This window comes from Virgibacillus sp. LDC1, from assembly GCF_025792345.1.
Taxonomy (GTDB): Bacteria; Bacillota; Bacilli; order Paenibacillales; family Paenibacillaceae; genus Paenibacillus_AQ; species Paenibacillus_AQ lautus.
The window spans coordinates 173,014-230,684 of the sequence record NZ_JAOXLZ010000002.1 but is presented as its reverse complement, the minus strand read 5'-3'; the positions used below and the strand labels follow the sequence as shown (position 1 = coordinate 230,684).

Annotated in this window: 57 protein-coding genes, 1 other RNA gene and 3 pseudogenes (1 of these 61 running past the window's edge); 14 read left to right on the top strand and 47 right to left on the bottom strand. The window is 48.5% G+C overall.

Annotated elements, in window-relative coordinates; genetic code table 11:
- The 4 genes from OHJ21_RS21760 to OHJ21_RS21745 form a co-directional block, all read left to right on the top strand.
- Positions 1 to 778: the final stretch of an asparagine synthase-related protein gene (locus tag OHJ21_RS21760; protein ID WP_100539716.1), read on the top strand. It extends 1,172 nt beyond the left edge of the window; only the last 778 of its 1,950 coding nucleotides appear in the window; the start codon falls outside the window, past its left edge; its stop codon occupies positions 776 to 778.
- Between the two features lie 16 nt (positions 779 to 794).
- Positions 795 to 920 carry a paeninodin family lasso peptide gene (locus OHJ21_RS21755; protein WP_106426994.1) on the top strand — a complete coding sequence of 42 codons (126 nt, stop codon included), beginning with the start codon at positions 795 to 797 and terminating at the stop codon, positions 918 to 920.
- Positions 921 to 1,022: 102 nt separating this feature from the next.
- A complete protein-coding gene (locus OHJ21_RS21750) occupies positions 1,023 to 1,946 on the top strand; it encodes an aldolase (RefSeq protein ID WP_100539715.1) in 924 nt (307 codons plus the stop codon).
- Positions 1,939 to 2,226 carry a hypothetical protein gene (locus OHJ21_RS21745; protein ID WP_133120350.1) on the top strand — a complete coding sequence of 96 codons (288 nt, stop codon included), beginning with the start codon at positions 1,939 to 1,941 and terminating at the stop codon, positions 2,224 to 2,226. Before OHJ21_RS21750 ends, OHJ21_RS21745 begins: the two co-directional genes overlap by 8 nt.
- A 136-nt stretch (positions 2,227 to 2,362) precedes the next feature.
- Here the strand turns inward: OHJ21_RS21745 and OHJ21_RS21740 are convergent, their stop codons facing one another.
- The 7 genes from OHJ21_RS21740 to OHJ21_RS21710 form a co-directional block, all read right to left on the bottom strand.
- Positions 2,363 to 3,916 (bottom strand): AAA family ATPase, encoded by a 1,554-nt coding sequence (locus OHJ21_RS21740; RefSeq protein WP_100539714.1) that lies wholly within the window; start codon positions 3,914 to 3,916, stop codon positions 2,363 to 2,365.
- Positions 3,917 to 4,459, bottom strand: a complete 543-nt coding sequence (locus OHJ21_RS21735) for a hypothetical protein (protein ID WP_100539713.1) — start codon at positions 4,457 to 4,459, stop codon at positions 3,917 to 3,919.
- Positions 4,456 to 4,650 (bottom strand): hypothetical protein, encoded by a 195-nt coding sequence (locus OHJ21_RS21730; RefSeq protein WP_100539712.1) that lies wholly within the window; start codon positions 4,648 to 4,650, stop codon positions 4,456 to 4,458. The genes OHJ21_RS21735 and OHJ21_RS21730 overlap by 4 nt, the downstream gene beginning before the upstream one ends.
- Positions 4,651 to 4,667: 17 nt before the next feature.
- Positions 4,668 to 6,374 (bottom strand): hypothetical protein, encoded by a 1,707-nt coding sequence (locus OHJ21_RS21725; RefSeq protein WP_100539711.1) that lies wholly within the window; start codon positions 6,372 to 6,374, stop codon positions 4,668 to 4,670.
- A 7-nt stretch (positions 6,375 to 6,381) separates the two neighbouring features.
- Positions 6,382 to 6,858, bottom strand: coding sequence for a hypothetical protein (locus OHJ21_RS21720; protein ID WP_100539710.1), 477 nt, complete (start codon positions 6,856 to 6,858; stop codon positions 6,382 to 6,384).
- 334 nt (positions 6,859 to 7,192) lie between these two features.
- Positions 7,193 to 7,405: a hypothetical protein gene (locus OHJ21_RS21715; protein WP_100540236.1), complete on the bottom strand. Its 213-nt coding sequence runs from the start codon at positions 7,403 to 7,405 to the stop codon at positions 7,193 to 7,195.
- Between the two features lie 204 nt (positions 7,406 to 7,609).
- Positions 7,610 to 10,381, bottom strand: coding sequence for a glycoside hydrolase family 3 C-terminal domain-containing protein (locus tag OHJ21_RS21710; RefSeq protein WP_486021305.1), 2,772 nt, complete (start codon positions 10,379 to 10,381; stop codon positions 7,610 to 7,612).
- 862 nt (positions 10,382 to 11,243) lie between these two features.
- Between OHJ21_RS21710 and OHJ21_RS21705 the strand changes: the two genes are divergently transcribed.
- Entirely contained in the window at positions 11,244 to 11,420 is a 177-nt protein-coding gene (locus tag OHJ21_RS21705) for a hypothetical protein (RefSeq protein ID WP_165789732.1), read from the top strand.
- A gap of 186 nt (positions 11,421 to 11,606) precedes the next feature.
- On the opposite strand, the gene OHJ21_RS21700 is transcribed toward OHJ21_RS21705, so the two are convergent.
- From OHJ21_RS21700 to OHJ21_RS21640, 13 genes are all read right to left on the bottom strand, one after another.
- A complete protein-coding gene (locus OHJ21_RS21700) occupies positions 11,607 to 12,026 on the bottom strand; it encodes a DUF1259 domain-containing protein (protein ID WP_098741451.1) in 420 nt (139 codons plus the stop codon).
- Positions 12,027 to 12,080: 54 nt separating this feature from the next.
- Positions 12,081 to 12,500, bottom strand: coding sequence for a DUF1259 domain-containing protein (locus OHJ21_RS21695; protein WP_100539708.1), 420 nt, complete (start codon positions 12,498 to 12,500; stop codon positions 12,081 to 12,083).
- A gap of 302 nt (positions 12,501 to 12,802) precedes the next feature.
- On the bottom strand, positions 12,803 to 13,477 hold the full coding sequence (locus OHJ21_RS21690; RefSeq protein ID WP_100539707.1) for a uracil-DNA glycosylase: 675 nt from the start codon (positions 13,475 to 13,477) through the stop codon (positions 12,803 to 12,805).
- 207 nt (positions 13,478 to 13,684) lie between these two features.
- Positions 13,685 to 14,569, bottom strand: coding sequence for a glycoside hydrolase family 43 protein (locus OHJ21_RS21685; RefSeq protein ID WP_486021118.1), 885 nt, complete (start codon positions 14,567 to 14,569; stop codon positions 13,685 to 13,687).
- A gap of 281 nt (positions 14,570 to 14,850) precedes the next feature.
- Positions 14,851 to 16,104: a mechanosensitive ion channel family protein gene (locus OHJ21_RS21680; protein ID WP_100539705.1), complete on the bottom strand. Its 1,254-nt coding sequence runs from the start codon at positions 16,102 to 16,104 to the stop codon at positions 14,851 to 14,853.
- A gap of 249 nt (positions 16,105 to 16,353) precedes the next feature.
- A complete protein-coding gene (locus OHJ21_RS21675) occupies positions 16,354 to 16,827 on the bottom strand; it encodes a DUF5381 family protein (protein WP_100539704.1) in 474 nt (157 codons plus the stop codon).
- Positions 16,828 to 16,852: 25 nt separating this feature from the next.
- Positions 16,853 to 17,092, bottom strand: coding sequence for a hypothetical protein (locus OHJ21_RS21670; RefSeq protein ID WP_243390898.1), 240 nt, complete (start codon positions 17,090 to 17,092; stop codon positions 16,853 to 16,855).
- Between the two features lie 286 nt (positions 17,093 to 17,378).
- Complete coding sequence (locus tag OHJ21_RS21665; protein WP_100539703.1) at positions 17,379 to 18,635, bottom strand: DUF438 domain-containing protein; 1,257 nt, start codon at positions 18,633 to 18,635, stop codon at positions 17,379 to 17,381.
- A 318-nt stretch (positions 18,636 to 18,953) separates the two neighbouring features.
- Complete coding sequence (locus OHJ21_RS21660; protein WP_100539702.1) at positions 18,954 to 19,316, bottom strand: hypothetical protein; 363 nt, start codon at positions 19,314 to 19,316, stop codon at positions 18,954 to 18,956.
- Between the two features lie 607 nt (positions 19,317 to 19,923).
- Positions 19,924 to 21,537 carry a glycoside hydrolase family 36 protein gene (locus OHJ21_RS21655; protein ID WP_243390897.1) on the bottom strand — a complete coding sequence of 538 codons (1,614 nt, stop codon included), beginning with the start codon at positions 21,535 to 21,537 and terminating at the stop codon, positions 19,924 to 19,926.
- 31 nt (positions 21,538 to 21,568) lie between these two features.
- Positions 21,569 to 22,402 (bottom strand): carbohydrate ABC transporter permease, encoded by an 834-nt coding sequence (locus OHJ21_RS21650; RefSeq protein WP_100539700.1) that lies wholly within the window; start codon positions 22,400 to 22,402, stop codon positions 21,569 to 21,571.
- A gap of 19 nt (positions 22,403 to 22,421) precedes the next feature.
- Positions 22,422 to 23,318: a carbohydrate ABC transporter permease gene (locus OHJ21_RS21645; RefSeq protein ID WP_100540235.1), complete on the bottom strand. Its 897-nt coding sequence runs from the start codon at positions 23,316 to 23,318 to the stop codon at positions 22,422 to 22,424.
- An 88-nt stretch (positions 23,319 to 23,406) separates the two neighbouring features.
- On the bottom strand, positions 23,407 to 24,720 hold the full coding sequence (locus OHJ21_RS21640; RefSeq protein WP_100539699.1) for an ABC transporter substrate-binding protein: 1,314 nt from the start codon (positions 24,718 to 24,720) through the stop codon (positions 23,407 to 23,409).
- 267 nt (positions 24,721 to 24,987) lie between these two features.
- On the opposite strand from OHJ21_RS21640, the gene OHJ21_RS21635 reads away from it, so the two are divergent.
- Complete coding sequence (locus OHJ21_RS21635) at positions 24,988 to 26,718, top strand: cache domain-containing sensor histidine kinase (RefSeq protein WP_100539698.1); 1,731 nt, start codon at positions 24,988 to 24,990, stop codon at positions 26,716 to 26,718.
- Complete coding sequence (locus tag OHJ21_RS21630; protein ID WP_100539697.1) at positions 26,711 to 28,213, top strand: response regulator; 1,503 nt, start codon at positions 26,711 to 26,713, stop codon at positions 28,211 to 28,213. Before OHJ21_RS21635 ends, OHJ21_RS21630 begins: the two co-directional genes overlap by 8 nt.
- Positions 28,214 to 28,536: 323 nt before the next feature.
- Here OHJ21_RS21630 and OHJ21_RS21625 read toward each other — a convergent pair whose 3' ends face one another.
- Positions 28,537 to 29,331, bottom strand: a complete 795-nt coding sequence (locus tag OHJ21_RS21625; RefSeq protein ID WP_100539696.1) for a sensor domain-containing protein — start codon at positions 29,329 to 29,331, stop codon at positions 28,537 to 28,539.
- Positions 29,332 to 29,680: 349 nt separating this feature from the next.
- Between OHJ21_RS21625 and OHJ21_RS21620 the strand changes: the two genes are divergently transcribed.
- Entirely contained in the window at positions 29,681 to 30,031 is a 351-nt protein-coding gene (locus OHJ21_RS21620) for a hypothetical protein (protein WP_100539695.1), read from the top strand.
- Positions 30,032 to 30,167: 136 nt separating this feature from the next.
- Here the strand turns inward: OHJ21_RS21620 and OHJ21_RS21615 are convergent, their stop codons facing one another.
- Genes OHJ21_RS21615 through OHJ21_RS21600 form a run of 4 tightly spaced genes read right to left on the bottom strand, consistent with a single transcriptional unit; the run spans position 30,168 to position 33,622 of the window.
- Complete coding sequence (locus OHJ21_RS21615; protein WP_100539694.1) at positions 30,168 to 30,773, bottom strand: response regulator transcription factor; 606 nt, start codon at positions 30,771 to 30,773, stop codon at positions 30,168 to 30,170.
- A complete protein-coding gene (locus OHJ21_RS21610; protein WP_100539693.1) occupies positions 30,774 to 31,946 on the bottom strand; it encodes a sensor histidine kinase in 1,173 nt (390 codons plus the stop codon).
- Positions 31,947 to 32,690 (bottom strand): ABC transporter permease, encoded by a 744-nt coding sequence (locus OHJ21_RS21605; RefSeq protein ID WP_100539692.1) that lies wholly within the window; start codon positions 32,688 to 32,690, stop codon positions 31,947 to 31,949. It abuts the gene before it with no gap.
- 26 nt (positions 32,691 to 32,716) lie between these two features.
- Positions 32,717 to 33,622 carry an ABC transporter ATP-binding protein gene (locus tag OHJ21_RS21600; RefSeq protein ID WP_100539691.1) on the bottom strand — a complete coding sequence of 302 codons (906 nt, stop codon included), beginning with the start codon at positions 33,620 to 33,622 and terminating at the stop codon, positions 32,717 to 32,719.
- A gap of 419 nt (positions 33,623 to 34,041) precedes the next feature.
- Between OHJ21_RS21600 and OHJ21_RS21595 the strand changes: the two are divergent.
- Positions 34,042 to 34,155 (top strand): annotated as a pseudogene (locus tag OHJ21_RS21595) (hypothetical protein); the annotation flags it as partial.
- Between the two features lie 180 nt (positions 34,156 to 34,335).
- Here the strand turns inward: OHJ21_RS21595 and OHJ21_RS21590 are convergent.
- On the bottom strand, positions 34,336 to 34,788 hold the full coding sequence (locus tag OHJ21_RS21590; protein WP_028404204.1) for an HNH endonuclease: 453 nt from the start codon (positions 34,786 to 34,788) through the stop codon (positions 34,336 to 34,338).
- 267 nt (positions 34,789 to 35,055) lie between these two features.
- Here OHJ21_RS21590 and OHJ21_RS21585 point away from each other — a divergent pair, with 267 nt between their 5' ends.
- Positions 35,056 to 35,847: a nucleotidyltransferase domain-containing protein gene (locus tag OHJ21_RS21585; protein WP_100539690.1), complete on the top strand. Its 792-nt coding sequence runs from the start codon at positions 35,056 to 35,058 to the stop codon at positions 35,845 to 35,847.
- Positions 35,848 to 35,940: 93 nt separating this feature from the next.
- On the opposite strand, the gene ssrA is transcribed toward OHJ21_RS21585, so the two are convergent.
- Positions 35,941 to 36,301: a transfer-messenger RNA gene (gene ssrA / locus OHJ21_RS21580) on the bottom strand.
- The gene (locus OHJ21_RS21575; RefSeq protein WP_100539689.1) at positions 36,259 to 36,531 is read right to left on the bottom strand and encodes a DUF6809 family protein; all 273 of its coding nucleotides are present in this window, start codon (positions 36,529 to 36,531) and stop codon (positions 36,259 to 36,261) included. The genes ssrA and OHJ21_RS21575 overlap by 43 nt, the downstream gene beginning before the upstream one ends.
- 149 nt (positions 36,532 to 36,680) lie before the next feature.
- Here OHJ21_RS21575 and OHJ21_RS21570 point away from each other — a divergent pair, with 149 nt between their 5' ends.
- Positions 36,681 to 36,899 carry a helix-turn-helix domain-containing protein gene (locus OHJ21_RS21570; RefSeq protein ID WP_006207663.1) on the top strand — a complete coding sequence of 73 codons (219 nt, stop codon included), beginning with the start codon at positions 36,681 to 36,683 and terminating at the stop codon, positions 36,897 to 36,899.
- A 151-nt stretch (positions 36,900 to 37,050) separates the two neighbouring features.
- On the opposite strand, the gene OHJ21_RS21565 is transcribed toward OHJ21_RS21570, so the two are convergent.
- Genes OHJ21_RS21565 through OHJ21_RS21555 form a run of 3 tightly spaced genes read right to left on the bottom strand, consistent with a single transcriptional unit; the run spans position 37,051 to position 38,155 of the window.
- Entirely contained in the window at positions 37,051 to 37,404 is a 354-nt protein-coding gene (locus OHJ21_RS21565; RefSeq protein WP_100539688.1) for a hypothetical protein, read from the bottom strand.
- Complete coding sequence (locus OHJ21_RS21560; RefSeq protein WP_100539687.1) at positions 37,395 to 37,832, bottom strand: hypothetical protein; 438 nt, start codon at positions 37,830 to 37,832, stop codon at positions 37,395 to 37,397. Before OHJ21_RS21560 ends, OHJ21_RS21565 begins: the two co-directional genes overlap by 10 nt.
- On the bottom strand, positions 37,829 to 38,155 hold the full coding sequence (locus OHJ21_RS21555) for a hypothetical protein (protein ID WP_486021117.1): 327 nt from the start codon (positions 38,153 to 38,155) through the stop codon (positions 37,829 to 37,831). Before OHJ21_RS21555 ends, OHJ21_RS21560 begins: the two co-directional genes overlap by 4 nt.
- On the opposite strand from OHJ21_RS21555, the gene OHJ21_RS21550 reads away from it, so the two are divergent.
- Both OHJ21_RS21550 and OHJ21_RS21545 read left to right on the top strand, forming a co-directional pair.
- Complete coding sequence (locus OHJ21_RS21550) at positions 38,154 to 38,369, top strand: S-layer homology domain-containing protein (protein ID WP_486021116.1); 216 nt, start codon at positions 38,154 to 38,156, stop codon at positions 38,367 to 38,369. The genes OHJ21_RS21555 and OHJ21_RS21550 overlap by 2 nt on opposite strands.
- Complete coding sequence (locus OHJ21_RS21545; protein ID WP_100539684.1) at positions 38,359 to 38,499, top strand: S-layer homology domain-containing protein; 141 nt, start codon at positions 38,359 to 38,361, stop codon at positions 38,497 to 38,499. The genes OHJ21_RS21550 and OHJ21_RS21545 overlap by 11 nt, the downstream gene beginning before the upstream one ends.
- Positions 38,500 to 38,612: 113 nt before the next feature.
- On the opposite strand, the gene OHJ21_RS21540 is transcribed toward OHJ21_RS21545, so the two are convergent.
- The 15 genes and pseudogenes from OHJ21_RS21540 to OHJ21_RS21470 all read right to left on the bottom strand — a co-directional run bounded on the left by OHJ21_RS21540 (position 38,613) and on the right by OHJ21_RS21470 (position 56,873).
- Positions 38,613 to 39,038 (bottom strand): transposase, encoded by a 426-nt coding sequence (locus tag OHJ21_RS21540; RefSeq protein ID WP_486021115.1) that lies wholly within the window; start codon positions 39,036 to 39,038, stop codon positions 38,613 to 38,615.
- Between the two features lie 53 nt (positions 39,039 to 39,091).
- Entirely contained in the window at positions 39,092 to 39,244 is a 153-nt protein-coding gene (locus OHJ21_RS21535; protein ID WP_486021323.1) for a hypothetical protein, read from the bottom strand.
- 6 nt (positions 39,245 to 39,250) lie between these two features.
- Positions 39,251 to 39,298 (bottom strand): annotated as a pseudogene (locus OHJ21_RS21530) (hypothetical protein); the annotation flags it as partial.
- A 164-nt stretch (positions 39,299 to 39,462) separates the two neighbouring features.
- Complete coding sequence (locus tag OHJ21_RS21525; protein ID WP_486021114.1) at positions 39,463 to 41,034, bottom strand: response regulator transcription factor; 1,572 nt, start codon at positions 41,032 to 41,034, stop codon at positions 39,463 to 39,465.
- Between the two features lie 76 nt (positions 41,035 to 41,110).
- Positions 41,111 to 42,958 (bottom strand): sensor histidine kinase, encoded by a 1,848-nt coding sequence (locus OHJ21_RS21520; RefSeq protein WP_243390895.1) that lies wholly within the window; start codon positions 42,956 to 42,958, stop codon positions 41,111 to 41,113.
- A 76-nt stretch (positions 42,959 to 43,034) separates the two neighbouring features.
- Complete coding sequence (locus OHJ21_RS21515) at positions 43,035 to 44,669, bottom strand: extracellular solute-binding protein (RefSeq protein WP_100539681.1); 1,635 nt, start codon at positions 44,667 to 44,669, stop codon at positions 43,035 to 43,037.
- 49 nt (positions 44,670 to 44,718) lie between these two features.
- Complete coding sequence (locus tag OHJ21_RS21510; RefSeq protein ID WP_100539680.1) at positions 44,719 to 45,591, bottom strand: carbohydrate ABC transporter permease; 873 nt, start codon at positions 45,589 to 45,591, stop codon at positions 44,719 to 44,721.
- 79 nt (positions 45,592 to 45,670) lie between these two features.
- On the bottom strand, positions 45,671 to 46,627 hold the full coding sequence (locus OHJ21_RS21505; protein ID WP_100539679.1) for an ABC transporter permease: 957 nt from the start codon (positions 46,625 to 46,627) through the stop codon (positions 45,671 to 45,673).
- Positions 46,628 to 46,852: 225 nt separating this feature from the next.
- Positions 46,853 to 50,689 (bottom strand): family 43 glycosylhydrolase, encoded by a 3,837-nt coding sequence (locus OHJ21_RS21500; RefSeq protein WP_486021113.1) that lies wholly within the window; start codon positions 50,687 to 50,689, stop codon positions 46,853 to 46,855.
- 68 nt (positions 50,690 to 50,757) lie between these two features.
- On the bottom strand, positions 50,758 to 50,913 hold the full coding sequence (locus tag OHJ21_RS21495; protein WP_486021112.1) for a hypothetical protein: 156 nt from the start codon (positions 50,911 to 50,913) through the stop codon (positions 50,758 to 50,760).
- Positions 50,914 to 51,254: 341 nt separating this feature from the next.
- Entirely contained in the window at positions 51,255 to 52,499 is a 1,245-nt protein-coding gene (locus OHJ21_RS21490; RefSeq protein WP_100539678.1) for a Gfo/Idh/MocA family protein, read from the bottom strand.
- 82 nt (positions 52,500 to 52,581) lie between these two features.
- Complete coding sequence (locus tag OHJ21_RS21485) at positions 52,582 to 53,403, bottom strand: sugar phosphate isomerase/epimerase family protein (protein WP_100539677.1); 822 nt, start codon at positions 53,401 to 53,403, stop codon at positions 52,582 to 52,584.
- A gap of 38 nt (positions 53,404 to 53,441) precedes the next feature.
- On the bottom strand, positions 53,442 to 54,611 hold the full coding sequence (locus tag OHJ21_RS21480; protein WP_220686916.1) for a dihydrodipicolinate synthase family protein: 1,170 nt from the start codon (positions 54,609 to 54,611) through the stop codon (positions 53,442 to 53,444).
- Between the two features lie 15 nt (positions 54,612 to 54,626).
- Positions 54,627 to 55,778, bottom strand: coding sequence for a Gfo/Idh/MocA family protein (locus tag OHJ21_RS21475; RefSeq protein WP_100539675.1), 1,152 nt, complete (start codon positions 55,776 to 55,778; stop codon positions 54,627 to 54,629).
- Positions 55,779 to 56,036: 258 nt separating this feature from the next.
- Complete coding sequence (locus tag OHJ21_RS21470; RefSeq protein WP_100539674.1) at positions 56,037 to 56,873, bottom strand: AraC family transcriptional regulator; 837 nt, start codon at positions 56,871 to 56,873, stop codon at positions 56,037 to 56,039.
- Positions 56,874 to 57,013: 140 nt separating this feature from the next.
- Here OHJ21_RS21470 and OHJ21_RS21465 point away from each other — a divergent pair.
- Positions 57,014 to 57,130, top strand: a pseudogene (locus OHJ21_RS21465) (short-chain dehydrogenase); the annotation flags it as partial.
- A 166-nt stretch (positions 57,131 to 57,296) separates the two neighbouring features.
- Here the strand turns inward: OHJ21_RS21465 and OHJ21_RS21460 are convergent.
- Positions 57,297 to 57,416: an AAA family ATPase gene (locus OHJ21_RS21460; protein ID WP_100539673.1), complete on the bottom strand. Its 120-nt coding sequence runs from the start codon at positions 57,414 to 57,416 to the stop codon at positions 57,297 to 57,299.
- Between the last annotated feature and the right edge of the window lie 255 nt (positions 57,417 to 57,671).

Below are 57,671 nucleotides of genomic sequence, written 5' to 3'. Positions count from 1 at the left end.
TTGGGGACCCGCAATGGAGTATTACACGCGACTTATGAAAAAGTTCAACTGGCTCCATCTATCCCGCGAGATCAATCAGTATAGCAGGAACGTTGGAGTTGGACGTAAGCGGCTATACTCCATCCTTTGCCGTAAAGCATTGCCTTTCCTCACAAGGATAAGGCCATCCGGATCATCAGCTGAGTTGCCGCAGCTCATCCATTCCGACTTTGCTGAACGCACAGGGATCTACGACAAGCTGCAGGATCGCACGTTTACCGGAATTGGCTCAACAGACGATCTTCCTGATGATCCACTGGAAGCCAGAATTCAGCATTTCAACCGGGTTAACATGTGGAGCGCCACCGGGTCAAGCGGCTGCAAACTGTCCCTTCGTTATTCCGTATGGAGTCACGATCCGACCAATGATCTGCGCGTCATTCGATTCTGCCTGTCAACGCCAATGGAGCAATTCGTTCATAATGGCATGGATCGGGCTTTAATTAGACGCTCTACTTCAGGCTGGCTCCCCGATTCCATCCGGCTTAACCAGAGAACAAGAGGCATCCAGGCAGCCGATTCTATCCATCGTATGCGAAGTGACTGGCCAGCATTTATCGATGAACTGGATCATCTGAGTCGTGATTCTAGAATGCAGCAGTTCATTAACATGCCTGTTCTCGAAGAAGCTCTGTCGGAGGCCCGTCAGGGAATGGATCCAAATCAAGCCTATGGCCCCTCCATTAAACTCCTAATGCGCAGCCTCATTCTGTATCGATTTCTTCAAAAAAACTTTTGAAAGGAGGTGAATCTATATGAAAAAGGAATGGAGCGTACCTGCTTTGGAGGTTCTTGACATCAAAATGACCATGGCTGGTCCTGGTAGTGCAATTCCGGATGGAGTGCAACCGGATCCGGACGAAATGGTTCACACCAGCTAACATATAAAGCCATCATGTTCTGATAAAAAGAGCCCCTATACGCCTGATCGGGTATAAGGGCTATCTTTTTTTATTCGCATATTAATCATTGGAGTGAGGACCATGCTTCAAACGTTTAAGCCAACCGCATATAAGGCTTTCGGGTTTTCCATTCATAGTGACATTCCCATGCCTGAGTTACAGCCCGTCGTCCTCCCGGATGATTTTGCCGACATTGTCGTCCGTTATGCCGATCTGACCGAAAGATGGCTTGGAAGATCTGATAAATCGAATAAAACATGGGTATGCACTGAAGATATGGTCATGTTCAGAGTACCTGAACTCGCCGTTTTTGCAATAGAGGACGGAACGACCATCTCTGTTTCTCCAGAGAAGGGCGCCGCGGAGGATAAAATCCGCCTGTACGTGCTGGGATCTTGTATGGGTGCCCTTTTATTGCAGCGTAGAATACTCCCCCTGCACGGCAGCGCGGTAGTGATTGACCATAAAGCCTATGCCTTCATCGGTCATTCCGGGCACGGGAAGTCGACGCTGGCTTCTGCCTTTTTGCAGAAAGGATACCAATTATTAACGGATGACATTATCGCCGTGACGCTGGACCAACAAAATATTCCTTACGCAACGCCAGCTTATCCTCAACAAAAGCTTTGGCAGGAAAGCCTTGAAGTCTTCGGTATGGATTCCAGGCATTTTCGGCCTTTGTTCGAGCGTGAAACCAAGTACGCCGTCCCCGTCACATCCCAATTCTCCAATAATCCCCTGCCGCTGGCTGGCATTTTTGAGATCATCAAGACGGATTGCTGTCAACTACATATACGTGAGATTGATAAATTAGAGAAGCTGCCGCTGTTGCATCGTCATACCTATCGAAACCAACTTCTATCCGGCAGCGGATTAACGAAGTGGCATTTTGACATCACAGCGCGCATGTCCGGGAGTATGGCTATGTACCAGATTCAGCGTCCATTAAACGAACATACCGTGCACGAGCTAACGGCCATGGTCTTAGATACCATACGTGAATAAACATGAACTTCATGGGTCGTTTATCGAATCATATTCCGCAGCGATCAAACACCCGCAATTACATATGCCCCCCTTTATAAAAGATCCCCAAATGACCGGTTTGGGGATCTTTTCACTAAAGCTCGGCCTCGACAAGGCAAGGCTTTTGTCTGCGTCACATCCATCTTTTACTTTTCCTGCTTACGCACAAATACCACAACAACTTCGAAAGACGATGCGCAGCAAAATGAACTTCTGGATCGACCTTAGTGTTTTTGTTAATGTCGTTTCTAACGGCTGAGTACATTCATGATTTCGATCTTAAACAAATTAACAACCCGCTCAATGAGCGGGTTGTTATACATGAAGGCGAATACGGCCATATTGCTGTCAATAAACGGGCCCGAGCGCTGATCGGATCAGTTTGTATTCGTATACTATACCATTACTTTTCGTCCGCTTGATCGGTGAATGCCATGCCCATTCGCCTCTTCATTTATTTTACCAGCTGGGACTGCCCTTTCTTTACCCCAAGTACGTATCGCTTCAATTTGTTCAGGGCTTGTTTGAGATAACGGCACGACATTGGTAAAGAAGTTTATAAACGTATCATCAGTAATGGAATCGTCCCCTTTTACAAATGCTTGCTTCACTACGTCTCGAACAGCAGCTTCCAAATCCGCACCGGCAAATCCGTCCGAAAGTCTCACTAAATGCTGTAATAATTCATTTGATATTGTTCTCTTCAATCCCTTTTCAATATAAATCTTTATAATTTCCTCCCGTTCACTCGCGGTTGGTAAATCTACGAAAAACAACTCATCAAAACGTCCTCTGCGCAGCAGTTCAGGGGGCAGCTTGGATACGTCATTGGCGGTTGCCACAACGAAGACTCTAGCGAGGCTTTCCTGTAACCAATACAGAAATTGGCCGACCAGACGGGTCGATGTGCCTCCATCGCCTCCGCCTACTGCGCCGGCAAGACCCTTCTCAATTTCATCAATCCATAATACGCATGGCGCCACATGATCGGCTGTGGATAATGCTTCCTTCAAACGATTCTCACTCTGCCCTAAGTACTGTCCATGTATGGTGGATAAATCCAACCGATACAGCGGTAGGTTCCATAAGGAAGCGATCGCCTTAGCGGATAAAGACTTCCCACACCCCGGAACACCAACCAACAAAATTCCTCTTGGCGGGCGAATGCCGCGTTCACGCAAGTCGGCCGTCAGGAGCTGGCGATTAGCATCAAGCCATAATTTAAGGCCATCTAACCCGCCAATTTGATAGTCCTCTCTTACAATAACTCGCTCAATACCAGAAATATCAGCAAAAATCTTATCTTTGGCATGCATTAATTCCTTTAAATTCTCATTCATAATACTACCGTTAGCTAATAATGTTGCGATCACATTTTCAGCCTCGATTTGGCTTATGCCCGCAAGTATAGCGGCCGCTTGCCTCTCCTCGGCATCCTGCCACTCAATGAACATTTCACTTCGATAAGGATAAATTTGATCCCGAATAATGATCAGCATTTCATCCTCGTTGGGCTGAGACAGCGTTATCGACATGCCCAGACGCTGCAATGGCCCCCAGACAGGATTATTCGTAATTACAACAATCGCCCCGCCCGTTTCCGTAGCAAGCATTACCGCATCTTGCAATTGTCTTGCCATCCGAGTATCGTCTTCAAGCTCTTGTACCTCTGTAAAAACGAACGTTTGATTTTGCAGTTGACCGATTTTTTGTGTCACATAATCTAGTCCACCAATAACCGAACGGTCCTCATTGAGCAGCCGATTGGTTGATATATCTCTCATTCCTTGGGATAACGTATGGTAGCCAATGTTTAAATTTAACTTTGTTGATAATTGAGCTATAAAACTAAGCGCACGAGAGCGTTCCGCAGTACGTATAGAAATAAAGGGAATTCTCGCTTTCAAATATTGCTCCATGGTCTTCAAACATGTTTGCAAGTCACTCATTTAAAATAGCACCCTTCTTCTAGACTTAAATGGATCAGATGCAGACTCCTTCGGTTCAACCGGCTCACGAGCCGCGGCCGCTGGAGCTTGCGTCTGTTGCTGTATCAAACTATTATGTCTAATCGTATAGGCAAGTTGACCCGTTCGATCATGCTTTGCGCTTTCTAATAAAGCTTCCTGAGAATCTCCGACATATTTACTTACAACTTGGATCAAGGATTCCTTAACATCCTCAGGAAAAATAGAAAGGCGGCATAAACGATACAGCAAATCAAATCGGTAACGTGCATTTATAATGGCGGAAATAATGGCTGCTTCTTCACCGCGTGAATGATCCAGTTCCTGCTGGAATAGGCGCGTCGTATACTTTAATTTAAATTCAATTACTTCATAGGTGCACTTTACAATTTTATCAGCTACACCTGACGTCCATTCCAACTTACCTTTTTCCAGAACAGAAATGATCTTCTCATCTTCCTGACCAAGTTCTTTTAGTTGATGAAACAGCTTCGTCCATTCGGAATAATAATTCGGAGGATTCATAATAATTTCGAGCTCCGTCTACGAACTAATACAGCCGGCGGATTCAAATCCCATGCAGGAAAGCTTTCCGCTAATGATTCGTTAATGGTTTGCCTTTGCAGTTCTTCAATCTTCAGATCCAGCTTTGCTTGCATTTGGCCAGCCGGCTCTGTCGAAGAATTCTGAATGATGGGTTTGCTTCTATTTAACATCCGGATTTCACTCCTTCTTAATTTGACGAAATAACGGCTCTAGCAGAATCATAGGTCGAATATGTATATTGCTCTGGCGTAACTTGATCAAGAAGCTCATCTATTTTACTTGCGTTAGCATCTTCAGTCTCATACTCGAGGCGATAATCAACAATATCACTTAAAGTTGCCACTAAAATTTGCTTATGATTTGCGAATAGTTCCTCATAATTCTGTTCAATTAGTTGTACATTCTTTTTAACAATCCTCAGACCATTCAGGAAAATAAACAAACAGATAGCGGAAACAATAAATAAAAATAATGTGCTCATACCTAATACAAAGAACCCAATACCTGCAGCTAAGGATACCCAATGTTTGGCGCCGAGCTTGTTTTTACCCAAAGCGTCCTCTTTCTTCAATTGAATATGCTGTTGCAAACTGGAGATCAGCTCTTCCTCATTACTTCCGTCCCTCGAAGTGCCCGTCCAATCGTCCAATTTAATCTCAATATCGATAGGGACAGCATTACGATTTTCAGCAGTTAGATCATCATGGGCATGGTTTATCCATTCCTTCGATAAGGCTATGGCGAGCTTTTGGGTAGCAACAGAAGCGTTGGATTCTGTCGGATACATGGAAAAGTTCGTTAACAGCTGGGTAAAATCAAGTCTTTCGTCAACAACCTTCTCATTTGCAAACAAGTTCTGGGCCGTGTTCTTATCTCCATCTTCTTTTATGATTAATTCATTTAATCGTTCTTCACGACGTAACGGCAGCTCTTCCTCGTCGAATTCACGAACCAAAATGTCGAGCAGTTGGTCTACTGCAAAAGCCAAGTTTTTGGAAGGGATAATCTCTTGCGTAAGGATAAAATTGAAATATTGAAAAATAATATCATGCAGCTGCGCACCCTCAAGCGCATGCTGAAGCTGTGGCCAAGTCGGACTGTATTTCCTCAAATGAGGAAATTTTGAAGCATCCAGCTTTTCTGTACGCGACAAAAGCGCTTTCTTCCATTGGTCTCGCTGTGCTTCGATAAAACCTGCTTTTTGTGATAGCTCGTCCAACCAGCTTTTTATTAATAAGCCGCATTTCGCTCTAGCTTCAGGACCAAAAATCCCGTTAGAAAAGCCATCAATCAAAATAACGATTTCTCTCTTAAGTTCATTCGGATCTTGCTGACCAAAATATCGTTCCAACCAAGAGCGGCTTGATTGATAACGACCTCCTCGGCGCGTAACCAATGCAAAAAACAGAGATGTCTTCTCATCATCTCTTCGCAACGCTTCGACAACTGCCTTCTCAGCCAGCTCCTTTTTATCACTAAGCCATGCGGATAATGCGATTAAGCATGGCGCCAGCCAATACCGTGGAGCAGCCAGCAACTGTTCTTCCGATGCGTTCTCGATTGTATCCTTACGTACCAAACTGGTGTCAACGGCTTGCAATATTCCAATCGCTCTTCGACGAACATCCTCATAGTGACCGTATTTATTCTCGAGTTCTTGTCTAACCTTAACTAATCTCGTCTCTGCTAACTGCACATTTTTGATCAATCCATCCTGGCGTACATATTCACGAAACTCTTCCGCAAGCAGTGCAAGATCGCTTTGCGTATCCTCCAGTTGCTGCTCTACCGTAGCTACCTGTTGATATACTCCATTAATATTGTCATTAATTGCGCTCAACGAATTTTCGATCCGACTCAAGTTAGCCGTAGAGATCGTTTGATGATTTGACATCGCTCATCTACTCCTTAATCATAGATACTTCTCCAGATAGGGATACTGCAGCAATCATATTCATATATACCTCGATGTAGGCATAGCTAGGATGCATAGCCAGTCTTCTAGCCTTTTCCATACCGTTTGGGACGATTTCTCCTCGTTTATAATGATCGAGAATCTGTAATCTAGTATCTAGCGAATGGACTTCATAAGGATTCCCCAAGTAACACTTACTCACAATACCTAACGGAAGCTGATCCACCGCTAACTCGGGAAATTCACTGGATATTTGATCTATAAGCTCTTGAACTTTTCCCTTAGAGACAACCACACCGCTAACATCAAGCTTGGTCATCGATTCTATGAAAGCGCTTGAGCGTTTTAAGCGCAATCTTTTCTCTAATGCAGCTCCTTCTAATCGAACTACAGCTTGCTGTCTGGGTGCGACATCCAGACTGGTTTCAACCCGTGTATTAAGTCCTAATATCGGTCTCCGCATAGTACCTCCAAGAACTATATTTTGGTTTATTTTAGTATATCATGGAATATGATGAAGGGATATGTTGAACTTTGCTGTAATGAGAACTTCAGCATGTTGAACTTTGTAGACTCTAGTCACAACTTAACTGTGAACAAATTGAAGATAACATCTTATGGTCAACGCAAAAAACCATCCTCATGCGGATGGTTTTGGATTATTATTCTATTATTATTTCTTTGAAAAAAGCAAAAACCATGCCCTTATGCGATCGGTAGTTTTACATAGTGCTAAGAGGGGGATTACTCCCTTGTCCGAAGGCAGCCAAGAAAATGGCATGGATATCATGCACGCTTTAAACATCCACCGGCAGGCTTTCTATAGCTGTAAAAAATACGTCCAGCAGCTCTTTATCAAACATTTGTTTTACGTAATCCGAGATTCGAGCTAAGTCTTCCTCGCCGTTATATTCCAGGCATGCACGCCCTTCACACCATAATACCTTGCAATGAAATTGTTGCTTCACATGCTCAATAATATAGTCTTGTTCAACACATTCACGGATCATTACTGCCAAACGTCTCACACCCACTCATCTTTTTATGTTCTCGCATCCTCCTTATTATTCAAATTTCAAATATGTTTTTCGGTGATATTTGTCATACATACTGGATATCAGCAACGGGCAAGTGGTGTATTCATATTGTTATCGAGGAAAAAGGGGATATCCAAAAGATCTTAGATCTGTTGGATACCCCCTGTGTTGCTAGATTTAAACCCGTTTAAATTCAATCCAGTCGATCTGCAAGCCGGGCTTGACAAAATCCAGCTTCATTTCATAATAACCCGCTTCCAGCTCCACTTTGACAAGCTTCTGCCTGATCCATCTGCCGTCGGTACCATTCGTTTGAATCGTGGTCACCGGTTGATCGTTCAGTGTGACGTTGCATGCGCTCTGGGCCAGTTCCGATTCCGGAGACATAATGCGCACAATGATCCGGTACTCGCCGGATTCTTCGACCTTCACATACGTCGATCCCGCTTCAGCCGGTTTTACTTGTGTGCTCTCCGATAAGGTTTGTGCTTGCTCCGGCGCGAGAGAAGTGGCGGATTTAAAAGCACCTACGGCTTCCTCGATCACCTGTTTTCTTGAAAATACCGGCGCATGCATCAGGAACCGGCAGATGTTCATGGCGCTGCGCTGCAGCTCTCCACGAGTCAGCGTACCATTGTCCAAGGATGCCAAGGTATTGTCTTCCCATGCGTTGATTTCCGCACCGTAGTTCATAACCACCATATACAGATCATTTTGGGCGCGGACCATCCAGTTGGTGTTTTTGCGATCGGCTGGGCCTCCGTTCACCACATCGTTCATAATGGCCCACCAGTCGGTCATCACGATACCCTGGAATCCCCACTCGCCGCGTAGGATGGTGGTATTCAAATCATAATTGGATGCTGCCCAGTGTCCATTGATCGGATTATACGAGGTCATGATGGCGTTCGCCCCGCCTTGTTTCACCGCGATTTCAAAGCCTTTCAGGTAAATCTCCCGAAGGGCGCGTTCGGACACAACAGCGTCGACTTTACTGCGATGCTTCTCCTGGTTGTTGCAGGCAAAATGCTTCAGGGTGGCATTGGAGCCGCCCCTCATGATCCCGCGCGTGCATGCCGCGGCAAATACCCCCGAGATCAGCGGATCTTCCGAGAAATATTCAAAATTGCGTCCATTCAGCGGGCTGCGGCGAATGTTCAGACCCGGTCCAAGTAAAGTATCAATGTTGTAGCTGAGTAGCTCCCGGCCTTCCATGACATAGAGCTCTTCGACCAGCTCGGCGTTCCAGGTGGCCGCAAGCAGGGTTCCAATTGCCACCTGCGTTGCTTGCTGGCCGCTGTCCATCCGTATTCCGGACGGCCCATCCGCCGTACAAGCCACCGGAATTCCGTAGTCGAGCAAGCTGTCGCTCACGCCGCCAAAAGCCGATGCCGTGCCCGCCGTAACCAGCGGACTGCTCATGCCTTCTCCTCTGACGATCACTGCCAAGTCATGATCGCTGAGTTGAGCGATAAAAGCTTCCATGCTGACTTTCCCCTCATAAACGTCCCTTAAGGTATAACCTCGATTGCCCGTTTGCTCCAAGGTAAGCGGCAGGTTTTGATGAATGCGTTCCTCCATGTTCATCTTGCGCTGCGGCACCTCTGCATATGTCAGTTCGTATGAGCCGTCTTCCTTGCGAATGCCTGGCTTCATTCTGGTGAAGCCTTCCGTTGGCGCCATAGCTTCCTGCAGCTGCTCCACAACTTGCAGCATTTCGACAACATAGCCTTCTTGGCCATCCAAACCGATGGGCTCCACATTCTTCACGCTGGTTCCCACATACAAACGGTAGGTTCCGGCCTCCAAGACATAAGCGGAAGCTTGTCCCGTCACACCAGCATCATCGTAGGAAGCCATGGTGTGGAGAGGGAAACTGATCGTGAGCGGCTGCGAATCGCCGGGCGCAAGCACCTGCGTCTTTCCAAATGCCGCCAACACTTTGGCAGGCTTGCCCAAGACGCCTTGCGGCGCTTCGTAATAAACCTGCACCACCTCTTTACCTGTATAGGTGGTCCCGATATTTTTTACGTTTACGTCGATTTCAACGTATTGCGCTCCCTCTCTAACCACCAGCTTGCCTTCCTGCGGCTCGATTTGGAACTGCGTATACGACAACCCAAAGCCGAATTCATACTGCACGGAAGCGGGTCGAAACGTTTCGAAAAAACGGTAACCCACATAAATATCCTCTTGATAAACATTCTTTAGCTCGTTGCCGTAATTGCGGGTCGATGGATAATCCTCGATCGAATAAGCAATCGTATCGGTTAGTTTGCCGCTAGGCGTCACCTCGCCCACCAACACGTCTGCAATGGCGTTACCGCCCTCCATGCCACCTTGCCAAGCGTAAATGACAGAAGAAATCGGGTGCACATAACCTTCATCGAGCATCCAGCTCATATCGATAATGTTGGATACATTCAGCACCACAATGGTTTGCTCGAAGTGCGTGGTCACCTGCTGCAGCATCGCTTTTTCTTCGGACGTTAACTGGTAACTGCCCGGCTCATTAGCATTATCCTGATCTTCACCCGCTGTTCGCCCGATAACAACAATCGCCTTGTCGGATGCCTGTCTTGCTGCGGATACCAGCTCATCGGTCAAAGCCATTTCCTTCTGATGCCACGGTTCCGCAGCCCAGCCGCCTCCGCCATTATCGAAAGGATTTTGTTCAATCCACTGTTCATAGGCAGATGCCAATTCTTCGTTGACGGTGATGTTCTTCTTATCCCGAAGACCGCCGAGCAGGTTCGTTGTATGGGAAACATGAACGCTTCCGCCCGAACCCGTACCGCTGCGGTAATAATTAATTTGCGTTCTGCCGAAAACGGAAACGGTTTCGTTTGGTTTCAGGGGCAGAACCTGTCCATCATTCTTTAACAGTACGGCACCTTCGGCAGCGACCTTTCGGCTAAACTCGGCAAAGCCTTCCAAAGGAGCTCCCATTCTCTGTGTATTCAATCTTTTCCCTCCTATTTGTTTTCTCCAAAGATCCAATTCATATGAAGAAAGGTAGTAAATGCCTGACGAATTCCAACATTAGGTATAAGGCATCTATGTACTATCATAGTAACAAATTCTGCATAGGAATATATAAAAAGTCTTGAAGTTGCTGAAAAGAGTACAGTTTCGATTGAGGGATTCACAAAAGGCGATATACCTGAAAAAGTCAAACGTTGTATAGGTACACCAGAATTACATAAGCAAAGGGATGGGACCATACAGAAATAATTTGTCTATTGAATAAACACAATCGTTGAGGACTAAAAACGGGTATGATAAGATAAGAATAGAAATAAGGACGGTGTGCCAACCGTCCTCAGTACAACATCTTGAGTGGAATCCCCTCCAAGATCATGTGTGATCAGAAAGTAACCCACTTCGGCGACAACCTAAGAGTGGGTTACTTTCGTTTATCGATGTAAGTTAGCAATGCCAAAAGGAATAACCCGAAGGTAAGCACTTCACCAAACGAAATGTTCATCGCATCACCTCCTTTCGGAGGTTGCGCCCACTCAAGGTGTGTTGTACATTCCAAATTATAGCATATAAGCCCTGGAATTTTCGGGGCTTTTTCTTTCGCCCATAAACCATGACAATCCTCTCAAATACAATATTTTGAAGGATATCATCATACCGTGCGATGAAATCGCTGCTCTATGTGCTTAATAACATAATCTTGTTCCATATATTCACCAACCGTTGCCATCAAACGTCCTCTGGAGTTCTACGACACGTATATCCGTACAACGGCCAGCACATAATAAACCTCATTAACCTATATAAGTAAACAAGGAGGACCTTTCAATTGAGCGCAAATCAACCGGACAAGAACCTAATCAACACGGTGGAACAGCTGGCAGAGACACCCGTGAACAGCCAGGAGGCCCAGCAACAGCAGCAGGCCCGCAACGATCGCCGGAAACAAGCGCTGCATGACAGCGATGACAAATACAAAGAAAATGAATCCAAGAACTATCATTAGGATCGTTAGCAACGTCTGAACTCCATGAACACGCGTTGTTAACCTCCCTTTCAAATGTAAAAACGTAGAAAAGCGACCTATCACGGTCGCTTTTCTACGGATACAAATTGGATTATATTCACTTTGGCCTCCAAATATTTACCGGCTGAATGGTCTATTTCGGGGGGCCTTCATTCTGCTCTCACATTAACCCAAGAAAGCAATGGAGCGTTTTACTTTCCTTGCAAATGCAATGGGATCATCGATCGACTCCCAGTGGATATACATTAAACGCGGGTTCTCAAACAGCCAGTGATTGTGGACCGCTGTCACTTTAATCCCATTTTTGCGAAGATTGGTCAGCAATTGATTTACTTGACTTTGTAAGAGAGCGGTTTCCCCTAAACAAAGTGCGCGACCGGAACTGTCCAGGTTTTCAAACGAGAATAATTGATAACGGATCAAAGGGGAAGTCGTCCGTCTTCCTAAAATAGATGCTCTTATTCTCCGATTTCTGGAGACAAAACAAACCGGTCCTTTTGTTATTTCATGCTCCGTTCCGCCTAGAATGGCCGAGAATTGGTTACATAATCTTCTAAAGCGAGGACTTGCCTTCACTTCCGCCATACGAAATCATCCTCTCATTAAATGATAGAAAGACGAGACATCACTCACCCGGCATTAACCCAAGAATGCAATGGATTCTTTTGTTTTTCTTGCAAACGCAACAGGATTGTCAATAGATTCCCAATGCATATACATTAAGCGAGGTTGTTCTTTTAGCCAGTGGTTATGAACCGCCGTTACTTTTATCCCACGTTTACGGAGATTGGATATCAATCGATTGACCTGATTTTGGTGTACGGCAGTTTCACCCAAACAAAGCGCACGGCCCGATTTATCAAGAGATTCAAAGGAAAACATTTGCATCTGAACCAAAGGGGAGCGCGTTCTTCTTCCCAAGATGGATTCCCTTAGGTTCGTCATACGCGTGACAAAACAAACCGGACCTTCCTCGATTTCCGATTCGCCTCCTAGAATTCTTCCAAATTGAGCACAGAGCCTTTTGAATTGTGGGCTCACTCTAACTTGTTCGGCCATGATAAGTCCTCCTTTAATCGTAATCTATGTATCTTATGATCGAAGGAGAGAATAGTATTGGACTGATAAGTAGATATAAACATAAAAAAAGATTTCCTTAATAGGACAAGCATGACACCTGTGGGCCTATGCTTACGAATCGATCCGTTAAGAATCTTGCTTTTTCGATCGAGCCGTAAAAACACAAAAGTCCATCCTGATGGTAAGCAAAAGCCACATCCTCATGCGGATGTGGCTTTTCATTGTCCAGATACAATCGCTTGCTGGATGAAGAGGTCTTACTATGGCCACTCTCCTTCCTCTTACAAGTTAGGAATTTGCCAATCAATTTCTTGAAGCCCCATATTGCGCAGAAATTCGTTAGCGCGAGAAAACGGCTTACTGCCAAAAAAGCCTCGGTGCGCAGACAACGGACTCGGATGCGGTGAACGAATCAGTATATGCTGTCGGTTCGTAATGAGCTCCGCCTTCTTCTGGGCGTGGCTTCCCCATAACAGGAACACGACAGGCTCATTTTTCCGGTTGATCGTCTCAATGACCCTATCCGTAAAGCTTTCCCATCCCCTGTTTTTATGAGAATTCGCTTCATGCGCCCTTACGGTGAGCACCGTATTTAGAAGGAGTACCCCTTGCTGCGCCCAAGTTATCAGATGGCCGTTGTTGGGAATGAAGCAGCCCAGATCATCCTGAAGCTCCTTGAACATATTTTGCAAGGAAGGAGGCGTGCTGACGCCCTCTTTGACAGAGAAGCTTAAGCCGTGGGCCTGTCCCGGTCCATGATAAGGATCCTGGCCTAAAATGACTACCTTGGTGGCCGCCAGCGATGTATAGTGCAGCGCATTAAAAATATCGTATTTATCAGGATAAATGGTCTTCGTCCGATATTCCTCAATGAGAAATTCCCGGAGCTGTAAGTAATATGGCTTCGTAAACTCCTGCTCTAAATATGTCGCCCAGTCATTCTTCAATATCGCCATTTCGGGTGCTTTCCTCCTGCCATGGTCAAAAGATATAACTAGATTATATCATACGGATTATTGCTGGTATTTCCCAACACTTAGCCCTTACGAAGACGCAAAAAAAGCGACCGATTACACGGGCCGCTTTTTCAATTTTGTATATGGAGGCGAATCATTAGCTCAGCAGATCCACCTTCGGCCACGGATGTTGATCATTTCCCTTAATTAAGTCATGATGACCGGCTCAATCTTGCCGTTGCCGATCCGCATCCGATCCATACATAGCTGGCGGTGGCCCGGCTCGGTGTCTCCAATGATTCGGCGGTGGTATACGATAAGCCACTCATCTCTCTCCTGCAAATGCAAGTAGCCATGGTGGCCGGGTCCTTCGGCAATCGGCTCCTGTCGCTCCAGAATCGTGCCTTCATTCTTGAATGGACCGAACGGGCTGTCGCTTACGCCATAGGCTACGCGGTAGGTTCCATTCGTCCATCCGCCCATGGACCACATCAGGAAATAAAGTCCGTCCTTCTTAATCATGCAAGGACCTTCCACGTATCCCTCCGGCGTAATGGAACGGAAAATCTCATTGCCGTCGTCTGCCAATGGAACGAATCCCGTCATCTCTTCGTTCATCCTTGCAACGTTGCAGTGCCCCCATCCGCCATAATACAAAAAGATCGTTCCGTCTTCGTCCTTGAATAGATGCGCATCGATCGGCTGTGCCTGATGAATGAACTTATCCACGAGCGGCTTCCCCAAGTAGCCTCTATACGGCCCCTCCGGACGGTCCGAAACGGCGATTTCCAAGCCGCCGGTTTCCTCGTTCGATTGGATGTCGTTCGATGCAAACACGAGATAATATTTCCCTTGGTGTTCGATATGCGTCGGTGCCCAAACCGCCCTCCATATCCATGGAAAATCCGCCATTTCGATAATGCCTTCGTGTTTCTCCCAATGGATCAGATCGTCGGAACTGAATGCGTCCAGATTCATCTGCATCGTATATTCCGTGAAGGACCGCGTCGCATAAATCCAGTGCTTCCCCTCATACGTTCTGGCTTCGGGATCCGCATACCAGCCGGGTATGATCGGATTGTTGATGTTCAATGGTAGTCACTCCTCTCCTGTGCTGCGCTTGGTTCATACATGACCAAGACTCAATCTGAGTGATATATAACGTGGGCCGCGCTGCAAAGCGATTCGGCCTTCATTCCCTTGTCCTGCTTAGCGCGGATAATCTCAACAGTCAGTCGAGTTCGAACAATATGGTATCGCCCGCCGACCCATGACGCTCGATTGAGATATGGCCACGTTCTACCATTGCTTCTACACCGGATAGCCATTCTCCTCCCGCGTGAATTCCTTGTAACTCGTTCAACGATGCGATCTCAATATCCTCGCGAATATTCCGGGCTTTCTTTGAGATGGACGATATCATGGCCGGTTGGATTTTGGAAGGCACGAAGACCGAAGGTCGGCGCAACGGCAAAGATATGATCAAAAATATCCGCTTGAATCGATTCATATACGCCCCAGTTGGTATCATTGCTGAAAGCGTAGATTTCCAATGGCAGTCCGTTATCTCCCGGCGCTAACTGTCTGACAATCAGCGTCATATCCTTATGGATTTTCGGATGATTCCGCAGATATTGATGGATATATTCTCGGAACACGCCCACATTCGTAAGCTGCCTGCCGTTCACTTTGCTTTCCGTATTAATCTGGTGTTCGATGTTGTACGCGTTAATTTCATTTACTCTTGTCGTGACATAATCGGTAAGGTAGTGAATCTTCTGAAATTCCTCAATCATTTCCTTGGTGCAAAAGCAGATGCTGCTCGTATCGACATAGAAGCTTCGTTTAATCCTTCTGCCGCCGGATACCTGCATGCCTCTCCAATTCTTGAACGAGTCTGAGATGAGGGCGTAGCTTGGAATCATCGTGATCGTTTTATCAAAATTCATTACTTTTACCGTATTCAATGTAATGTCGATGACGTCGCCGTCCGCATTGTATTTCGGCATTTCAATCCAATCGCCGACACGCACCATATCATTCGATGATAATTGAACGCCTGCCACCAGACCCAATATGGAGTCCTTGAAAACCAACATCAGAACGGCTGATAAAGCACCAAGCCCACTGAGTATGATCAAGGGATTCTGCCCGATGAGGTTCGAGATGACCACGATGCCGCCGATGATGAAGAGAACGATTTTCACCACCTGAATGTATCCCTTAATCGGTCTGATCTTGGAGACTTCAAACGAACGATAAATGTCATCAAAAGCATTAAGCAGCGCATTCAACACCGAGATGGTGACGATAATCATGTACGTTGCTGCAGCTTTTTCAATCAAAACTTGATAAGCCGGAAAGATGGACGCCGAAAAATAAATAATGATTGCCGGCACGAGATGCGACAGCTTGTGGAACACTTTTTTCTCCACGATGATATTGTCCCACGTGTACCGATTGTTGTTGACGATATGAATAATCGTCTTCAGCACGATTTTTTTGGTAATAAAATTGGCCAGTATGGAGATCACCGCGATAAATACGACCATGATCATATTCGAGAGATATCCAATGGTTTGTTCGCTCATGCCATATCCGTCTAGTTGATTTTTGATAAAGTCCATTGTTTCCTCCTGACGCAGTTTAAGATTAGCCTATTATTATAGATGAGATTCTAGTACTACGCAAAGTTCAAGATAAGACATCGCTGGGTTGATTTGGGAGATGCTTGGTAAGTTTGTAAGGAAAACAAAAAAGAGAACCAAAAGGGTGCTCTTTAGTATGTAGTATTCGGACTTGGTGTCTGATTCGATATGCGCGAAGGGTTATAAGATTATCTTCTTAAGTCCTGCAGCCATTCCTCCAATACAAATCTATTTCGTTACCTTTCCGTTACGGCTGATCAGCCCTCGCAGGTGCTTCATAACAGACTGAATTTCGGTATCAGTCAACATATAATACGTTTTCACCGTCCAGGTCTCTCTGTTTTTCAAATGAAATATCAGCTTGGGAAACTTCGGAAGCAGCCACTTCCGAATGGAAGGGCCGCTGTAGCTGATACTTGTAATCTCCGCCCAGGCTACGGTCCGCGTTCCATCTGAAATGGAATTTTGATCGTAGGTTAGCAGCTGCGCATCTGATTTCAGCGCCTTTGGCAAGCTGACAACCAAATATCCTCCAAAAAACGGAATCCCTATTATGGCTGATGTGATACAAAAGAACTTACGAATAAAAGAAGTATCCATAAAAAAAGCCGCGTACAGCAGAAACAGGCAGGCTAGCACAAAAAGTAAACTGCCAAGTGATTTTCCCCATGCTACGGATTTCCGATAAGATATCGCGTTCATGATTTATCGCCTTTCTGAAATTATTTTAACAGTCCGCTAATCCAGCGAACTCCACTTTCGGCCACTTTAGCTGCGCCATCACCGACAAAGGCTCCAGCCGTACCTCCCACATAGGAACCGATAGCCGAACCAACCGGGCCGCAACCATCACCGGCTCCGCCTGCTTGCCTTTAACCCATGGCGCATTATGAATTTTAGTTTGGGACGGATTTCTGGGATCTACTTTGAATTGTACCGTCTTAGCTAAGACTAAGGAAGTGCCCACAGAGCTGTAAAGGAGAGTTCCCCACTGAAGGCAAAGCGTGGCTGAGCAAAACCACGATTCTACGGATCGCGTTGGTCAGGAGGTTTTCTAATTGATATTTTGATTAAATTCAACAAGCGAAACGAAACAACCAGTCTCCGATTGTTTTCGGCGACTGGTTGTTTAGACTTATCAGTATTTTGATCGCTGTCTCACAGAAGGGGCAGTCCCCCCTAGTTAGAAAGCCAAAAGCCAAAGGCTTTTAGAATCCAATTCAGGTGAATCCCAAGGTGAACGGCTTCCCTTCTTACGGTGAGAGTATCCGTTTTTGACCGGTGAGCTCCTGAATCGGCTTAATGTTTTGAGTGAATTCAAGCGTGCCTATATAGTTTCCTTCTTCATCTCTCACGGCAAAATAACGAATGTAGACAAATTTATCTTTAACCGGGATCCAGAAATCTTCTGCATCTTTGACACCTGCTTTGAAATCAGCAAGCAGCTGATTGACGACGTGAACGCTTTGCGGAGGGTGGCAGTTCTGAACACTTCGGCCGATCACCGCTTTGGTGCGAACGAAGATTCTCTCTTTGCCCTGTGAAAAATATCGAACGATATCATGCTCATCGATAAAGGTTAGGTCGACTGGCAAATGATTTAAGATGGATTCCATCTGTTTGACCGATAAAATGCCAGTACTCATTCGGATATACCCCTCTTGCAGCGGAGAAGACGCCAATCCCTGATCTGTGCCAGGTTCAGCTGCTCTTTCAGGAATCCATGCTTGATCCGGCGCAATTAAACAATAACCGACTTCTTCGCTTTGGGCAGCAATTTGAAGCCATTCATCTTCCGTCAACTTTTCCAGAGCCATAGGTAATAAGATATGTTCCTCTTTATAGATCATTTCTGTTACTTCATTTAAGACGCGTTTGGCAAGGTCCACTACGCTCTGCGCATTGCCCTCAAAATGAGTGAGGTTGGATTTTACTTCTTTTATTCCCATTCGGATACCGTCATCGACTGCCCACATCACCTTGGTCGGTCCATAAATTCCGTATTTCTCGAGAAAAGGAAACAGCAAATTTTCTTTGCGGCTGTAGTGTTTGTCTACGTCATAGAGGAGACTGAAATCCTCCAGCAATTTGAGGCGATTTGCCTCTCCCTGATCCTTCAGAAATTGATCCAAATGCAGCGCAATTTTGAAATTTGCCAGTCGATCGATTTCTTGGTTCTCCATCTTAAAGGTAAACACAGGATGTCCAGGCTGCTCTTCAGGTTTATGAGCCCTGTGAATGTCTTGGATGGAACCTTTGAATACAGCAGCATGTACACTGCACAATCGCTGTACTTCGGTTACCGGTATTCCTTCCTCCTGCATTAGCACTTGCTCCAGCTCCGAAATTTCATCAACCGATATTTCGCCTACAGCTTGGTTGAATTTTGACTTCACTTCCTCCACGCTTTTTCCATGGTGCAGCTCTTTAATGATTTCCTTGAGCAAATGTATACGGGCCGTTCGATGAGCAGAAATTCCTTCCTCACGGTTATTAATGAATTCACTCATGTTCATCACCTCTGTTTTGTTTCGATATATAAAGATGAAGTTCTATTCTGTTTACTTCTCTAAACTAGCATCCTCATGCTCCTTCACTTGTGATTAAAAGCACAAAGGTAATGAAGATTCATTGAACAAAGAAAAAGTAATCCATCTTCTTCGAAAAATCTCTGTCCACTTAACGAAATGGCCGCACGACTGAACGCGAAGCTCGCTCGGCCATAAATACGTAACATCCCTTGTTTCCGAATTGCATCTGGGCCGGTAAACAAAAAGCGACCGGTCACGGTCGCTTCTTTATGGAATGTATGGAGGGGATTCAAACCCCTATAGTGAAAAATCCGTAACACTCTTTTTATAGGCATATTTCAGGGTATATGTTTCTTCGGTTCCGTAGGGCATGGTAGCCATTTTTATGCGAGTATAATCAAGCCGACTCTCTCTTAACACTCTTTTTACCAAGGCTATCGCCCGTTCTTCTTCCGTAATGACACAGAATATATTAAGCGAATATTTTTTTGGATCGGATATGTTTTTCCCCATATCAAAACCGTCAACATGGCCTAAATCTGCATCTGCTAAAGATAGTTGCAAGTATTTCATTACTTGTTCTCTTAACCAGTGATCACGTTGGCTGCCTTTTACACTTTTCAGAGGATACTGTACCACTAACCAGAATTTGTCGCTCATCAGATTCACCAGCCATCTTCAGTTAATGTAGAAATTTAGGGTTATTATACCACAAACGGAAAAGCCACCGACCCGAACACGGGCTGATGACTTTGTGCATGATTTTTATGAAGAGCGTGGCTTGGCAGGATGTACGGCATGCCGCATTAAAGTTTACCCGCTATGTAACGGCATAGGCTTTTTTGTATTACTGTTATTCAGTTCGGCAGCAATTAGCCGCGTACAGATTCCCTGATTAGGATACTGCCATCCAGCATTGTTAAAGTCCATCGATTTGCGTTATTGGAGGACACTGGGTCCGCTATTTCCTTGTTTTTACCGATTTCGAAGCAATATGCGGACAAGAGATCCGCTATTCCGGGATTTTTCGCGGATTAATCCGTGATTATGATACAATAGCGGATCCTCTGTCCGCGTGAACTCCAGAATAGGCCGAGTCCCGTAAAATAACGGATCCTCTGTCCTCATGATCTTCTTAATGGGCGAATTTTCAGCAGATAGCAAGGCCTCTTCCGCCCACATAAGCACGCGAATAGGCCGATTCCTGTAAATAAGGGATCTTCATCCACTTGCCAACGGAAAGCGGTACTTTCTTGTTCAAAGGCTGTTAACGCCACCATTCGTGATCTCTTGCGCCTGCCCCCAAGACGGCTTCGCCGTTCCAGCTGTAATTCCGGGTCTCCCCTGAAATCTTCCACAGAGAAGGACAGCTGTTATACATCCAGTCTAACGGCTCCGCTGTCGGAAGCGGACGGGAAGCTGCCTCAAAGGCCTGTCGCACCTCCCGCTTCTGCTGCCCGCTTAACTCCTTCTGGTCGGCCGACACGAAGAGCGGCGTACCGCTGTTTGCCAGCAGATCGAGCCACTGACGATTGAATTCCCAAGGCACCCCGGAGGTGATGCCTACGCAATCCGCGTCATGGCTGAACAAGGTGCCATGCTGAGGCATCCGGAAGGCCAGCGTATTCACGCCCATTCTGCGCGTTCTTTCCCACGATCTGCCGCTGGTGTCATCTCCGGTGCGCTGAATTTCAAACAAGCCTGCCGCCAGATGCCCAATCGTATTGCAGCCGATAATCAGACTGTCTTTCGAAGCCTCTGCAATCGTCCGGTACAAGTCGAGAACAATTTCGGCGGTGGTGCGGGAAGTATCGCTCAAGGCGTACGGCAGCGCATGGGCTTTTCCCTTCATCTGAAATCCCCATTGCCCGAACAGATCGAAGGTCGAGAAATCATGCTTGATCAGCTCGTAACCCCATTCATGCATCCGACTCATCATGTTCGCGACATATTCAAGCACATCCGGGCGGCTTGGATCTAAGAAATGCCCGCCTTTCGTGTAACGGACCCAAGATTCCGGCACCTTCTCCTGCGTTAAGAGCGGACGACACCAGATGCCGGGTCGGACGCCAGCCTGCTTCATTTCATCCGCCAGTTCCGCCATGTCGGGAAAATCGCGATTTCCTATCCATGGACCGCCGTTACAGGTGCCGGAGCTGATCTGCCAGCCGTCATCAATGACCATGAACGGACGATTCGTTAAGCCCTCCGCCATGGCGGAAATAAACTGCGAATCTTCTACAATTTGATGATGGGAGCTTTTGCCGTAGGCATAATACCAGTTGTTGCCCCCATATACCGGAACGCTCGGCAGTACCGGCTGCTCGCACATGGAGCTGCACAGCATCCGGGTCGTCTCATACGGCGTCATGTTCTCGCCTCCATGGACCTGCACGAGCTCGGCGAATTTGAGAATCCGGTTTCCAAGAGTGACGCCTTGACTGCCACTGCTCACGTCCGCCGTCAACGTCACGCCGTCTGCGTCCACCTGCCAGCAGCACATCGAGCCCGCCCCGGTTTTCACGCCGAACCCGGCCGTTGACAAGCCGTCGTGAATCATGAAATACCAGGGCATCACGCGCTCCGGCTGCAGGCCGGACCAACCCATATCCCCGTAGCCGCGTTCCCAGTGATCTCCGAGCAGCGTTACAGGCCTCGTGAAGCTGTGGTTCCAACGAATGCGGATGGTATGCACCGCCGACTTTTTAGATTCCAGATAAAGTCCCATATCCGCTGCCGATTCCCGCAGCTTCATGGTCACTGCAACATGCCCCGTGCTCCACACCGAATCCGCCGCAGGCATCAGCTTTTCCCAGCCCTGTTCCGTCTCAGCCAGCACCAACGAAGGTGACTTAAATATATTAAAATCCAACCCTTTCACTTCCTTCCAAGCTTTTATCGTATGTACGAGGTTAGCCCTTGATTCCCGTCATCGCAATGCCTTCAATGAAGTACTTCTGGGCGAAAAAGAAAAGGATGAGCACCGGAGCACTGACCATGGTCGCAGCCGCCATCATTGCCCCCCAATCGCCGTCACCGTACTGGTTCTGAAAGGAACTGAGTCCTACCTGCACGGTGCGCAGTTCATCGCTGTTCGTGACGATCAGCGGCCAGAAGAAATTGTTCCAGGTCCCCATAAACGTGAAAATCCCCAGCGTCGCTACGGCGGGCTTCAATAGCGGCGTCACGATCGAGGCCAGAATGCGCATATGCCCCCCGCCTTCAATCAGGCCCGACTCGATCAGCTCCGTCGGAATGCCCGTAATGAACTGGCGCATCAGGAAACAGCCGAAGGCGCTGGTAAGACCGGGGATGATCAGGCCCGCATACGTATCCACCCAGTTCATTTGCGACAGAATGATAAATACCGGAATGATCGTTACCTGCGAAGGTACCATCATCGTCCCGATGTAGGCCAAGAAAAGCGTCTTTCTCCCCTTGAACTCCAGCTTGGAAAAGGCATATCCGCTTGCGACCGACGTAATCAGCACGCCTACCACGGTACTCGCCGTATAGAAAACGGTATTCAAAAAGTATTTATTCCAAGGAGCCATCTCCCAAGCCGTTTTGTAGTTGGACCAGGCAAATTCGGTAGGAATCCACTTGGGCGGATACACGAATACCTCTCCCGGCGTTTTGATTGAAGTCGTGATCATCCACACCAATGGCAGCAGGGTGGTCACCACCGTCAAAAACAGGATCACGTACACCGCAAGCATCCCGATCATGTGTGTTGGTCTTCTCATCCGTTAAACCTCCTACAACTCAATCCTCTTTCTTCTGATACGAGCTCCACTGCCAGATCGTGATGGCGAACAGCAGAATAAACAGCAGCACACTCACGGCCGAAGCCCTGCCGATTTTGAAAAACTCAAACGCATATTGGTAGATATAGTAGGCAATCATATTCGTCTGGTTCATCGGCCCGCCGTTGGTCAAGGCATAAATCTCGCCAAAGGTCTGGAAGGAACCGCTGATCGATGTAATCAAGATGAAAAATGTGGCCGGTCTGAGCCCCGGAATCGTAATGCGGAAAAATTTCTGGACGGCATTCGCGCCGTCGATTTCTGCAGCTTCATATAAGGATCTGGACACGCCCTGCAGGGCGGCAAGATAGATGACCATGTTATAGCCGAACGACTTCCAGATCGAGAAAATGATGACGGACAGCATCGCCGTATCCGGCGAGACAAGCCATTGAAAGGGATGGCTTGGATCTCCGATCCCGATTTTCTCCAGAAAATAATTCAGAAGCCCGTAGCTCGGTTCATAAATCCATATCCATACCTGTGCCACGGCGATAATCGGCAGGATAGATGGCAGAAAAAATGCTGCGCGCATCAGCTTTCGGCCTTTGATTTTGCTGTTGAGCAGCACGGCTACCACGATCGCAATGCCCATGGAGAAGGCCACCGTAAATATCGTAAATACGGTTGTATTGACGATGGACTTAGTGAACACGGGATCCGCAAAGGATTGCGTGTAATTATCCAGGCCCACGAGCGTGAATTGATTCGCGAATAAATCGACCTCGGTAAAGCTCAAATAAAATGAATAAAATATGGCGAACAGCGTAAATACCGCGATCCAGATGACATTTGGCGCGATCAGCATCCATGCGACCGCCGCATCCTTGCCGAACATACGCTTAAACTGTTTCATGTTTGCACCACCTCGCACGCGCTTCATCAGGAATAGAGGGAAGGAGACGGATGCCGCTTCTAACACCCCATCTCCCTCCTACTCGAGCCTATTTAGATGAAGACCACGTTTTTAATAACGGTTTGCTTTCCTCGTACGCTTTTTTCATGGCCTCTTCAGCCGTTTCCTTGTTATGCATGGCAGCTTCGATATGCGAAGTGATAACTTCGGTGATCTCCGTAAGAGTGAGCACGTTGAAAGGCTGGTATCTGCCGTACTGGTACCCGTCGATGTGAACCTGAATATCCGGATTCTCCTTGACGAAATCCTTCCAAACGGCGGCATCCGAACTGCTCTTGCGAATCGGAATCGAACCGTAGCCGACCGCGAATTCAGCCGTTTTTTCCGGCGTGGACAACCAGGTCAGAAAATCCCAGGCCGCCTTTTCCTTTTCGGGAGTCGTTTTGAAAATAAAATTGTTCGTGCCGCCCAAAATCGTGGCCTTGCCCTTCGTTCCTTCCGGCAGCGGCGCAATGCCGTAATCCAGCTTTTCGTTGGCGTTCAGCGTTGGAATCGACCAAGGCCCCGATATGCTCATTGCGATCATGCCGGACTGGAATCCGTTTTGCGGCGGCGACAGGCTGGCCACTTTATACTTGTTGATCAGGTCGGCGAAGAACTGGGTTGCGGCAATGCCGCCTTCTCCGTTAAACTGCAGCTCCGTACCTTCCGCATTGACATAGTCGCCCCCAGCCTGCCACATAAAGGGTGCCCAAGCGGCATCCAGCGCTCCGCCCTGCGTCGTCGGCAGGGACATTCCCCATCTCTTTTTAGTCGGGTCCGTCAGCTTCTGTGCCGCTTCGACCAGCTCATCCCAGGTTTTCGGCGGGGTCACGCCCGCTTCATCAAACAGCTTCTTGTTGTAATAGAGCGCACGATTATTCGTCTCAATCGGGATGCCGTAGGTCACCCCGTCAAATCGCACGTTACCGTCAATCAGACCGTTCAGGAAATCATCCTCATTCCACTTGTCCGGCTCAGCCTGGATGAATTCATCCAGCGGTTTGACGACATCCTTCAGCGGTCCCAGCCACATTGGCCACATCAGCATCCCGACTTCCGGCAAAGCCTTGCCTGCAGCCGCTGCCGTTAATTTGGTCACCATATTGTCCGTATCCACGAATACGAGCTTCACCGTGGCATTGGATTGCGATTCGTTATATTTTTTAACGATATTTTCTAAAAATTTCGCGCTTTCTCCCGATGCACCATGCCAGGCTGTAATCGTCACCCTTTTACCTGAGGCCGCCTGATCCGTGCCGGAAGCTCCCTCTTTGCCCGAAGATCCGGAGCATGCCGATAATAGGCCCAACAGCATGGCTGCCACCAGCAATAAAGCCAGTCCTTTACAATTTTTGATCACTCGAAGACCCTCCAATTCGTAAATCTCACATCTTCTTTTCTCCTTGCCCTGTTCTGCAGTACAGCGCATCAGTAAAGCGTTGATTTAAAGCTGATTTTACTGTAGATTAACGGTACCGTGTCTACTTTCTGCTGAAAATCCAGTATTGTAAGCACTTACATGAATGTGTTGAGTTCATGATATACAAAATCCGGGGACAGGAACACCGACGAATCTTAGCATTAAAGTGGAAAAATCTTATGTACTTTGGATACGGGAGGTTAGGCTTTGGCTGGAAAAACGCATTTTTTCAATTATTTGTACCGCAGGACGGTCGCTTACATCGTCTGTTCCGTCATCGTGATCACGGTTCCCCTGCTCATTCTGCTGTCGGTCTACTCCAGGAACGAGATTATGAAATACAATAACGAAGCCATCGGCCTCATTAACGATCAGCTCGATTCTTTCTTCCGTTCAGTCGAAAACACGCAAAACATCATTACGACCGACAACAGCGTCGTTCTGCCGCTTACGCTCTACTACGCTGTTCCCAATTACGATTCCAGCGCGGCCACCGAAGCGTTCCGCAGCATGTCCACCACGTTGAAGAACATGACCATGTTTCAGGACGGACTGCAGTTTTGCGTCGTGGGCCAAAAAGGGCATTTACCCGTCAACTCGACAAAAGAAGATATTAACGATAACTTTGTCCCCAGGGACGCGGCTTGGTACGAGACATTCGAACGAAATCCGGAGAAAAGTCGGATTTTTTACAACAATGAGCGCGGTTACTATCTTTCAGCCGAAAAAGCCATCTCCATCATCAAACCGATTCCCGACATCCAGACGAGAAAGCCGATCGCTTATGTCATTATGGATATCACCTACCCGGATTTCAGGGATATGGTCGAGCGGATTCATCCATCGATTCCGATCCGGATCCACGATCCTTCCGGACAGATTCTGTTCAGCAACATGGACCCTTCGAGTCAGCCGGCGGAGGCGGACAGCAAGCTGTTCAGCCGCCAGGTTTCACCGTTTACGGGCATCACGATTGAGAGCTACGTGCCGCAGCAGCTGTTCATCAAGCAGATCAGTGCGATCATCGTGGTGATTCTATGCATCATGGCTGTGTATCTGTTCATTATATTCGTCATTTCGCTTATCTCCATGAAGCGTTTTACCCGGCCGATCTACATGTTGATGAAAGCGATGAAGCAGGTGTCCAGAGGCAATTTAGAGGTCGCCGCAAACTATCAGGGGAACATCATCGAACTCCATGACCTCAAAAATTCATTCAACATTCTCGTGACCGGCACCAAGGACCTCCTTAAGGAAAACTATGAAATGAATCTTCTGAAGACGCAGGCGGAGCTGGATGCCCTGCAGCAAAAAATCAATCCGCATTTTCTATATAATGCCCTGGAGACCATCTCCAGCCAGGCGATCATCGACGGCTCCAAAACCGCCAGCATCATGTGCCAAAAGCTCGGAGCGCTGTTTACTTACAGCCTTCAGCCTCAGGACATCGTAACGCTGGAGCAGGAAATCAGGCACTTGAAGGATTATGTGTATATCGCCGAGATCAGCTCTTTTTATCCCCACATCTACGTGGACATGAACATCCATCCGGATACGCTGGACCAGCTCATACCCAAAATGGCGCTTCAGCCCCTCCTTGAAAACTGCTTCAAGCATGGGTTCGGCAGGGATCCGGGACATGCCCCCATGATCCGGATCCAAAGCAGCGTTCAGGATGGACATATTCGCATCGAAGTGAGCGATAACGGCAAGGGCATGTCCTCCGATGAACAGTCCCGGTTGAGAGAAAGCTTGAAGCAGGTGGAGAAAAGAACGCTGTCTTCTCCCGGCACCTCCATCGGGCTTCGGCATGTCCATTCCCGGCTGGCTTTATTTTATGGGGATTCCTACGCTATGGACTTTCAGTCCGCCCCTTCGCAGGGAATGCGAATCGCATTATCAGTTCCGATCCAACGAAAGGAAGATGCTGATGTATAAGGTCATACTCGCGGACGATAACCCCATTATCTGCCAAGCGCTGGAGAGCCGTATTCCATGGGACGAGCTTGGCCTGGAGCTTTCCGGCGTTTGCCATGACGGCAGCGACGTTTTGGATCTGATCGAGACCCATGCACCGCATATTATGATTACGGATATCAAAATGCCCATCCTGGACGGAATCGCGCTTATCGAGCAGCTGCGCTCCCACGGGCTTCCGCTGCAAATCATCATCATCTCCGGCTATAACGATTTTATATACCTGAAGAAAGCCATCGATTATGATGTGGCAGGTTATTTGTTGAAGCCGATTCAGGACGAGGAGCTGATGAACAGTCTACGGAAAGCGATCGGTCATTTAAAAGAGCAGGAAATCGTCTCGCAGATCAGCCGATCAGCTCATATCCTGGAGCTGCGCGAATCCAAGCGGAACGCCAGCGGGCTTTTATCCGCTATCATTCGGGGTGCAGAGACCTGCGTACAGTCAGGAGAAGCCTTGGCTGATCTTTCTTTTCCTTCCTCCTATCAATGGCTCCTGTTTCAGCTGCCTCTTCAAGAGGATGGAGGAGTATCCGAAGTCACCATCGAAGATATTTTGGAGTATGAGAACTCTCTGCGTCATCGACATCGCCTAGCATGCCATCTACTGCTTCCATCCGATACCCTGCTGGCTGTCATCTCTCCCTATGAATATTCCGCTTCGGTATCGGACTTGGTTTCGAAGCTGCTTGGGGAAGATGGCATCCAGACGGCGCATGCGGCCAGCATGCCCTTTCGGTCGCTAATCAGCATGCAGCAGGAACTGATGGAAACGATCGCCGGTTTATACGGGCAGCTGTATTCGAGCCGATTCACGTCAGCTCCTGCAGGGCATGCCCCTTTCCTGACCCTCAAGGATCAGCAGATGATCGGCATGCATCTCTCTTTGCATGATTACAAGGGCTCGCTCGCTTATATTTCCGAACAGCTCGATCAATGCCTCGCTGCGGCTCCGACACCGGGTCAGCTCGATACCTTCATCAAGACCGTGTTCAAGTGGTATTCCGATTATGAACCAGCCTATTACGGCATGCAGGAGCAGATGGATGCAGCGCTACTGGCTTCGCTTGCCTTTTCCTCGCGGGCCGACATACTGAATGCGTTGGCCCCGACGGTAGAACCGGCCTCCGAATCAGGGAGCAAAGCCATGAACGTCGTTCAATATATCGAGAAACATCTGAATCAGCCCTTGACCTTGAACATGCTGGGCAAAATCTTTCATCACAACAGCATCTACCTCGGACAGCTGATCAAAAAAGAAACGGGAATGCCGTTTAATCAACTGGTGAACAAGCTGCGCGTCGAGCGGGCCGAAGAGATGCTCCGCCGCAATCCCGATGTGAAGCTGGCGGACTTGGCCTATCAGCTGGGCTTCTCGGACAGCAAATATTTCTCCAAGGTATTCAAGAAGATTACGGGAAGGCCGCCAAGCCAAAGTGTAGAATCCGAAATGTAGAAAGGGTGCCACACCGGACCAATGGAACGACCCTTTTTTGCTAAGACCGAAACCGTAACACGCTTAAATAAGAACGAGGGTATTCCTTACAAATTAAAAAGGCAAATGACCTTTCAACCGATGGGGTCATTTGCCTTTTCATCAATGAAGAAAACCCGCTCAATGAGCGGGTTCTATGCATGGCGGCGGACCACGGCTGTATAAAACCACAATACACCGCCGAGTATTCCATTCGTTACTTTTTATACTTGTCTATCCAATTCGATTGTTGAAGCAATGTAGACGATACGCACCAAGTAGTAGATTCTAAAAAAAGAGTGCTTCTAAAACTCTCTATGGGCTGGCTGCATCATCCCTTGAGTAGGTTGATCCTCTGGGTACTCGTAATATTGCGACTGAACGGGCGCATGGATTTGTGCTTCCATCGGCGGCACTGACGGCTGCTGATAGGGCTCATCCACATACATGATTCTACGCAGAATTTGCATAAGCCCATTCACAACGCGCAGCGCGACCCAGAACAGGATAAGGCCAACGCCTACGTACAGCAGGTATTGCTGATTATAGGTCCAATCTATATGAAAATAACTGAACAAGCTATTCTCCAAAATATCAAGCTGCAGTTCATTCATCAAAATGATATGAACGACCGGAAGAGCAATCAATCCGAGTCCCAGTGAAATCACCGTTACCATAATCACAAAGAACACGATGCCAGTAACAAATCTTAGTAATACGAGGAGCAGATTTCGAATAAATAGCGCTCCGTCAAAACCGCTCACCATTCGTTTCAACCAGCTCTGCCCCGCTTCAGACTGTTGATTGTAGGAATACGAAACGGAAGGCGTAGGTAAACCCAAAATTTGTCTAATCATGCTTTGTTCAAAAAGCACAATCCCGTTCAACAGCTTAGCTACTCCAAAAAACAGCGGTATTCCGATAAATATTGGAGTCAAACCGATGGATAGTGTAATTCCCGTTATCGCTACTGTAAAATAAATAATCCCTAACGGGAGAGATAGCATTAAGTATAGGATCGTTGCATAGGTTTTTGGATTAAAAAGCGCCCAGTTCACCTTTCCAGACCGCGCTTTAGCGGTCGTTTCTACTTCCTTCATATTCAAACACTCCTTTGGTTTCATAAGTCACGCACGCTCTGAGATATAAATCCATTATATCTGCCTTATTTGCCTGACATAACCGTCTTAGGGGGTATCTGAACCTAGACTTTAGACTAGGGAGTGACCTGGCTCAGGTGAATTTATTGAAGCGAAGACCCTATTTTAAACTCGCCGCACGACATTTTTTAGTCTGGACATGCAGGTAAATTCCTAAAACTGATTTCTTAAAGTTCACGCAACAAGCTTCTATGTATTTCCTTTCATTACTCCAGAATTTGTGTTTTATTAAATATAGAATGAAGCTATCATAATTCTCGTTTACTACCTAACTGAAGGGGATCTTTACATGAAACAGCCATTAAGTATCATCCCAGAACAATGGAAAAGAACTGGGATTGTCACGATCGGCGGTCTACTTATAGGAGCAGGATTTGCCGATTGCCTGATTGCCTTGAATTCAATCGATTTAAATCAAATCGCTAGAGGGTTAACGATCTTCAGTGCAGGTCTGACCATCTTAGTCGTCATGGATAACTCCAAAACACAAAGACAGACCGAGAAACTCCAAAAAGAAACACAGCTTCGAATGGAAAGAATAGAAGATAAGCTGAACGCCCTTCATCAATCCCAACAATTAACGAATACGCAGTTTCTTGAAATCAAAGAGCTGATGTATCAATCCAATTCGGAGAACTAAACTTAATACTTTGTTTGGTTACGGTATGCTAAATAGCGGATCATAAAAAAAGAGAGCTTCTAAAGCTCTCTATGGGCTGGCTGCATCATCTCTTGAGAGGGGTGATCCGCTTACCTCCATTACCTTGGAGTTCTCTTTAATCCAACCATCCCTTACTACGTGCGATATCTATCGCCTCGATCCGTGTATTCGCCCCGAGCTTCCCAATCGCTTCTGACATATAGTTCCGTACCGTTCCATAGGATAGAAACAGCTGTGCTCCAATATCTTGAAGAACTAAGCCTTGGGCAGCCAACTTCATGACTTCACGCTCCCTGGGTGATAATGGACATGGATCATCCCATACCGCGAGCGACAATTCTGAATTGATGACACGTTTCCCATCATAGACCCGACGAATCGCATCAGCCAGTTCCTCGCTACCCGTATCTTTAAGAAGATATCCATAAACTCCTGCCTGCATAGCCCGCTGGAAATATCCAGGACGCGCGAATGTCGTCAAGATGATGACACGACAAGCTGACTTATTTTTTTGAATTAATTCCGCAATATCCAACCCCGTTTTTAGTGGCATCTCAATATCCAGAACAGCTACATCGGGTTCATATTGCTGAATCATGGACATCACTTGTTCCCCATTTTCAGCTTGACCGACTACTTCAATATCATCTTCTAACGAGAGTAAAGTTGCCAGTGCTCCCCTTAATAACTTTTGATCTTCTGCCAAAACAATACGAATCATCTAAGCACTACCTACCTTTTCATTTCGTATTACCCTAGGTATATGTAAGGTGACTTCCGTCCCCTTGCCTGAGGATGAGGACAGCGACATACGCCCGTCGATCATAACCAACCGTTGCCGCAATCCGGCGAGGCCATTACTGCTTGTATAGAATTGATCCATATCTGCCCCAATACCGTCATCACTTACAGATACACGAACTTCCCCTTCCTGAATGTCGAGAAGAACGTTGCAACTTGTTGCTCGGCTATGTCGAACCACATTTGTAATCGTCTCGCGAAAACACATCGCCAAAATCGTCTCCTGCAAGGGTGTTAACGGAAGCTGATTGTTCACTAATGCCTCTTCCGTCCCTACATTAGAAGGTCTGGGATCAGAAATCGATTGATATTGAAATAAAAGCGGTATGCCCGCAGCTGAACATAACGATACTGCATGCTTATATTCATCAGCGAGATATGTGACTTTCATCTCCGTAACCAATTCACGCATTTGTTTCAAGGCTGCGCGTGCCGTTTCTCGTATTTCACGAGCCTCTTCTATCGCTCTCTCGGGATGACGATTGACCAGTTTCTCAACGACCTCCCCTTTTAGTGCGATTAATGACAGCGTATGTCCCAATGTATCATGTAATTCACGTGCGATCCGCTGGCGCTCCTCCTGCTGTGCCATTCGTTCAGCAGTTTCTGCCCGCAGCCGCGCAGACTTCTGTTGGAACCTGGTCGAAGTTCGAATAATATACGGCAGAATACAGATGCCAAACATAGGCACCAGCCCTACCCATAATAGGCTGCCCATCCGATCCAAGTAAGGAACAGCGATAAATCCCATAGCTACAGTGAAAACGATCGTTATAGAGAGTAATGTCGGCAGCTTTTGTTTGCTCAGCGGAGCAGCTATCATAAAACCCATAAACGTATACATAGGATGAAATACAGCTGCTAAAATTAAAAGTATACCCACCTGGACCATCAATATTGGCGTGGCCCACTTTGCATAAAAGTAGGATTGTCGAAACGATAGAACGAATATGCCTAACAGAACAAAGCCAAGCCACTGTATACTTGATGGCTCATAAAGTAAAAAGTACAAGGGTATCATTAAATTTGTTAACAAAAAATAAGGGGCGACTCCTTCCGATTTTGGAAAGAGACGCCATTTCTCGCTATTCAATTAGACCGCTTCCCGTCGATTATATATATAGATTGATAGTAGCATAAAGAAGAGACCGCATCCTGTCAAAATTATGAAATCAATACTTGCTGGAGTTTTTCCAGCGATCATATTCCATGCCCCATTGGCGTAACGGTGAGATGGAAGCCATTCCCCGACCGAACCCATCCAACTTGGCAACGTACTAAGCGGCATCCATAGCCCCCCCACAATGGCAAGCCCCATCTGTAATACATTTCCGATGGCAACGGAGGTATTCGCATTTTTAAGCGTTCCTAACAAGGCACCAAGCGCCAGAAAAGATATGCTGCCAATCCATAACCATAATCCGCATAAAATCCATTGCCCGGCTGTCAATTGTATATCATGAACAAGGCCAGCAGATAAAAATATAACAACAATGACGATCAAGTGAACAGCCATTTGCGATACAATTTTGCTGCCAATCCAGACTGCAGGAGATAGTGGAGTTAGCTTCAACAAGCGTACCCACCCGTCTTGATGCTCGAACGATAGACGGATACCGAATTGAGATACGGCTGTACCAATCAAACTGAATGCCGTCATCGACATCAAGGAAAAGACACCCCAAGTTGTCGATTGAATCGATTGATCTACCCCATTCATACTCGCAAATAAAAAGTAGAAAGCAAGCGGCATCGCAATGGAGAAGAGTAAGAAGAATGGACTGCGGATAATTCGTATACTTTCTGCTTTGGTCTGGGCAACAAAGATATGTAACATAGCTCTTTTCCTCCTAAACATGTTTTTTATCGTTTAATCGTTGGTCTATGTGTACCTGTAAGACTTAGGAATGTATCTTCTAAGCTGGCAGATTGTATATCAATATCTGAAATTCCCCATTCAGACTGCATCAGTGTAAATAACAATACATCGGTCTCTTTGGCATAAAGGCGAATCCGCTCGCCGTTGCATTCTGCCTTTTCTACACCAGGTAATGTGAGCCATTCCTGCTCAGCTGGCGCGTTCGCCGCTCGAAATGAAACGGTTCTAAGTGCTGTTTGAGCCTTTAAACGTTCCGGAGTCCCTTCCGCAACAACCTGTCCTCTGGCGATGAGTGCGATGTGATCTGCGACAGCATCAGCTTCATCTAAATGATGTGTAGTCAAAAGCACCGTACGTCCGTCACTTGCCAGCGCTTGAATGGTGTCCCAAAAGCGACCACGAGCCTCGATATCCATTCCGACCGTTGGTTCATCAAGCAGGAGAAGCTCTGGATTCCCCGCCAAGCTTTGGGCGAAAGCTAATCTACGACGTTGTCCTCCAGACAGCGAGGATGCGCGTCGTTTCTGATCCGCGTGGAGACCCGAAATGTCTAACAATCGCTCTAGCGACATCGGATTACGATAATAACTGCGAAACAATTGAAGCACTTCTTTGACCGTAAGTCCATCTGCAGCTTTAACATCCTGCATAAGCGCTCCGACGCGTTGCCGTAATTCTTTTGTTCCAGACGGCATCCCCAAGACCCTGACTTCTCCTGATGTTGGCTTGATCATTCCGAGTATCATGGAAATGGTTGTTGTCTTGCCTGCCCCATTCGGTCCGAGCAATGCTGATATTTGACCTTTCTCAAATGATAGATTCATATGATCAACGGCACAGTAGTCGCCGAATTTCTTCACTAGATTTATACATTCAATCGCCTTTTTCATTTTGTCCTAACCTCCGCTAATTTCTTCTTTCGTTACTTGATGTCCTCATTATATTGAAAAAGCGCGAGATTCAATTAGTGTGGGTTGTCACAAGCCGGTTATGACAAATGTCAGAAAAAAAGGACCGAAAGCAAAAAAGAAGGACCTCTAGGCCCTTCTTCAGCATAACGCGCATTTGACACTTTTGGAGTGTGGTCATTGAGGTGTCTTGCTTTGCAAACTTTTAGCTAAGGATTTTATACTTTTAATCGAACATAGAAAATCCACAACCTCAAGTTTAAACCCTATAGTTTTCCAATTTTATGACTTTATAATTGTTATAACAATTGAATATGATGATAAGAAGGAAATCTGATGAACAGGATGATTGAGATGGAATTATTAGAAGTCAACAAAGGTCTCCTTACCTGAAGGAATAAGTGCGGACTTCATGGGTACTTTGGCGAAGATGCTTATCCTACTATTTTGAAATAGCGGCAGCTTTGTTCGAATCCCTTGGTCAAAACCATCCTTTCCATAACGCAAATAAATGGACTGCTTTTACAGCACTGGTTGTACTCCTACTCTTTAATGGTCTGCACTTCAAGATGGATGCAAGAAAGCCGAAAATTCTACAGTGGATATGGTTTACCATCAATTCGATCGTCAACAAACGGCTGCGATCATTGAAGCTCACTGCACCACGATTCTCAAATCATAAATCTAAGCCTTACTCAAGTGTCCCCTTTTTTCATTGGGCGATGTCTGTAATTAGCGATAAAGATACGCCAGCACAGCTTTATAAGATTCGGAACAGCGCGTGCGTTTTCTTTGAGATAGGACCATGCCGGACGGTTTCCACGTTTCGTATTGCATTCGCTGCATGAAGCGATCAGGTTGTGGGGAAGATCCGAGCCCCCTTTGCTTGAGGGGATAATATGGTCTACTGTCGTGGCGTGCCCTCCGCACCACAAACAAGTGTGATGATCTCGTTTCAGTGCAGCTTTTCGATAGCCCCGAAATAAGAACGGATTATAAAGCAATTGGATCGTCTGCTCATCAATCCAGACAGCTCGCGATCGCTCAACTTCCCGCCAAGCCCGATGGAGCAAACACGGGGTTAGCTGTTGACCATCCATATTGAGCACCGTTATCAATCGATCCTCTCCATCATGACTATGATTCATCGATTTCACTCCATCTGTAAGACATTGCTCTAACCTATAGTATTAATATAAAACAAAAACACCATCCTCATGCGGATGGTGTTCATTATGATGGAACCGAGGGGAGTCGAACCCCTGTCCGAAGATAACGACAACACAAGCTTCTACGGGTGTAGTGACAGATTTGATGTCACCTGAGTATTACCCGTTTGACAACGAATTTACCACAATGATATATTGGCGTAATACCCATTTATATATGGGTCCTATCTTTAAGGAGTGCATAGCATGATGTTACCCGTTCACGAACGCTTCATTAAGCAGGCAAAAAAGAAAATCAGTCGAGATAATCGACTTACGGGCCTCCTTGCAGGCGGCTCCATGATCCACGGAGCCATGGACGAGTATAGCGATCTAGATTTAGTCATCGTGTACGATAACGCGTATCGCAATGAAATTATGGAGCAACGCATTCAGCTCGCAGAAGAGCTCGAACAGTTACTGTCGGCATTCACAGGTGAGCATGTCGGCGAACCACGTCTGGTTATTTGCCTATACGGCCCACCGTTGCTTCACGTGGATCTAAAGTTCATTTCGAAATCGGAGCTTAGGATACGAACGGAGAATCCGATTGTGCTTTGGGAGAGAGACGAGGAGATCAGAACGATCCTTGCCGAGACATCCCCTGCCTATCCATCGCCCTCTATGCAATGGATGGAAGATCGGTTCTGGGTTTGGGTGCATTATGGTGCGGCGAAATTAGGAAGAGGCGAGTTGTTCGAGCTCATCCAACATATTACGTTTATTCGCAATGCAGTATTAGGACCGTTGATACTCATGCGTAACGGCCATCTTCCCGCGGGAGTCCGACGGCTAGAGCAATTTGCTGAAATGGAGATGGCTGAGCTTCGGGACACGATTCCACTCCACAGCTACGAAAGTTGTTACCGTGCGTTAAAGGCCACTATCAAGCTATATCAACGTTTACGCCAGGCTTCTGATGGTTGGATACGCAAAGAAGAAGCCGAACGCCATTCAATTGCTTATCTTGAAACCGTATATTCCACTATCCATAAATAAAAACATCTACAAGACAGTGAAATTTATTGTTCACACTTATCAGCTATTCTACAGCAAAAACCCGACCTCACGAGGTCGGGTTTTTCATGGTATTGGTGGAGGCGAGGGGAGTCGAACCCCTGTCCGAAGATAACGACAACACAAGCTTCTACGGGTGTAGTGACAGATTTGATGTCACCCTAGAGATTCCCTGTCACCGGATTCCCTTCAGGTCAGCCTGATTGTCTTCTTCAGCTAGCCCCAGGCGGAGACTAGACACTGTTTAATTTGCCCTTAGCGTTGATGGAGGTCGACGCATCTCACTACATCGATCAATCCATGAAGTTACATGCAAGCTATTTATCATTGAGGTGATAAGGATAAGTCTTGGAGAGAACTTTATATATAATCCTTACTATCTGTTCTTACTAATCACACGATCTCAGAATACACCTCGATGATCATCGCCGCTCCCAGCCTAAAACCATCAGTAAAAGAAGCAGCCATTTCCAGTCCTTGAACTTGTCGATATAAATCTAGTAGATCCTCGAGCTCTCGAAACTCATCTTCTGAAAGCCTCTTCTTCCAGCCATCCATGGACTCGGATATTTGCCGACTCAATTGGCCATACTGAGGATCGTTCGAAGCAACCTTTTCTACAGGATTCAACTGCCCGTAATATAAGGATTCCAGAAAGCTTGACATGGGATTCTCCTTCTCTAAAAGCTGATTTAAGGATCGATAAACACTGATAAATGCATTTTGTTACGTATATGAGTACCAGTGTTGAGATCATTATACGGTACGCTTATGCGTATAGTCAAGTTGAAATCGATCTTTGAGAGGTGATTATAATGAGGAAAAAAGTTGTCGTTAAAATCTCGGAATTGACCAAGGCACATAATATTTCTTTGCGGGAATTATCCCGAATATCCGATGTACGGCACGCTGCATTAAGTGAACTTGCCAATGGAAAACGGGAAAGTATCAGCTTTAGTCATATTGAAAGAATCGCTGAGGCTTTGAATATAAGCGATATTCGGGAGATTATTGAGTTGGTGGATGAGCAGTAGGGTGCTATATACCATGATAATTTCAACTCTATTTATGTATCCTTACATTTAATATCAGGATGATTATAAAGTGTTAGACTACAAAACAATTGTAATCACTTTGGAAGGCAAAACCCACTCATTGAGCGGGTTTTGTGATGTTTATATATATTTACACATAATAAGTCACGTTCATCACATATTGTTTTATCAATTTATTAATCGATAAACTCTCTGCTTGTTCCTGTAAAACTCTCTTTACCTCTGTAATTTCGTGTTTAGAGCTTTTTCTTTTGCGTGGATCATTAGGGTCCCACTTATCACTATCAAACCATGCTACCAAATATAACCCATACTGTGTCTTTCCTTCTTTTAAATATCTGTTGGATAGCTGGTCTTGCATAGCTTCAAGAAGCTCTGGATGCCATTTCCCTTTGATCTCTATTATAACTGTAATCTTCTCATATTTATTATTATCAGGTAGTACAGCATCTACATGGATGTCCGTTCGTTCTCCTATTTCCATCCTAATGTAGGTTGAAGTTCAACTTCGCGATTTGTTATAATTCCTCTCCCTCTTATTTCATCATCTAGACGTTGTTTAATATAATTAGAAAACTCATTTTCGTTCCAAGGAGTGAATTCACCATTCTCCAAATAATTCCATAAAGAACGCACTTCTGGGGTGGCGCCGTGAAGCCTTTTTTCAATTCTATTTAATGCATCGACAATGACATCAAGAAGCTCTTCACCACTTCGCACGAGTCTCTTTTCTTTATTACTTGAAAGTAATATAATATCAATAGGTCGAGGAGGAGTCCATGTATTACGTCTAGCAGCCAAATTCGCCTCAGCTAATGCCCATTTCAGCCAACTTAAATGCGGCAATTCATCCACAACTCTTTTATATTCAAATTGTGATTTCTTAGTGCCACGCATTTTCAGTAGTTTCAAAATATTATCTCTATAAGGTCAGCCAGACTCTCTCGGGGGCCTATAGAATGAGCCATTTCATCGTCTTCATATTTTGGATCTTCTTCATGTGGAAAGTGATTCACCAACCATAAATATAAATCAGCCAGCAGTGTTTCTTTTACAGAGTTAAGTTTTATCAACGCTTGGCCCTCATCTGCTACTGTTAAAAAAACCCCTTTTAGAAGCTCTGTTTGAGTATTAAAATTCCAAACTCTTACCCACCCTTGTGTAGAATAATTACAAAGTGCTACTGCCCCTAAAATAGCTACACTTTTCCTTACCCGCGCCGAATTTACGTTCATGCTGACCAAGTCGCTTAAGCTGGAAGGAGCAGGTTCAGCGACTGCGTTTACGGACGAGGCCAAAATCGGCGGATGGGCGAAGCAAGAAATCGCGGATGCTGTTGAAGCAGGCATTGTGAGCGTGTACGTGGACGGTAGCTTCCCGCCGAATGCGCGTATTACCCGTGCGGAAATGGCAGCGATGATCGCTAGAGCGCTTAAAACTGTCGGCTAAAGCGGGCGCAACGACCGGCTTCGCGGACGATAAGGACATCCCGAAGTTGGCGAAAGGCGCAATTGAGGCGGTTCGCAAGCTGGGCATCGTGAGCGGCCGCGGCGACAAAACAATAAAACAACATAAATAACAGCAGGCACAGCGTAGGAACATATCTGTTCCTACGCTGTGCCTGTGCTTTTTCGCAGTCATCTCCAACCCGTTAGATCTACGGCGTACAGAAAAACATTGAATCATCGACGATCATATGGTCAACGCGTCATCCAGGGAGAATCTTGATTCTCCCTGTTCTATCACTAGGGTCGGACAACTTCTGCCGTCAACCACTGGATATTGTGCGTTAGCAGTTACACTCATGCAGGAAGATTTTGATTTTGTATTCAACCAAAAATCCTGCATCGCCAATTTCAAGCGATAGGCGCGTCCGGTCTGCAGATCGCTGTCCTTCAGCCGCGTCAATGTATCCTTTTGTTCGCTTTTGAGGTTGGATTCGTTCTTTAGCCAGATGTACTTCGTATGTTTAAGCTCCGGGGCCTGCTTTTGTTCCTGAATGCGCACGTCGTCAACGGCTTCGTTCACCAACTTCATGATATGGAGTTTATCAAAGGTGATTTCCGCTTGGGGAAAGTAGCCCTGGATTCCACGGATAAAAAGCGGGAGACATGTCACAGCACACGTCCTCGATCTGCTCGGCAGAAGCACCTTTGGTGGATAAATGTTCCTTAAATCGTTCGAGGGTATCCATTTCCTTTGCCTTCGGTCGCAAACAGAACTGTCTTTGCTTCTTGTTCGCGTCGTCCTGCCACAAACACAACCGTACCGCGTTCTGCCAGTTCAAAAGCCGTCACGCCGGATTCATTCGAAATCATTGACATCGAGGTAGCCTGCAAGCCATTCTCCCGAAAAAGTCTGAGCGTTGTATCCAGCACTTTTTTTGTGATTTTTTGTATTTATCGAACATCGCGCTTTTCCTTCGCAGTCTATTAGAAAGAATGTTCAATCTAATTTTAATACGTATTTATTAGTGTCATCTTTCATCATAAATGCCGCGGCATTCCAAGCTACCTCAAGAGAATCAGACTGCCCATCCGCATCAAAATCCATCCGCGACTCCCTGCGGCGGCTCTGCTGTCCGCTTGCGGTATTCCTTGGGCGAGAGCCCTGCTACTTTGTTGAACATATGCGTGAAGTAATTGGAATCGTTAAAACCGATGGCTTGGGCGATTTCGAAAATTTTCATATCGGTGCTTTTGAGCAGGATCTTCGCTTTCTGCACGCGCAGGTTTTGGATATAGCCGGTGACGCTTTCGCCAGTTTCTTTCTTGAACAGGTTGCTGAAGTAGCTGGGGTTGAGATGAACATGCGCCGCCACCTTAGCCAATCCGCATTCGTCCATATATTTCTCTTCGATAAACCGGATGGCTTGCTTGACCGGATTATCTTTTTTGCCGGCAAGCCAGTTGTTATGGGAGAGTAGGAATTCATGGATGTATCCCTGCAGCCAAGCCACAATCTCTTCAGGCGTCTCGCATTTGTAGACGGAACCCCACTCGATGGAACGTGCGGCCATCCGCCATACAGGAAACTGTACTTGCACCAGCCGGAGAAGGGCCGTGGCCAGGAGCAGGGCTTCGATTTTAGCGGTTTGCAGGGGCATACTACTGATCCGCACCTCTTGATCTAGAAGCTCCTTGTTCAAACGGCTATTGTCTCCCGACATAAGCCAGGATACGATTTCCTTCTCCTTTTCGTAAAGCGCCGTCTGGTTAAGTAAAGATTCATAGCCAGTACTGCGCTCAGAGGCCGCCTCCCGGCCCAGCCCGCTGCAATACCGCTCGTAAGCCTGACGCAGGTCCTCCGCCATGCGGCATCGTCCTTGTCCGCAGTAGGCAAGCGCCAGTTTCAGATACTGCTGAATCGAATCGGTGAGGATCTGCAACCAGGAAGAAGGCGTTTCCGGCCGGGAATCCGTCCTGTCCACCAATAAAGCCCATTCCGATGAACTCAAGGAAAAAAAACGGAAGCCTCCGCCATACCATTTATGCAAATGCTCCCTGACAATGTTGCCGAGAGCAAACTGCAATAGCGGCATATCCTGGGCGGAATAATGTTTTTCTGAGGAAATATAGGTAGGGATGCTAAGAAAGTAAAGCTCGCATTCCTTCATCCGTCCGAGCAAAGCCTCCACCTCTCCGTTGTTGCAGGACATGCCCATAATCGCTGAGCGAAGCTGGCTGTCCTCATGCTGGCGCTTCCAATCCTCCACCAGCCGCCCGGACTGATCCTCTTCGATCAGCCGTACATAGGTCCGATCGAGCATGTTTAATATATCCGCTTCTACGCAAGGTTTCGTGATAAAGTCCAGCACTCCAAACTTGAGGGCGGACTGGGCGTAAGCAAAATCTTTGAATCCCGTGATGATCACAATCTTGGTCCCCCAGCCGCGAGCCTTGATTTCCTCGGCCAGTTCGAGCCCATCCATATGGGGCATGCGGATATCGGTTAACAGCAAATCCGGGATGCATTGCTCCATCGAAGACAGAGCGGCCAGGCCATTTGCCGCTTCTCCCGCCACCACCCACTCGGCGGACCGTTTCCCGGCCAGCTTGAGCAATCCTTTGCGAAAATTCGGTTGATCCTCGGCGATAAACAGCTTGGCTTTCATCCATTTCCCTCCTAAAAGTTTTGTGAGCGTTACCTCATGATAAGCTTCGAGCAAAACTCGCTTCGAAAGAATAGGCTTAGTACTCTTGCGGGATCGTCTGAATGGGAAGCTTGATGTGAACGGTCGTTCCTTTTCCCTTGACGCTGGAAATCTCTACTCCGTAAGGAGCCCCATACACCAGTTCAATGCGTCGCAGCACGCTTTTAAAGCCAATTCCCGTTTTGTTGTTCTCAGACAGCGCATCCTCAGCTTCCTTCAAAGCATATAAAGTGCTGTCATCCATGCCGCAGCCGTTGTCAGCCACCTCGATATGCAGCGCTCCATCCCGTAAAGCCGCCTTCACCCTGAGCACCCGGTCTTCATCCATATTTCGGAAGGCATGCACAAAAACATTTTCCACCACCGGCAGCAGCAGGCATCTCATCATCCGTAGGCCCAGAAGCGATTCTTCGGCCTGAATGATCGTTTCAATCTCGCCGGTAAACAATTCGGTCTGAATCTTAATGTAATTCCGTATCTGCTGCAGTTCTTCTCCCAGCGTCGTATCGGTCTTGACGGATTTAAGCGAATACTTCAGCATCTCCGAGATGGCGTTGATCAGTAGAGCCGCCTCTGCCTGGTCGTCGTTATACAGCTTCCAATACAGTTCATTGAACAGGTTATGCAGATAATGAGGGTTCAATTGCGCCTGAATGGCTTTTAATTCCGATTCCCGCTGGCTGATCTGGGCCAGATACACTTTGTTGATCAGAGTGCTTACTTGCTCAGCCATGCTGTTGAAGCTCTCACCGATGAACCCGAGCTCATCGCCGGAACGGACGCTAATCCGAGCCGAGAAATCCCCCGAACGCAATTTGCGCAGCCCCCGCAGCAGATCAGCCAGTGGCTTCAGCAAGGTTCTGGTAGAAATCGTAATCAGCAGTGCGCTAAGAAGCACGACGCCAATTCCGGCAATAACAAAGATATGGATGATGTCTTTGTTTTTGCGTTGAATTTCCTCCAGAGAAACCCCTCCATATAACGTGAAGCCTGCCGGTTCCAGACGATGGCGGACAAATAAATAGGTGACCCCACTCATCTTGACATATTGGGGATCGCCGGCTTCGATCAAGCGCATGAGTTGTTCCGTCTCCTCCTGATTCATATTGGCGTAGAGCAGTCCCTCCAGAGGTTCCAGCAGCAGTACCTTACCGTTGCCGTTCTCCGTAAGATCCCGCAGCACTTTGGACACCAGTCTTTCCTCCATGACCACCACCATGGTTCCGTACGGAATCAGCTTATCATTGAGCATCCGTCTGGCGGCAATTAGCACCGTCCGGCGTCCGCCAGGATCGACACTACTAGGCAGACTGGCCCGTCCCCAGACCAAGTTCCCCCGATGCGATTCCAGCTTGCCCATCAACATGGCCATTTCTTCAGGTCCGGGTTCCCCTGACGCCCCATTTTGGGAGCGAATAGCCAAATCTCCATTTTCATTGAACAGAAAGATGGAACGAATCGACGGCGTATCCACTTGCAGCGTGATCAGCTGCTCCTCCACGTACTTACGGTTCTTGTATTGCGTATAGAGATCCCCTCCGGGATCAAGGCTCTCTGTGACGAACATTTCTATAGAAGGGTTCAGTATAATGGATTGGGATACCCGGCTTACCTCTTGGAAGGTGAGTTCCAATCGGGCCAAAGCCTGTTCATTGGCAATGGAGAACTGCTTGCTGATCTCGTCCTCCATCAATTGGACATTTAAGCGGTAGACCAGCCACCCCGCTAATGCAAAGGCTAATGTGACCATACACGAGAGCAGTACAATCAGCTTCAACTTGAAGCTGCCCTTCATTTCTCCGGCAATTCTCCCCGGCCAACTTATCGGATTCAGTCTGGCTCCCTCCCCCAAACGATGATGTAATCCGATTGTAATCCCTTTCATCCTGAATTAAAACAAAACTTGGCCCGGCTTCTACCGGACCAAGTCCTTATTCTATTCCCGGTGCTCCGTCCGAACTTTACTTTAGTTGGGAGCGGACCATTTCCAGTACATCATCGCCCAGGAAGGCCGTGTCTTTATTTTCTTGATACCACGTATTCATGTATTCCTCAATCTGCTTGCCACCGCCTTTCTCCCAGGCTGCTTTAGCATCCGCAATAGCCTGCTCGGCCGTATATTTGGACCCGCCTATGATTCCTTTGACAATGATGTCGCTCACTTCTTTGTTCACGTTGGTACTGATAACCACCAGGTCGCTTGGCAGAACCGGCATATGCTCGTAGTGACTCAGAGCGGGATATTTGGCGTCCGGATTGAGCAAGAACTGGTCTGCCTGCTTCATCATCTCCAGCCCCGCCTTCTGATCCGGATCCTCTACATTAAATGCCGATACGGAGGTCAAAGATTCGTTCTGCGGGAGAGAATAGAACATGGTGTAGTCCGCGGCCCAATCCACTTCCTTCGTATTCTTGTCGGGATCAATCACGATGGGCGCACCGTCCGCTGACTTGTTCCAATGTTCTCCCTCCAGCCCCTTTCTCAACGTCAGCGCCGTATCCGGCTGGAGCATAAAGTTGATATATTCCATCACAGCCTTGGGATCTTTGGCTGCGGCGTTAACCACCGTTGTCATCTGAATCGGGTTGGTCACGTGATGGGTAAACTGTCCCACAGGAGACTCGGGCTGCATCATCGGCGCAATTTCCGCATCCGGGACCACCTTTCTGATGGTCTTGATATCGGTGACCGTACTCTCAAACCAGTTGTTGATTTGCGGAGGAAGGAAAACGCCCACCTTGCCGTTCAAATAATCCTTCTTGGCTTTGGAACCGTTCGTGTCCGCCAGGTAATCCGGGTCGATCAGTCTTTCGTCGAACAGTCTCTTCTTGAATTTCGTCGCCTCCAGCGTGTTATCCCAGCTGCGGATGATTTTGTCGTCAGCCGAGATGGCCCAACCGCTCGAGCCGAACATGGAATCGACCATGCCGCCGGAGGTATAGCTTATATTCGTTCCGTACGTATCCTTCTTGCCGTTGCCGTCAGGATCTTGCTCTACAAAAGCCTTCAAGACTGTAATCAGCTCTTCGGTCGTCTTCGGCACCTCTAGGTTCAGCTTTTTCAACCAATCCACCCGGATAAACGCCACGCTTTGCAGATGGGGCTCGTTAATTTTGCCGATTTCGTAAAGCTTGCCATCCGGCTTGGTGCCCACCTCGCGCAACTGGGGATACTTCTCCAGCAATTTTTCATATTCAGGGACATACTGCAAGTAATCGTCCAGGGGCAGCAGTTGCTTCTGCTGATATAGGGAATCCCTGAAGCCCGTATCATAATCATTGATCATATCCGGCGCGCTGCCGGATGCGAACATCACATTTAGCTTCTGAGTCGATTCCGACCGGAGCACGGGCACAAACTTGGCCTCCACCGGAGAATGTTCATTAATCCATTTAGTCCAGCGGTTCTCCTCCACGGTTCCCTCCGCGGCCGGGATATTGCCTCTGTCATAGTTTGACACGGTAATGACAGGTTTATCTCCGCTTCGCCCCTCTTCTTTTGGCTGGCTGCAGCCGGCAGCCCCCACCGTCAACACGATAGCCAGTACTGAGGATGACCAGACCCTTTTGTTCCACTTGGATGTTTGTTTTAACATTTACAAGCTCCTCTCGACCCATGATCTATAATGAATGGATTTGTTGCCGCTAACCTTTAATGGAACCCAGCATAATCCCTTGAACGAAATACTTTTGCAAAAACGGATATACCACCAGCATCGGCACCACCATCACCATAACGCCTACCGCCTTCAGTTTCTCGGAGATCAGCTCCTGCTGCTGCATGATATCCATCGCCATCATATTGTCCATGCTCTGAATCTGCAGCATGCTCTGGACAATGACCGTGAGATTCTGCAGTTCCGTTCGATTGATGTAAAGAATGACATTCATGAACATGTTCCAGTAACCAACGCCGTAGAATAACGTCAATGTGGCCAGCATGGGCAGGGATAAAGGCAAAATAATGCGCAAAAGCAGTTGCGTCTCTCCGCAGCCGTCAATCTGAGCCGATTCCGTCACTTCACTCGGAATGTTTTCAAAGAAGCTTTTCATGATTAACATGTTATAGGTACTGATCAGCCCAACGAACCATAAGGACCAGTACGTGTTCGTCAAATGCAGATTGTTCATCACTAGATACGTGGGAATCATGCCGCCGCTGAACAACATCGTAAACAGCGCGGCCGTTGTGAGCGGCTTGCGGGCATACAGATAGCGGCGGGACAAAGGATACGCCGTCAGAACCGTAGTCAGCATGCTAAGCGCCGTTCCGCCCAATGTGATGATGACGCTGTTGCCAAACGCCCGCAAGGCTGGCGTGTTCTGAAAAAAATATTTGTAAGCGGTAAAATCAAGGCCCACCGGCCAGAACAAGACTTGTCCCAGATCCACTGCCTGCCCTTCGCTTATGGACAAAGCGATCAAATGCAGGAAAGGCAGAATGCAGGTGAGTGCGATGATAATTAAAACCGTGTGAACGAAGACCGAAAAAACCCTTCCGCTAGCCGACTCTCTCAATGCAGGTCCCCTCCCTTAAAGTTTTGTGAGCCTTGCTTTCCGGATAAGCTTCGTACAAAACTTGCTTCGGAAGCATGGGCTAGAATAATCCCTGGTCGAATTTCCTGGCCAGTGCGTTAGCCGACAACAGCAGCACCAAGCCGACAATGGACTCGAATAGACCCATGGCCGTGGTCAGACTGAATTGGGCCTTCTGCAGCCCCACTTTGTACACATAGGTGCTGATGACCTCGGCTTTTTCCAGGACTGTGGGATTCTGCAAGTTGTAAACCTGGTCGAACCCTACCTCCATCAAGCGGCCCATGCCCAGGATCAGCAGAAGGATAATCGTAGGACGGAGGCCCGGCAGCGTAATATGCCAGATCTGTCTCAGCTTACCCGCGCCGTCCAAGGCGGTGGATTCATACAAGCTGGGATCAATGGACGAAAGGGCGGCGAGATAGATAATGGCACCGAACCCCATTTCCTTCCACATCCCGGAGCCGATAAAGATCGCGACCCAGGATTCGATGCGATACAAAAACGGCACCGGCTCCATTCCCCATTGCTCCAGCAGCTTGTTAACGGTGCCGCCGTCGATCGAAAACAAGGTGAGAACCAGCCCTGCTACGATGACCCATGACAGAAAGTGGGGAAGATAAATAATCGTTTGAATCCATCGCTTCAGCCATCTTTTTCGAACCTCATTCAGCGCGATGGCGATAATGATCGGCGCGGGAAAACCGAAGATCAGATTCAGAATACTTAATTCGAGGGTATTCCAGATGATCTGCAGCGTAGCGTCGGACTGAAATAAAATCTTGAAATACTTGAGTCCCACCCAAGGGCTGGACAAAATGCCATCGCGGAAATTGTAATCCTTGAAAGCGATCACAAGACCGCCCATAGGAAGATACCGGAATATCACGTAATACAGGATCCCTGGTACGAGCATGAGGAACAGCGGAATATTCTGCCGAAACCTCTTGGTCTCGTAAAAGGCTTGTTTGGCCATCGGCACACTGTCCGTTTCGGCGGTCGCAGGTGTTGTTGGCATGTTCTAACCTTCTTTCTTGGTTAATTGCTTTTCGATGATGTTTATACTGTATCGCAGTCCCACCGGTGCATACCTTAAGAATCTCTAGGTTTTTCTATAGTTTTTTTTGTTTTTCACGTACAGAAAAAAAAGGACGCGAGTTCGCTCGCGTCCTTTTTTGGCGCTTCCCTTTCCCGTTTGCGTTAGCTTTTCATTTAAATGCCAGAGCTTAATGCTTCCTTCAAATTATTGCCGGGACAACAAGAAGCGTCCGTCCCTAAGTAAATAGTTTGCCGCATCGTTCGATATGTGTTCTCCGTCTTGCGCCCGCACCTCGTTAACAAAACTGTTCAAATTGCCATTCTCCAGTTTTTTCTGCAGGCTACGGGCGATTCCGGCATTATCGATTTCCTTGCTCTTGGCAAAACGCGTCACTAATGCCTTTAATGAATTGATACTTGCCACGGTATGGAAAACAACGGTTTTACTGCCTGAATTGCCGGCTAGATCAACTGAAGACACCTCAAGCGTATGTGTTCCCAGCGGCAATGAAAAGAGTGGGATCGTCGTGCCGATCGGATAGGAATACGTATCCAGCGTCACCGTCGTCTTGCTGTTGTCGACCCCTGATGCCGTATCCAGCGTAGTCACTAAAGGGGTCAAATCCTCGCTATCTTCATAGGTGCCGCCATCTCCAGGAATGACAACTTCTATAGTCGGGTCTTTCGTATCCAGCTTAAAGCTGACGGCTTTCGCCATCTCCTCATTCCCTGCTGGATCAACCGAACGATAGGTAACTGTGTAAGTGCCGTCTTGGCTGAATGTGATTGGTGCCGTATAGGTTTGCCAAGTTGTCCCGCCGTCCAGACTGTAGTCGGTTTTTGCAACGCTATCCCGTGGAGCTTTTGCTGACAAACTTACCGTTACCGGATGCGTATACCAGCCATTTTGGCCATTCGGAACTTCTGGCGAAAGAGCCGCGGATGTGATCGGCGCAGTTTTCGATCCTCCCGTAACCATGACTTTGAAATCGTCGAAGTCGATTGAAGCGTTAGCGTAGCCGTCGATGCCGAACAGCTGGCCGGTCAACTTACTGCCGCCTGTATGGCGGAAGAGGAAGTCAGTGGCCGCCGGAACAGGATCATCGTTAATATAAACGGTATAAGTCTTGGCGTCCCAGTTTGCCACCATTTTAATTTTGTACCATGTATTGTATGAAGTGTTCTTGACCGGCTTCTTGGACCCCCCATTCTGTACGATGATTTTACCCGTATCAAAAGCTGTGACCATGGAATAATTGCCGGTGCCGCTGTCATTTCTCACCATGGCACCATTGGCGTACTGAAAGCTGCTGTTTAATCTGGCACGATATTCGATGACGATGCGCTGATCCGCTTCTGCCTTGACCTCGCCTGCAAACGGCAGGAACAAATTTGCCTTGCCCGCAACAGCGGTTGTGGTCAGTCGAAGGAACTTATTCCCGTCCTCTTCTTGCACAGTGGCAGTAGCGCCATTGGTTAGAGCTTCGGTGGTAATGCCGTAAGGGTACTTGCCCGTCTCATCGCCGGAGAAATCCCGGTAGGCGTTATAGGTCACGCCATCCTCGGTAAGGTTAAGTGAGCCAAGCAGGGCTGCTTCCGCTTCAGCAAGGCGATCCAGCGCCTCCTCAAACTGCTCTTCACGCAGATCAGGGTCTACAGACATCTCTTCCGCATGATCCAGCTCAGCCAAGAGAGCATTATACGCATCTTGACTATAGGTTCCCAAGCCTTCGCCCAGCGGATAAGAGAAACCGACTATCCTGCTGCGCATGTTATCTACAATCTCATCAAGACCCCATCCCGGGATCACTTCTACGGAAACGGCAGCAGGAATCTTCTCGCCATTCAGTGTTAATATGACAGGTACCTGAATCGTGCCAAGTGAGTTGAAGTGTATTCCTTCCAGCTTCCAGCTGACCTCGGCGATGCTTATCTCACCCTTGTAATTGACGTCAACAACGCCGGGCAGCCTCGGTGTCACTCCGGAGGGAGTTTTTACTTGAGAAATAATCTGAGGAACCTGAGACGGATCGGGTGTTACTGTTAAGTTGAATTTTGCTTCCTTGCCGCCGTATACGGCTGTAATCACCGTATCCCCCGGCCCAGTGTCATATACCTGACCGGTGACCGTAACCTTGGCCACGTCTGGTTTGCTGCTGAAGTACGTGGCGTCAGCCGACACATCCTGGACTTCATAGGTGTTGTAGCGAGCTGTTAACTGCAGTTGCCCTGTCAGCCCGCTGGTCAGGATGTTGTTCAATCCGCTGATGGCAATGGACTGCACAGACTTAGGTTCAGCGGCAACGGTAACCGTGGCTGTGGCCGTCTTTCCGTTATATGTCGCGGTGATCGTGGCGCTGCCTGCCTTGAGTCCTTTGACCCCCATCCCATCAATATCAGCGACCTCTTTGTTGGAAGAACTGAAGGAAACTCCGCTGTCCACAGGGGAATAGGTAGTGCCTGTTACCGTATACACGGGCAAACTGCGGCTTTCACCTAACCCCAGCGTGTACCCCGGAGAATCGAATAGAATTTCCGACGCAACATCAAGCTTGAATATATCCATGCTGTCAATTTCGGCAAGGTTGGCACCCGTCGAGAAACGGATGGTATTGTTGCCTTGTTTAAGATAGACTTTCACCGTGGAGGCTCCCCAACGATTCCAGCCGGAATAGACGATGTTCAAACGGGCGCCGGAACTGCCGTTTACCGACAAGATATGTGAAGCATCCACCCCATTCGATGAGCCGTTGGCATTGCGCACAGACAGCACATAAAATCCCGCCTCTGGCACGTTGACTGTAAACTGGGCATAATCATTGGCGTTCTTGATATTGGCGATCTTCTTCCCGTCGGAAGCGGTACCTTCCCACCAAACGCCGGGGCCGGTTCCGCCGCTGGGATCTTTCACCAACAGGGCTGCTTCCGCCTCATAGCGCTGACGTGCCGGCTCCCCTGAAGGCTTGGCAATCGGTTTGTTTGGATCGACGGGCTCTCCCAGGTTTGGCGTTCCGTCTGCGTTCCAGATGAATTTCTGCGCTCGGACATTGCGGGTCCACCCTGATCCTGGCCAGCGGGCGGAATGGTAGATAATCCAGTCCTCACTGCCGTCGGGAGAGGTGGTGAGACTGTGGTGACCCGGGCCATAAACGCCGTTGGCGCTGGAGAAAATCGGATTGTCCTGTTTTACCCAGGAGCTGGGGTTCATCAAATCGTCGCCAATCTTGGCCGTGATCAGTCCGAGGCAGTAACTGTCTGTCCAGCTCCCGTTTGCGGAATAGACCAAGTTGATGGTGTTACCGCGTATGTTGACTTGGGGACCTTCGTTGATCCTGCCCGGGGACGTTTCCCAATCATGGTCAGGCGTCGAAATCAATACCCGCTGCGAGCTGATGGTCCGTGGATCGCTCATTTCCGCTATATATAGATTTTGGAAACTCCCATCCGTTTCCTCCCAGCCGGACCAGATGAAATAGTGTTTCTCATTTACAGTCAGCACCGTGCCGTCGATCGCCCAGCGGTCCGTGGAATCGGTTATTTTCCCTTTGAACTCCCAGGTTCCGGTCATCGGACTCTCACTGGCGTTCTCCAGCACATACATGCGGTGGTTTGCGTTGGTTCCGTTGTCAGCCGCGAAGTAAATATACCATTTGTATTTGCCATCGATATCTTTGAGATAGTGCATTTCGGGTGCCCAAACATTGGAACTGTACATGGTACCCTTAACCGGTGTCCAGGCTAGGCTCCTCTCGCCCGCTTCAATGCCGGTGATGGTCATCGATCTGCGGATCATGATGCCGCTGGCGTTGACAAAGACGTTGTAATAATAGCCGTCCGTATGCTTGTAAACCCAAGGGTCGGCTCCTACCTGCATAATCGTATTATAGAAATTTGACACCTCCGACACCGCCGTTGTCGACGCCGACATCGAATCTTTCGCATCGGGCGCCCTGTCCGCCGCCGCAGCCGCTCCTCTCCATTGCGGCAGCATCAGCAGCACCGCGAGACAAAGCAGCAGGTACCTGAATCTTTTCCTGAGCATTAACAGTCCTCCTTGGAATCATATAGCTCTCAGCATTCACCGAAAACACTTTACACTCCTTATTTGCTTTATTGCCGGCGATTCGTCCGAACGTTTCTTCTTCGCACCCCCAGGTTCAGTTTTTTCAACCAATCCATCCGGATGAACCCCTTGAAAGCGATTTCAATCCCGCCCATAGAAAAATACCGGTAAAAGGCGTGTTTGGCCTTCGGAACGCTGTCCATTCCGGCGGCTGCAGGTTGTTGGCATGTTCTAACCTTCTTTCTTGGTTGAATGCTTATCGATATCGTGTATACTGTACCGCAGTCCTTCCAGTTCAAACCTTAAAATTCTCTAGGTTTTTCTTTAGATTTTTTTGTTTTTCGCATACAGATAAAGGGACGCGAAATCTGGTCATAGCCCTGCAAAGTAAACACTTCCTCTAAATAAAGACGTACAGCCTGCCTTGATCTCAACTGATAGGGGGATAAGTGAATCAAAACCCTACTAAGGAAGAGGCAAGAAGGAAACCAGGAAAAGGGGCCCCCTGCCGCGAAGCGGCAACAAGAGCCCGGAAGGGACGCCTCTAATTGGTCGGTCGACCGCTACTTGCACGCATGTCGGCAGGCAACTCGAATCGGCTGTAGCTCTCCATCCTGAACGGAAGGGTCGGCGATGCCCAAGGAAGCGGGTATTCACTGTACAGTTGCCTCTTCGCCGCCACATCCCTCATCTTATCGGACAAGCCGGACAGCAAGCGCACCGTGGAGTCGCTATCCTCCTGCTCGGTCACAAACCGGCCGGGTATGGAGCGAACGGCGCGGGCCGACTCATAGGCTCCATTGGATACCAGTACGAAGCTTCGGCACGCCTCGATCGGTGAGAAGAGCGTCCTGCCCGGGGTCTCGATCGCTTCCAGCAGGTTCTGATACATGTTGCGCATCAAATCGGCCGGGCCAAACGCCAAATCTTCTTCGCCATCCTGCGCGCGAATCGTCAGCTTGTTCTGGTAATTCCAATGTGCCTCCCCGCGCGTCCCGTACACAGCAATGGAAGGCACTTCACTCGTTTCGTGGCAAAGCATGGCGTAAAAATGAACGCTCGCTTCGTTAGCCATAACGACTCGAATACAGGAGATGTCGTCCCCCTCGATGTCGTTGACATGGTAAAGCTCGGCCTGCACCGATTCCGGGTGTAAACCTGGGGCGCCTTCGACTCCGGCCGCCAGCAAGCAATTGTGCAGCAAGTGAGCGAACGGATTGTTGAACGTCCCGTCCAACACATACTGGCCGTCGCTGACCAGTTTGCCGGCCCAGCGGGTTCGATCGTAGTACGAGCGAGAGCGTTTCCACATACCAACGCCGACCACATGCTCCACATGCCCGAGCACGCCGGAGCCAAGCCTTTCCAGCAACGTTCGGAACGCCTGACCCGACGTATTCTGGAAGTTCACCTGGCACAAGCGGCCGGTCTCCCGCTGCACGGCGATCATCTCGTCCAGATCTTGTATCGTTATCGCCGGCGGCTTCTCCACCAGCACGTGAAAGCCCATCCGCATCACCTGGATGCACATCGGCTTGTGGGTGGGGATCGGCGTGACAATCACGACGAAATCGATGTCCGGATGAAGCGTGAGCATCTGCACATAGTCCGTATAATGGATGGCCCCAAGCGCGGTCAGCTTACCGTAAGACTCCTGATGAGCGTCGACATTCGGCTCCGCAAAAGCGACAACCTGCAGGCTGCCCTCTCCGGCCAGCTTCTGCATGATATTCACATGCTGAGCGCCGAATCCCCCGATCCCGATCAGCGTGGTGCGGCAAATCTTCACATTCCTTCCCTCCATTACCTATGCCTTGACAAGCCGGGAAGCGATTCTCCCGGCTAGCCAAAGCCGTAAATAAAAATTCATATCATACGTACTGCAAGTAACGTTCCTTGATTAGCGCGAGCGCTTTGTCTCCCGGCATATCCCATACTTGCTGGTTAAAGATTTCCACCTCGATCGCCCCCGAGTATCCGGCCGTCTCGACGGCATGTCGCATCCGGCGCAGCTCGATAACGCCGTCCCCCATCATCCCTCTGCCCATTAGCAGGTCGGGTACCGGCACGATCCAATCGGAAACGTGGAAACCGAGTATCCGCCCTCTGGCACGCTCAATTTGCGCGTATAGCCCAGGATCCCACCAGACGTGGAACGCGTCGACAACGACGCCGACGTCCTGCGGGTCGTGCTGCTCCGCGAGCGTGTTGGCTTGCGCCAGCGTATTGATGACGGAGCGTTCAGCGGCGTACATCGGGTGCAACGGCTCGATGCCGAGCTTGACTCCGTGCGAGCGAGCGAACGGCACGAGCTCCGCGATCGCCTCTTCGACCGTCTTGCGGGCAAAATCGATATCCCGGTCCGGAGCTGGTCCGCAAACGAGCACGAGTACGTCGGTGCCGAGCTCAGCCGCTTCCTCGACAGCCCGACGGTTGTCGTCCATCCGCTCTTTGCGCGCAGCCGCGGTGGCCGCCGGAAAATAACCTCCGCGGCACAGGCTGGAGACGCGCAGGCCCGCGTCCCGCACAAGCCGCTTGCTCTCGGCCAGGCCGGTCTCGGCCACTTTATGCCGCCACAGCGCGATCCAAGGCACTTCCGCGTGAACGCATGCTTCCACGGCCTCGCGCATATCCAGCCGATCGGTCGTAATCTGGTTCAAGCTGAGTCTGTCTATGGAACGAAGCAGTTCCATGCTGATCCCTCCCGGATTTCAAATATTGCTATAAAAGATTACGGTCGAATACCTGCCAGCGCTAAGACAGGCTTCATCCGTTCGGCGGCAAGCTCTGGATCGGCCAATAGCCCGGCCCGGTCGGCAAGCACGAACAGCTCGGCCAAATGGACGATCGAGCGCGATCCCTCCGCTCCCCCGATCATGCGGAAATGCGGTTGGTGGCCATTCAAGTAGGCCATGAACACAATTCCCGTCTTGTAGGCGAACGTCGGCTTCTGGAAAATATGGCGCGACAGGGCGACGGTAGGCTCCATAATCGCCCCATAACTGACCAGGTCGCCCGCGTCGAGCGCATGAAGCGCCTGGGAAGCGGCCGGAGCGATCGCGTCGAATATGCCGAGGAGCGCATGGCTGTAGCCCTGCTCATCACCCTTGATCAGCTCCGGGTAGTTGAAGTCGTCGCCGGTGTACATCTTGACGCCTTCCGGCAGTAGCCGACGCATCTTGATTTCTTTACCGGCATCGAGCAGCGAGATTTTAATCCCGTCGACCTTGTCCGCGTTTGCCCGAATGACGCGCAAACAAACGTCCATCGCCTCATCCGGATCGTCCTTACACCCCCAATAGCCGGCCAGAGCGGGATCGAACATGTCGCCAAGCCAATGCAGGATAACCGGCTGTTTCACTTGTCCTAAAATGCGCCCATACACCCGCTCGTAGTCCTCTGGCCCTTTCGCGCAAGCGGCAAGTGCGCGGCTCGCCATCAGAATGACTTGACCGCCCTCGCCTTCAATGAAGCCAACTTGCTCTTCATAGGCAGCTTCCACGTCGTATATCGTGACCGACGGTCCCGGGAGCAGATGATCGGTTCCCGCGCCGCAGGCGATTTTGCCGCCAACCGAGCACGCTTCCGCGATCGAAGCGCGGATAAGCTCCTTCGAGCGGTTCCAGTCGAGGCCCATCCCGCGCTGCGCGGTATCCATCGCTTCCGCCACAGCCAGACCGAGCGACCACAGATGGTGCCGGTAGGCGAGGGTCGAGTTCCAATCGATCTGCGTGTGATGCAGCGGATCGGCATCCGCAAACGGATCGCAGACGACATGGGCGGCCGAGAAGGCGATACGGCCCGTAAACGGCTTGGTCGACACAGCAAACGAGCCGGCTTTGCCAAGAGCATATTCATACAACGCTCCCCCTGCGCGGGGGAGGAGCAGCGATTTAGTCATCTGTACTCTCCTCCTTTACAGGCTTAGCTTCGGCACGTCGATCCAGCGGCGCTTCTGCCACGACTGTAAGCTGAGATCGGCAAGCTGGGTGCCCTTCGCACCTTCGAGCAGATCCCACGGGAACGACGTGTCGATGACGACATGCTTCAAGAACATTTCCCATTGCACCTTGAACGCGTTGTCGAACGACGCGTTGTCCGGCACCTGCACCCATTGGTCGCGGAACTGGAATGGATTCGGAATGTCCGGATTCCATACTGGCTTCGGCGTGTTGACCCAATGCTGCGTCTTGCAGTCGCGCAAGCCCGCCACGGCGCTGCCTTCGGTGCCGTCGACCGTAACCGTAAGCAGATCGTCTCGATCTACGCGCACCGCCCAGGACGAGTTGGCCTGCACGATAATGCCGCCTTCCAGCTCAAACATGGCGTACGCCGCATCATCTGCCGTGCAGTCGTAGGGAACGCCCTGCTCGTCCAAACGTTTCGGAATATGCGTAGCGGCAAGACAGGAAACTGCCTTCACTTCCCCGAACAAATTCTCGAGCACATAGCGCCAGTGTGCAAACATGTCGACGATAATGCCACCACCGTCTTCCTTGCGGTAGTTCCATGAAGGCCGCTGACCTGGCTGCCAGTCGCCCTCAAATACCCAATAGCCGAACTCCATCCGCACAGACAAGATGCGCCCGAAGAAGCCGGAGTCGATCAAGCGCTTCAGCTTAAGCAATCCGGGTAAAAATAGCTTGTCTTGCACGACGCCGTTTCTCACCCCCGCCTCGGCGGCGATGCGGGCCAGTTCGAGCGCTCCTTCGAGATCGACGGCCGTCGGCTTCTCGCAATAAATATGCTTGCCCGCCGCGATCGCCTGCTTGATGCTTTCCGCGCGGCGCACCGTCGTCTGGCTATCGAAATAAATTTCATTGTATGGATCGGCGAGGCATGCTTCAAGATCGGTGCTCCAACGCTCGACGCCGTAGGCGGCGGCCAGCGCCTGCAGCTTGTTCTCCTGCCGGCCGACCAGAATCGGGTCGGGCATTATGACGTCTCCGCCCGATAGCGCGACGCCCCCCTGCTTGCGAATTGCAAGAATCGAACGGATTAAATGCTGGTTGGTTCCCATCCGTCCGGTAACGCCGTTCATAATAATGCCGATGTTGCGAACTGCCATCTTTCATTGCCCCCTTCGCTTCGTATATCCGTATTATAGTCGGTGCGAAACCGCTTTTCTTACGATTCCGGGAACACGATTCTCAATTTCGGAAGCGAATTGTTCGAGCGAAAAACAACATCCCCCGCGGGCGCTTAGCCAATGGGGGATGAAGGGGGAATTACGTTTCAATCAATCGGCCAGTCGGCCGCTGATCGCATTCTTGTTCGTTTGATCGCACGTTTGTGCGCTCGTTTGTCCTTTTTGACGGAAGGCTGCCTACTCGGCTTGCGCGGGTGCGTTCAGCTCCCGGTACGTTTTCGGCGACAGCTTGGCGACAGCCTTGAACGACCGGTAAAACGTGGACACGGAGTCATAACCAACCTCGAAGCAGATCGAAATAATGTCCTTGCCCGTTTCGGCCAGCAGCTTCTGGGCGACGCGGATGCGCACCTCGGTCAAATATTGCATCGGTGTCATGTCGTACCGTTCCTTGAAGATGTTGTTCACGTGCCGTGTGCTGATGCCCAGCTTGGATGCGATGTCCCCCGCGGTCAGCGGATCAAAATACTGTGAATCGATATAGCTGCGTATTTTCTCAGCGCGCAGCCTGTTGGAGCTGGAGCCCGCTCCGGCGGCCTCTGCTCCGGCCGGACGAACCAGCAAGAGCAGCAGCTGAGACAGCTGGACTTTGAGCGATAGACGGATGAGCGGCGACAGCTCCCTGGACTGCTCGAACAGCATTTTCCTCAGCAACTGACGCAGCTCGCTCGCGGCAAACAATCCCGGTTTCATCAGACAGGAGTCCGGGAAATAGGCGTGGAGCAGCTGCTCCTTCATATCCGGATCGAGCACCGCCTCATCAAACGCCAACACTAGCAAGGTCAGCCTAGAGTCGGACATGACCGAGTGGACGGAATACGGCACGATCAGCGCCGTATCGTCGACCACTAGCTTCCGTTCCTCCCCCCCCAGCCGGATAGCGCCTTCGCCCTCCAGCACAAACAGCATCTGGTGCGTCTGGTGATAGTGCTCAGACACGAGATGTCCGCCCGTATGCTTCTGCTCGTATAAATCTATCGCATTCCTGGACAAGTCAATCCATTTAATCGTCACGGCGAAGCCTCCGTTTTATTGAAGCGTTTCATTTAAAGCCATTTTAGCGCGATCGGCGGCTTCGGACAACATTTTAGAATAAGCGCAGCCCGGACACCGCAAGCACCACCGAGCTGCAGCTTTATTGAGGCCTTCAGGTCCATCTGTCCATGCTGTTCGCTCCTTTTTTCGTGGCAAAAGAATTAGGGGCGATCATTAACGTCACATTCGGGCTGGCTTTTACACCATTTACGATTGCCCTTATTTACTCAACCAGCAATGGTTTGAAACGGTTAGTTGTGGCTGTTCACGGCGTCAAAGGATTAAGTAGATTATAAAGGGAGGAGCTTTTCAAGGCATAGCTCAGACGAATCCAATTTCACCCTTACAAAATAAAATTTGCAGAAATTCAATTGGCTTTCTCACTAATTTCCTATTTACTCATCATGCATTCGTTTTACCTGATCCATTTTCACCAATCAGAGTGTTTACCTCATGTGTGAATTTAAAATCCACATTTTTATAGTTTCTAAAGTTACATATGGTTAATTTAAAAATATGCATTGAGGTGGACCTCCCAAAAACCCCTTTTTCTATATTCCACCATACGAATACAATAACAACTCATAAAAATTTTATGAGCAGAGAATAGCGATGCTCCTACTCCAAGAAGAATTCGCTGACACGAACACTTCCGATCCCGTCCGCGTGCTCGCACAACAAGGCTCGAATACGTATCAATTTTGTCAATTGGCACGCCACTTGAAACCAGTAGCCTTTTTATGTCCTCATTACTATAGTTATGCCCAAGAAACGCTA

Bases quoted from the DNA above. Each gene is read 5' to 3' on its own strand.
- OHJ21_RS21755 (WP_106426994.1), top strand. From the start codon at position 795: ATGAAAAAGGAATGGAGCGTACCTGCTTTGGAGGTTCTTGACATCAAA.
- OHJ21_RS21750 (WP_100539715.1), top strand. From the start codon at position 1,023: ATGCTTCAAACGTTTAAGCCAACCGCATATAAGGCTTTCGGGTTTTCC.
- OHJ21_RS21740 (WP_100539714.1), bottom strand. From the start codon at position 3,916: ATGAGTGACTTGCAAACATGTTTGAAGACCATGGAGCAATATTTGAAA.
- OHJ21_RS21735 (WP_100539713.1), bottom strand. From the start codon at position 4,459: ATGAATCCTCCGAATTATTATTCCGAATGGACGAAGCTGTTTCATCAA.
- OHJ21_RS21730 (WP_100539712.1), bottom strand. From the start codon at position 4,650: ATGTTAAATAGAAGCAAACCCATCATTCAGAATTCTTCGACAGAGCCG.
- OHJ21_RS21725 (WP_100539711.1), bottom strand. From the start codon at position 6,374: ATGTCAAATCATCAAACGATCTCTACGGCTAACTTGAGTCGGATCGAA.
- OHJ21_RS21720 (WP_100539710.1), bottom strand. From the start codon at position 6,858: ATGCGGAGACCGATATTAGGACTTAATACACGGGTTGAAACCAGTCTG.
- OHJ21_RS21715 (WP_100540236.1), bottom strand. From the start codon at position 7,405: ATGATCCGTGAATGTGTTGAACAAGACTATATTATTGAGCATGTGAAG.
- OHJ21_RS21710 (WP_486021305.1), bottom strand. From the start codon at position 10,381: ATGGGAGCTCCTTTGGAAGGCTTTGCCGAGTTTAGCCGAAAGGTCGCT.
- OHJ21_RS21700 (WP_098741451.1), bottom strand. From the start codon at position 12,026: ATGGCGGAAGTGAAGGCAAGTCCTCGCTTTAGAAGATTATGTAACCAA.
- OHJ21_RS21695 (WP_100539708.1), bottom strand. From the start codon at position 12,500: ATGGCCGAACAAGTTAGAGTGAGCCCACAATTCAAAAGGCTCTGTGCT.
- OHJ21_RS21690 (WP_100539707.1), bottom strand. From the start codon at position 13,477: ATGGCGATATTGAAGAATGACTGGGCGACATATTTAGAGCAGGAGTTT.
- OHJ21_RS21680 (WP_100539705.1), bottom strand. From the start codon at position 16,104: ATGGACTTTATCAAAAATCAACTAGACGGATATGGCATGAGCGAACAA.
- OHJ21_RS21675 (WP_100539704.1), bottom strand. From the start codon at position 16,827: ATGAACGCGATATCTTATCGGAAATCCGTAGCATGGGGAAAATCACTT.
- OHJ21_RS21665 (WP_100539703.1), bottom strand. From the start codon at position 18,635: ATGAGTGAATTCATTAATAACCGTGAGGAAGGAATTTCTGCTCATCGA.
- OHJ21_RS21660 (WP_100539702.1), bottom strand. From the start codon at position 19,316: ATGAGCGACAAATTCTGGTTAGTGGTACAGTATCCTCTGAAAAGTGTA.
- OHJ21_RS21650 (WP_100539700.1), bottom strand. From the start codon at position 22,402: ATGAGAAGACCAACACACATGATCGGGATGCTTGCGGTGTACGTGATC.
- OHJ21_RS21645 (WP_100540235.1), bottom strand. From the start codon at position 23,318: ATGAAACAGTTTAAGCGTATGTTCGGCAAGGATGCGGCGGTCGCATGG.
- OHJ21_RS21630 (WP_100539697.1), top strand. From the start codon at position 26,711: ATGTATAAGGTCATACTCGCGGACGATAACCCCATTATCTGCCAAGCG.
- OHJ21_RS21625 (WP_100539696.1), bottom strand. From the start codon at position 29,331: ATGAAGGAAGTAGAAACGACCGCTAAAGCGCGGTCTGGAAAGGTGAAC.
- OHJ21_RS21620 (WP_100539695.1), top strand. From the start codon at position 29,681: ATGAAACAGCCATTAAGTATCATCCCAGAACAATGGAAAAGAACTGGG.
- OHJ21_RS21615 (WP_100539694.1), bottom strand. From the start codon at position 30,773: ATGATTCGTATTGTTTTGGCAGAAGATCAAAAGTTATTAAGGGGAGCA.
- OHJ21_RS21605 (WP_100539692.1), bottom strand. From the start codon at position 32,690: ATGTTACATATCTTTGTTGCCCAGACCAAAGCAGAAAGTATACGAATT.
- OHJ21_RS21600 (WP_100539691.1), bottom strand. From the start codon at position 33,622: ATGAAAAAGGCGATTGAATGTATAAATCTAGTGAAGAAATTCGGCGAC.
- OHJ21_RS21590 (WP_028404204.1), bottom strand. From the start codon at position 34,788: ATGAATCATAGTCATGATGGAGAGGATCGATTGATAACGGTGCTCAAT.
- OHJ21_RS21585 (WP_100539690.1), top strand. From the start codon at position 35,056: ATGATGTTACCCGTTCACGAACGCTTCATTAAGCAGGCAAAAAAGAAA.
- OHJ21_RS21575 (WP_100539689.1), bottom strand. From the start codon at position 36,531: ATGTCAAGCTTTCTGGAATCCTTATATTACGGGCAGTTGAATCCTGTA.
- OHJ21_RS21570 (WP_006207663.1), top strand. From the start codon at position 36,681: ATGAGGAAAAAAGTTGTCGTTAAAATCTCGGAATTGACCAAGGCACAT.
- OHJ21_RS21565 (WP_100539688.1), bottom strand. From the start codon at position 37,404: ATGGAAATAGGAGAACGAACGGACATCCATGTAGATGCTGTACTACCT.
- OHJ21_RS21550 (WP_486021116.1), top strand. From the start codon at position 38,154: ATGCTGACCAAGTCGCTTAAGCTGGAAGGAGCAGGTTCAGCGACTGCG.
- OHJ21_RS21555 (WP_486021117.1), bottom strand. From the start codon at position 38,155: ATGAACGTAAATTCGGCGCGGGTAAGGAAAAGTGTAGCTATTTTAGGG.
- OHJ21_RS21535 (WP_486021323.1), bottom strand. From the start codon at position 39,244: ATGTCAATGATTTCGAATGAATCCGGCGTGACGGCTTTTGAACTGGCA.
- OHJ21_RS21525 (WP_486021114.1), bottom strand. From the start codon at position 41,034: ATGAAAGCCAAGCTGTTTATCGCCGAGGATCAACCGAATTTTCGCAAA.
- OHJ21_RS21520 (WP_243390895.1), bottom strand. From the start codon at position 42,958: ATGAAAGGGATTACAATCGGATTACATCATCGTTTGGGGGAGGGAGCC.
- OHJ21_RS21515 (WP_100539681.1), bottom strand. From the start codon at position 44,669: ATGTTAAAACAAACATCCAAGTGGAACAAAAGGGTCTGGTCATCCTCA.
- OHJ21_RS21505 (WP_100539679.1), bottom strand. From the start codon at position 46,627: ATGCCAACAACACCTGCGACCGCCGAAACGGACAGTGTGCCGATGGCC.
- OHJ21_RS21500 (WP_486021113.1), bottom strand. From the start codon at position 50,689: ATGCTCAGGAAAAGATTCAGGTACCTGCTGCTTTGTCTCGCGGTGCTG.
- OHJ21_RS21495 (WP_486021112.1), bottom strand. From the start codon at position 50,913: ATGGACAGCGTTCCGAAGGCCAAACACGCCTTTTACCGGTATTTTTCT.
- OHJ21_RS21485 (WP_100539677.1), bottom strand. From the start codon at position 53,403: ATGGAACTGCTTCGTTCCATAGACAGACTCAGCTTGAACCAGATTACG.
- OHJ21_RS21480 (WP_220686916.1), bottom strand. From the start codon at position 54,611: ATGACTAAATCGCTGCTCCTCCCCCGCGCAGGGGGAGCGTTGTATGAA.
- OHJ21_RS21475 (WP_100539675.1), bottom strand. From the start codon at position 55,778: ATGGCAGTTCGCAACATCGGCATTATTATGAACGGCGTTACCGGACGG.
- OHJ21_RS21460 (WP_100539673.1), bottom strand. From the start codon at position 57,416: ATGCATATTTTTAAATTAACCATATGTAACTTTAGAAACTATAAAAAT.